At 55.0% G+C, this 57,129-nt stretch carries 53 protein-coding genes and 3 tRNA genes (1 of these 56 only partly in view); 38 read left to right on the top strand and 18 right to left on the bottom strand.

Annotated features, from left to right (window positions below; translation table 11 throughout):
• Positions 1-314 precede the first annotated feature (314 nt).
• Entirely contained in the window at positions 315-1,733 is a 1,419-nt protein-coding gene (gene gltX / locus ABLV30_RS28465; RefSeq protein WP_064377551.1) for a glutamate--tRNA ligase, read from the top strand.
• A 59-nt stretch (positions 1,734-1,792) separates the two neighbouring features.
• Here the strand turns inward: gltX and ABLV30_RS28470 are convergent, their stop codons facing one another.
• Positions 1,793-2,185: a YfeC-like transcriptional regulator gene (locus ABLV30_RS28470; RefSeq protein WP_032720507.1), complete on the bottom strand. Its 393-nt coding sequence runs from the start codon at positions 2,183-2,185 to the stop codon at positions 1,793-1,795.
• Between the two features lie 4 nt (positions 2,186-2,189).
• Positions 2,190-2,543, bottom strand: a complete 354-nt coding sequence (locus ABLV30_RS28475; RefSeq protein WP_004852968.1) for a YfeC-like transcriptional regulator — start codon at positions 2,541-2,543, stop codon at positions 2,190-2,192.
• A gap of 219 nt (positions 2,544-2,762) precedes the next feature.
• Between ABLV30_RS28475 and ABLV30_RS28480 the strand changes: the two genes are divergently transcribed.
• From ABLV30_RS28480 to ABLV30_RS28490, 3 genes are all read left to right on the top strand, one after another.
• A tRNA-Ala gene (locus ABLV30_RS28480) sits at positions 2,763-2,838 on the top strand.
• Positions 2,839-2,879: 41 nt separating this feature from the next.
• Positions 2,880-2,955, top strand: a tRNA-Ala gene (locus ABLV30_RS28485).
• Between the two features lie 201 nt (positions 2,956-3,156).
• A complete protein-coding gene (locus ABLV30_RS28490) occupies positions 3,157-5,337 on the top strand; it encodes an EAL domain-containing protein (RefSeq protein ID WP_047723147.1) in 2,181 nt (726 codons plus the stop codon).
• 42 nt (positions 5,338-5,379) lie between these two features.
• On the opposite strand, the gene ABLV30_RS28495 is transcribed toward ABLV30_RS28490, so the two are convergent.
• Positions 5,380-6,582 (bottom strand): NupC/NupG family nucleoside CNT transporter, encoded by a 1,203-nt coding sequence (locus ABLV30_RS28495; RefSeq protein ID WP_004104312.1) that lies wholly within the window; start codon positions 6,580-6,582, stop codon positions 5,380-5,382.
• Positions 6,583-6,928: 346 nt separating this feature from the next.
• On the opposite strand from ABLV30_RS28495, the gene ABLV30_RS28500 reads away from it, so the two are divergent.
• Positions 6,929-8,164 (top strand): Nramp family divalent metal transporter, encoded by a 1,236-nt coding sequence (locus ABLV30_RS28500; RefSeq protein WP_025106644.1) that lies wholly within the window; start codon positions 6,929-6,931, stop codon positions 8,162-8,164.
• A gap of 42 nt (positions 8,165-8,206) precedes the next feature.
• On the opposite strand, the gene ABLV30_RS28505 is transcribed toward ABLV30_RS28500, so the two are convergent.
• Both ABLV30_RS28505 and mgrA read right to left on the bottom strand, forming a co-directional pair.
• Positions 8,207-8,557 carry a DUF2502 domain-containing protein gene (locus tag ABLV30_RS28505; RefSeq protein ID WP_014230302.1) on the bottom strand — a complete coding sequence of 117 codons (351 nt, stop codon included), beginning with the start codon at positions 8,555-8,557 and terminating at the stop codon, positions 8,207-8,209.
• Between the two features lie 130 nt (positions 8,558-8,687).
• Positions 8,688-9,680, bottom strand: coding sequence for an L-glyceraldehyde 3-phosphate reductase (gene mgrA / locus ABLV30_RS28510; RefSeq protein WP_265801334.1), 993 nt, complete (start codon positions 9,678-9,680; stop codon positions 8,688-8,690).
• 176 nt (positions 9,681-9,856) lie between these two features.
• On the opposite strand from mgrA, the gene ABLV30_RS28515 reads away from it, so the two are divergent.
• A complete protein-coding gene (locus ABLV30_RS28515; protein ID WP_046877197.1) occupies positions 9,857-11,518 on the top strand; it encodes a thiamine pyrophosphate-binding protein in 1,662 nt (553 codons plus the stop codon).
• Here ABLV30_RS28515 and ABLV30_RS28520 read toward each other — a convergent pair.
• Positions 11,515-12,750 (bottom strand): ion channel protein, encoded by a 1,236-nt coding sequence (locus tag ABLV30_RS28520; protein WP_014230299.1) that lies wholly within the window; start codon positions 12,748-12,750, stop codon positions 11,515-11,517. The genes ABLV30_RS28515 and ABLV30_RS28520 overlap by 4 nt on opposite strands.
• 253 nt (positions 12,751-13,003) lie before the next feature.
• On the opposite strand from ABLV30_RS28520, the gene glk reads away from it, so the two are divergent.
• Positions 13,004-13,969, top strand: a complete 966-nt coding sequence (gene glk, locus ABLV30_RS28525; RefSeq protein WP_004852938.1) for a glucokinase — start codon at positions 13,004-13,006, stop codon at positions 13,967-13,969.
• Between the two features lie 44 nt (positions 13,970-14,013).
• On the opposite strand, the gene ABLV30_RS28530 is transcribed toward glk, so the two are convergent.
• Entirely contained in the window at positions 14,014-14,757 is a 744-nt protein-coding gene (locus ABLV30_RS28530) for a LytTR family DNA-binding domain-containing protein (RefSeq protein WP_102802951.1), read from the bottom strand.
• A gap of 11 nt (positions 14,758-14,768) precedes the next feature.
• Positions 14,769-16,448 carry a sensor histidine kinase gene (locus ABLV30_RS28535; RefSeq protein ID WP_161506375.1) on the bottom strand — a complete coding sequence of 560 codons (1,680 nt, stop codon included), beginning with the start codon at positions 16,446-16,448 and terminating at the stop codon, positions 14,769-14,771.
• A gap of 398 nt (positions 16,449-16,846) precedes the next feature.
• On the opposite strand from ABLV30_RS28535, the gene alaC reads away from it, so the two are divergent.
• Entirely contained in the window at positions 16,847-18,085 is a 1,239-nt protein-coding gene (gene alaC / locus ABLV30_RS28540) for an alanine transaminase (RefSeq protein WP_009654875.1), read from the top strand.
• Positions 18,086-18,126: 41 nt separating this feature from the next.
• On the opposite strand, the gene ypdK is transcribed toward alaC, so the two are convergent.
• Together ypdK and ABLV30_RS28550 are read right to left on the bottom strand one after the other, a co-directional pair.
• Positions 18,127-18,198 carry a membrane protein YpdK gene (gene ypdK, locus ABLV30_RS28545; RefSeq protein ID WP_077777854.1) on the bottom strand — a complete coding sequence of 24 codons (72 nt, stop codon included), beginning with the start codon at positions 18,196-18,198 and terminating at the stop codon, positions 18,127-18,129.
• Positions 18,199-18,564: 366 nt separating this feature from the next.
• Positions 18,565-19,752: a cyanate transporter gene (locus ABLV30_RS28550; RefSeq protein ID WP_032750832.1), complete on the bottom strand. Its 1,188-nt coding sequence runs from the start codon at positions 19,750-19,752 to the stop codon at positions 18,565-18,567.
• A gap of 166 nt (positions 19,753-19,918) precedes the next feature.
• On the opposite strand from ABLV30_RS28550, the gene cynR reads away from it, so the two are divergent.
• Positions 19,919-20,851 (top strand): transcriptional regulator CynR, encoded by a 933-nt coding sequence (cynR, locus tag ABLV30_RS28555; RefSeq protein ID WP_064357767.1) that lies wholly within the window; start codon positions 19,919-19,921, stop codon positions 20,849-20,851.
• A gap of 180 nt (positions 20,852-21,031) precedes the next feature.
• On the opposite strand, the gene ABLV30_RS28560 is transcribed toward cynR, so the two are convergent.
• Positions 21,032-21,895: a hypothetical protein gene (locus tag ABLV30_RS28560; RefSeq protein WP_265801337.1), complete on the bottom strand. Its 864-nt coding sequence runs from the start codon at positions 21,893-21,895 to the stop codon at positions 21,032-21,034.
• A gap of 594 nt (positions 21,896-22,489) precedes the next feature.
• A complete protein-coding gene (locus ABLV30_RS28565) occupies positions 22,490-22,744 on the bottom strand; it encodes a hypothetical protein (RefSeq protein ID WP_004852922.1) in 255 nt (84 codons plus the stop codon).
• Positions 22,745-23,414: 670 nt separating this feature from the next.
• On the opposite strand from ABLV30_RS28565, the gene ABLV30_RS28570 reads away from it, so the two are divergent.
• Positions 23,415-23,750: a lysozyme inhibitor LprI family protein gene (locus ABLV30_RS28570; protein ID WP_033836713.1), complete on the top strand. Its 336-nt coding sequence runs from the start codon at positions 23,415-23,417 to the stop codon at positions 23,748-23,750.
• Positions 23,751-23,831: 81 nt separating this feature from the next.
• Here ABLV30_RS28570 and ABLV30_RS28575 read toward each other — a convergent pair.
• Together ABLV30_RS28575 and ABLV30_RS28580 are read right to left on the bottom strand one after the other, a co-directional pair.
• Positions 23,832-23,903: transfer RNA gene (locus ABLV30_RS28575), tRNA-Arg, on the bottom strand.
• Positions 23,904-23,977: 74 nt separating this feature from the next.
• Positions 23,978-24,874 carry a formate/nitrite transporter family protein gene (locus tag ABLV30_RS28580; RefSeq protein WP_032694845.1) on the bottom strand — a complete coding sequence of 299 codons (897 nt, stop codon included), beginning with the start codon at positions 24,872-24,874 and terminating at the stop codon, positions 23,978-23,980.
• 256 nt (positions 24,875-25,130) lie between these two features.
• On the opposite strand from ABLV30_RS28580, the gene mlaA reads away from it, so the two are divergent.
• Positions 25,131-25,892, top strand: coding sequence for a phospholipid-binding lipoprotein MlaA (gene mlaA, locus ABLV30_RS28585; protein WP_014230289.1), 762 nt, complete (start codon positions 25,131-25,133; stop codon positions 25,890-25,892).
• A gap of 62 nt (positions 25,893-25,954) precedes the next feature.
• Here the strand turns inward: mlaA and fadL are convergent, their stop codons facing one another.
• The gene (gene fadL / locus ABLV30_RS28590; RefSeq protein ID WP_014839142.1) at positions 25,955-27,319 is read right to left on the bottom strand and encodes a long-chain fatty acid transporter FadL; all 1,365 of its coding nucleotides are present in this window, start codon (positions 27,317-27,319) and stop codon (positions 25,955-25,957) included.
• A gap of 371 nt (positions 27,320-27,690) precedes the next feature.
• On the opposite strand from fadL, the gene ABLV30_RS28595 reads away from it, so the two are divergent.
• The 4 genes from ABLV30_RS28595 to sixA all read left to right on the top strand — a co-directional run bounded on the left by ABLV30_RS28595 (position 27,691) and on the right by sixA (position 32,284).
• The gene (locus ABLV30_RS28595; protein ID WP_014230287.1) at positions 27,691-27,975 is read left to right on the top strand and encodes a DUF406 family protein; all 285 of its coding nucleotides are present in this window, start codon (positions 27,691-27,693) and stop codon (positions 27,973-27,975) included.
• A 159-nt stretch (positions 27,976-28,134) separates the two neighbouring features.
• Entirely contained in the window at positions 28,135-29,445 is a 1,311-nt protein-coding gene (gene fadI / locus ABLV30_RS28600; RefSeq protein WP_025106653.1) for an acetyl-CoA C-acyltransferase FadI, read from the top strand.
• Positions 29,445-31,589 carry a fatty acid oxidation complex subunit alpha FadJ gene (gene fadJ / locus ABLV30_RS28605; RefSeq protein WP_265801341.1) on the top strand — a complete coding sequence of 715 codons (2,145 nt, stop codon included), beginning with the start codon at positions 29,445-29,447 and terminating at the stop codon, positions 31,587-31,589. Before fadI ends, fadJ begins: the two co-directional genes overlap by 1 nt.
• Before the next feature lie 209 nt (positions 31,590-31,798).
• On the top strand, positions 31,799-32,284 hold the full coding sequence (gene sixA, locus ABLV30_RS28610; RefSeq protein WP_014230284.1) for a phosphohistidine phosphatase SixA: 486 nt from the start codon (positions 31,799-31,801) through the stop codon (positions 32,282-32,284).
• A 19-nt stretch (positions 32,285-32,303) separates the two neighbouring features.
• On the opposite strand, the gene smrB is transcribed toward sixA, so the two are convergent.
• On the bottom strand, positions 32,304-32,855 hold the full coding sequence (smrB, locus tag ABLV30_RS28615) for an endonuclease SmrB (protein WP_004123257.1): 552 nt from the start codon (positions 32,853-32,855) through the stop codon (positions 32,304-32,306).
• A 167-nt stretch (positions 32,856-33,022) separates the two neighbouring features.
• Here smrB and prmB point away from each other — a divergent pair, with 167 nt between their 5' ends.
• The 6 genes from prmB to ABLV30_RS28645 are packed head-to-tail and all read left to right on the top strand — an operon-like array spanning position 33,023 to position 37,573.
• On the top strand, positions 33,023-33,955 hold the full coding sequence (gene prmB / locus ABLV30_RS28620) for a 50S ribosomal protein L3 N(5)-glutamine methyltransferase (protein ID WP_009652591.1): 933 nt from the start codon (positions 33,023-33,025) through the stop codon (positions 33,953-33,955).
• A gap of 37 nt (positions 33,956-33,992) precedes the next feature.
• Positions 33,993-35,081 (top strand): chorismate synthase, encoded by a 1,089-nt coding sequence (aroC, locus tag ABLV30_RS28625; RefSeq protein WP_102802947.1) that lies wholly within the window; start codon positions 33,993-33,995, stop codon positions 35,079-35,081.
• Entirely contained in the window at positions 35,082-35,906 is an 825-nt protein-coding gene (gene mepA, locus ABLV30_RS28630) for a penicillin-insensitive murein endopeptidase (protein ID WP_032750757.1), read from the top strand.
• On the top strand, positions 35,906-36,715 hold the full coding sequence (locus tag ABLV30_RS28635) for a sulfite exporter TauE/SafE family protein (RefSeq protein ID WP_014230280.1): 810 nt from the start codon (positions 35,906-35,908) through the stop codon (positions 36,713-36,715). The genes mepA and ABLV30_RS28635 overlap by 1 nt, the downstream gene beginning before the upstream one ends.
• Positions 36,715-37,263, top strand: a complete 549-nt coding sequence (locus ABLV30_RS28640; protein WP_014230279.1) for an elongation factor P hydroxylase — start codon at positions 36,715-36,717, stop codon at positions 37,261-37,263. Before ABLV30_RS28635 ends, ABLV30_RS28640 begins: the two co-directional genes overlap by 1 nt.
• A 31-nt stretch (positions 37,264-37,294) precedes the next feature.
• Complete coding sequence (locus tag ABLV30_RS28645) at positions 37,295-37,573, top strand: YfcL family protein (protein WP_014230278.1); 279 nt, start codon at positions 37,295-37,297, stop codon at positions 37,571-37,573.
• Between the two features lie 54 nt (positions 37,574-37,627).
• Here the strand turns inward: ABLV30_RS28645 and mnmC are convergent, their stop codons facing one another.
• A complete protein-coding gene (gene mnmC / locus ABLV30_RS28650) occupies positions 37,628-39,616 on the bottom strand; it encodes a bifunctional tRNA (5-methylaminomethyl-2-thiouridine)(34)-methyltransferase MnmD/FAD-dependent 5-carboxymethylaminomethyl-2-thiouridine(34) oxidoreductase MnmC (RefSeq protein ID WP_064357953.1) in 1,989 nt (662 codons plus the stop codon).
• 158 nt (positions 39,617-39,774) lie between these two features.
• On the opposite strand from mnmC, the gene fabB reads away from it, so the two are divergent.
• Positions 39,775-40,992, top strand: coding sequence for a beta-ketoacyl-ACP synthase I (gene fabB / locus ABLV30_RS28655; RefSeq protein WP_014230276.1), 1,218 nt, complete (start codon positions 39,775-39,777; stop codon positions 40,990-40,992).
• Positions 40,993-41,196: 204 nt separating this feature from the next.
• Positions 41,197-42,372 carry an MFS transporter gene (locus ABLV30_RS28660; protein ID WP_064391564.1) on the top strand — a complete coding sequence of 392 codons (1,176 nt, stop codon included), beginning with the start codon at positions 41,197-41,199 and terminating at the stop codon, positions 42,370-42,372.
• Between the two features lie 42 nt (positions 42,373-42,414).
• Here the strand turns inward: ABLV30_RS28660 and flk are convergent, their stop codons facing one another.
• On the bottom strand, positions 42,415-43,374 hold the full coding sequence (flk, locus tag ABLV30_RS28665; RefSeq protein WP_049069319.1) for a flagella biosynthesis regulator Flk: 960 nt from the start codon (positions 43,372-43,374) through the stop codon (positions 42,415-42,417).
• Between the two features lie 123 nt (positions 43,375-43,497).
• Here flk and pdxB point away from each other — a divergent pair, with 123 nt between their 5' ends.
• The 15 genes from pdxB to hisP all read left to right on the top strand — a co-directional run.
• A complete protein-coding gene (gene pdxB / locus ABLV30_RS28670; RefSeq protein WP_047723153.1) occupies positions 43,498-44,634 on the top strand; it encodes a 4-phosphoerythronate dehydrogenase PdxB in 1,137 nt (378 codons plus the stop codon).
• A 62-nt stretch (positions 44,635-44,696) separates the two neighbouring features.
• Positions 44,697-45,710 (top strand): aspartate-semialdehyde dehydrogenase, encoded by a 1,014-nt coding sequence (locus tag ABLV30_RS28675; RefSeq protein WP_004852895.1) that lies wholly within the window; start codon positions 44,697-44,699, stop codon positions 45,708-45,710.
• Positions 45,710-46,522 (top strand): tRNA pseudouridine(38-40) synthase TruA, encoded by an 813-nt coding sequence (gene truA, locus ABLV30_RS28680; protein ID WP_064374504.1) that lies wholly within the window; start codon positions 45,710-45,712, stop codon positions 46,520-46,522. The genes ABLV30_RS28675 and truA overlap by 1 nt, the downstream gene beginning before the upstream one ends.
• A 27-nt stretch (positions 46,523-46,549) precedes the next feature.
• A complete protein-coding gene (locus ABLV30_RS28685; protein WP_004123217.1) occupies positions 46,550-47,209 on the top strand; it encodes a DedA family protein in 660 nt (219 codons plus the stop codon).
• Positions 47,210-47,403: 194 nt separating this feature from the next.
• Positions 47,404-48,318 carry an acetyl-CoA carboxylase, carboxyltransferase subunit beta gene (accD, locus tag ABLV30_RS28690; RefSeq protein ID WP_004870882.1) on the top strand — a complete coding sequence of 305 codons (915 nt, stop codon included), beginning with the start codon at positions 47,404-47,406 and terminating at the stop codon, positions 48,316-48,318.
• 72 nt (positions 48,319-48,390) lie between these two features.
• A complete protein-coding gene (gene folC, locus ABLV30_RS28695; RefSeq protein ID WP_064357778.1) occupies positions 48,391-49,659 on the top strand; it encodes a bifunctional tetrahydrofolate synthase/dihydrofolate synthase in 1,269 nt (422 codons plus the stop codon).
• A complete protein-coding gene (dedD, locus tag ABLV30_RS28700) occupies positions 49,649-50,344 on the top strand; it encodes a cell division protein DedD (RefSeq protein WP_196545533.1) in 696 nt (231 codons plus the stop codon). Before folC ends, dedD begins: the two co-directional genes overlap by 11 nt.
• A 199-nt stretch (positions 50,345-50,543) precedes the next feature.
• The gene (gene cvpA, locus ABLV30_RS28705; RefSeq protein WP_004104143.1) at positions 50,544-51,032 is read left to right on the top strand and encodes a colicin V production protein; all 489 of its coding nucleotides are present in this window, start codon (positions 50,544-50,546) and stop codon (positions 51,030-51,032) included.
• A gap of 33 nt (positions 51,033-51,065) precedes the next feature.
• Positions 51,066-52,583 carry an amidophosphoribosyltransferase gene (gene purF, locus ABLV30_RS28710; RefSeq protein ID WP_004123211.1) on the top strand — a complete coding sequence of 506 codons (1,518 nt, stop codon included), beginning with the start codon at positions 51,066-51,068 and terminating at the stop codon, positions 52,581-52,583.
• 136 nt (positions 52,584-52,719) lie between these two features.
• Complete coding sequence (locus ABLV30_RS28715) at positions 52,720-53,289, top strand: UbiX family flavin prenyltransferase (RefSeq protein WP_004852887.1); 570 nt, start codon at positions 52,720-52,722, stop codon at positions 53,287-53,289.
• A 291-nt stretch (positions 53,290-53,580) separates the two neighbouring features.
• Positions 53,581-54,363, top strand: coding sequence for a lysine/arginine/ornithine ABC transporter substrate-binding protein ArgT (argT, locus tag ABLV30_RS28720; RefSeq protein WP_014230270.1), 783 nt, complete (start codon positions 53,581-53,583; stop codon positions 54,361-54,363).
• Positions 54,364-54,621: 258 nt separating this feature from the next.
• Complete coding sequence (gene hisJ, locus ABLV30_RS28725) at positions 54,622-55,404, top strand: histidine ABC transporter substrate-binding protein HisJ (RefSeq protein ID WP_004123203.1); 783 nt, start codon at positions 54,622-54,624, stop codon at positions 55,402-55,404.
• 66 nt (positions 55,405-55,470) lie between these two features.
• A complete protein-coding gene (locus tag ABLV30_RS28730) occupies positions 55,471-56,157 on the top strand; it encodes a histidine ABC transporter permease HisQ (protein ID WP_265801359.1) in 687 nt (228 codons plus the stop codon).
• Positions 56,154-56,870 carry a histidine ABC transporter permease HisM gene (gene hisM, locus ABLV30_RS28735; protein WP_004852883.1) on the top strand — a complete coding sequence of 239 codons (717 nt, stop codon included), beginning with the start codon at positions 56,154-56,156 and terminating at the stop codon, positions 56,868-56,870. Before ABLV30_RS28730 ends, hisM begins: the two co-directional genes overlap by 4 nt.
• Before the next feature lie 7 nt (positions 56,871-56,877).
• On the top strand, positions 56,878-57,129 hold the beginning of the coding sequence (gene hisP, locus ABLV30_RS28740) for a histidine ABC transporter ATP-binding protein HisP (RefSeq protein ID WP_004852881.1). It continues 522 nt past the right edge of the window; only the first 252 of its 774 coding nucleotides appear in the window; it begins with the start codon at positions 56,878-56,880; its stop codon lies beyond the right edge, outside the window.

Consider the following 57,129-nt stretch of genomic DNA (forward strand, 5'->3'; position numbering starts at 1 on the left):
AACCGCCGACCCCCTCCTTGTAAGGGAGGTGCTCTCCCAGCTGAGCTAATCACCCCCGCTGTGTGGAGTCGCATTATAGGGAGAGTTGAAAATGAGTCAACGCCTTTTCTAAATAATTTGTTTGTTCGTCGTAAAATTAAACAAAACGATCGCAATGTCATCCGTGGCGCATGATTTATAAACAAAAAGGGGAAAGCGTGACGTTGAAACGGTAACAACATTGAGGAATCAGCCCACGGTGTTAGAATATTCCTCCATAAAATCCAACGAACACTGCCGCGTGTCGGCACCTTTATCAAACGTAAGGCCACTTCATGAAAATCAAAACTCGCTTCGCGCCCAGCCCGACAGGCTATCTGCACGTTGGCGGCGCGCGTACTGCTCTCTATTCCTGGCTTTTTGCACGTAATCACGGCGGTGAGTTTGTGCTGCGTATTGAAGATACCGATCTTGAGCGCTCCACGCCGGAGGCCATTGAAGCCATTATGGATGGTATGAACTGGCTGAGCCTGGAATGGGACGAGGGTCCGTACTTCCAGACCAAGCGTTTTGATCGCTACAACGCCGTTATTGATGAAATGCTGACAGCGGGCACGGCCTATAAATGCTATTGCTCTAAAGAGCGTCTGGAAGCGCTGCGTGAAGAGCAAATGGCAAAAGGCGAGAAGCCCCGCTACGACGGTCGCTGCCGCCATGGCCACGAACATCATGCTGATGACGAACCTTGCGTCGTCCGTTTTGCCAACCCGGAAGAGGGTTCCGTTGTTTTTGACGACCAGATCCGCGGTCCGATCGAATTCAGCAACCAGGAGCTGGACGATCTGATTATCCGCCGTACCGATGGTTCTCCAACCTACAACTTCTGCGTCGTGGTTGACGACTGGGATATGGAAATCACCCACGTTATTCGCGGCGAAGACCATATCAACAATACCCCGCGCCAGATTAACATCCTGAAAGCGCTGAATGCGCCGGTGCCGGTTTACGCCCACGTCTCGATGATTAACGGCGACGATGGTAAGAAACTGTCCAAGCGCCACGGTGCGGTCAGCGTTATGCAGTATCGCGACGACGGCTATCTGCCGGAAGCGCTGCTGAACTATCTGGTGCGTCTGGGATGGTCCAGCGGCGACCAGGAGATTTTCTCTCGCGAAGAGATGATTAAACTGTTCAGCCTGGGGGCGGTGAGCAAATCGGCGAGCGCGTTCAATACGGAAAAGCTGCAGTGGCTGAACCACCACTATATCAACTCGCTGGCCCCGGAGTACGTGGCAACGCATTTACAGTGGCACATTGAGCAGGAAAATATCGACACCCGTAACGGCCCGCAGCTGGCTGAGCTGGTGAAGCTGCTGGGCGAGCGCTGCAAAACCCTTAAAGAGATGGCGGCGAGCTGCCGCTATTTCTATGAAGATTTTGCCGAGTTTGATGCCGATGCGGCGAAAAAACATCTGCGTCCTGTTGCTCGTCAGCCGCTGGAAGTGGTGCGCGACAAATTAGCCGCCATAAGCGACTGGACGGCGGAAAACGTCCATCATGCGATTCAGGCGACGGCCGATGAGCTGGAAGTGGGGATGGGAAAAGTGGGAATGCCGCTGCGCGTCGCGGTGACCGGTGCGGGTCAGTCTCCGGCGCTTGATGTGACCGTCCATGCGATCGGTAAATCACGTAGCGTAGAACGTATCAACAAGGCGCTGGCCTTTATTGCTGAGCGCGAAAGCCAGCAATCCTGATCCTGATACAGCGATTGTTAAACGGCGGGGATAGCGAACCCCGCCGTTTTTTTTGCCCGTTACTTCGCATCAGTAATGCCAAGCCGGGACAGAAACCCGCTGATCCCCTCGCGCGCAAGAAAATCCCGCAGGTGCAGCTGCTCAGTTGGGGTCATCAGGTGCATGGTCTCGACAATCTGGCGCCAGATTGTGTCCGCATCGTTCACAAAGTATTTGACGGGCGGTTCCGCCAGCTGGTTATCCATGGTCAGATGCCGCAGCGCCGGGATATTTGCCAGGAAATCGATCACCGACCTGTCGATGACGATAAGACGAGCGCGTCCGCCTTTGACTCCGGGGATCGGTTCCGTCCGCCATTTTTGTTCTCTGGCCCAGCGGTTTATGGTTTGCCGGGCGAGGTTAAGGCACTCGGCGAGCTCCGCTGGGGTCATTTTATCTTTAAGTTTCATCATGCTTTCACCGATCGCGAATACCGAGTCGGTTGAGTAACCCGGTGATCCCTTCACGCAGCAGCAGCGACATCAGCAGCTTTTGCTCTCCCGGCGTCATCTCTTTACACAGGGTAAGCAGCAGAGATTCGAGATCGTTATCCGTTGCGGAATAGGGGACAGGGTTTTCGGCCACGCGCTGCGCGCTGCGAATAAACTCGCGAACCTGCTCATTAACATGTACGAGGCGCGCTTTGCCGCCCTGTACGCCGGGGCGCGGGGACGTTTGCCATCCCTCTTTACGTACCCATTTGTTAATCGTTTGCCGACTGAAGCCAGTCAGATGCGCTATTTCTTCAGGTGTCATTCGTTCCTTGAGCATACTATTTCCTGAGTAAATATGTGGGAATTAGTTGCACATGTTATAGCATCCTTTTAAAGGAAAGAGTGACATGTTTAACTTCTGGCTGCGATAAGGCTCGCAATGTCAGCCGTTTGTCTGCTTTTTCAGCGATCAAATAGCCGGGATTGATTTTGCCGTTGACACCTGGCGAAGGAATTCATATTATGCCGCCCGTCAACACGACATGCTTTACGTTACGGGGCTATAGCTCAGCTGGGAGAGCGCTTGCATGGCATGCAAGAGGTCAGCGGTTCGATCCCGCTTAGCTCCACCAACACCTGCACCCATCAGGTTTGGTTCGTAAAGAGGTCCTGTGGGGCTATAGCTCAGCTGGGAGAGCGCTTGCATGGCATGCAAGAGGTCAGCGGTTCGATCCCGCTTAGCTCCACCAAATTCGGAACCCTCGCTACGGCGGGGGTTTTTTGTTTGTCTGGCGGAGGAAATGTAAAGCATTCTCTGAATAAGTCAGCAAACCTCTGCGTTAAGTAATTTCAGATTTTTTCACTATTTAAAATCTTGCCTGCCTTTATTAAGCAACATAATATCTGTTGCCTGAATATATTTATTGCAGCCGGAGTTTTAATTAACAATAATGATTGATCATCTTAACATTAAGATCAAAAAAACTCTGCTGGCGCTCCTGGTCTGCTTTATCGCAATTCCGCTGTCCCGATTTATTTCCCCACAAACCATTATTGACGGAAATCAAATTTATCTGGCGTGGCTACCGCTGAGCTTAATGTATTCCGTACTTTTTATTTTTGGCCGCTACGCCGTTGCGCCATTGATTATCGCGTTTGCGATCACTAATGCCTGGATAATCGATCTGACGCTAACCCAGGCGCTGATCCTGCTATTTTGCCAGCTCTTCTCGGTTTTCCTGTCCTGCGCGATTGTTCGCTTTCAGCTTGGAAGGCGCTGGCGCGCTGGGCTGACGGCAAAACATATGGGCGCGAGGATTTTTTGGGGCGGCTTTTTTGCACCGCTCCTTTTGAAGGTCACCATGTATCTGGCGGGGCGTTTTTTTGCTTTTCCGTTGGCAATATCCAGCTATTTCGGCAGTATGTCGGTTATTTACACCATTATCGATATACAAAGCCTGATTAGCGCCGCATTAATTTTCACGACATTCTTTTATTATCCGTTGCGGATGATTATCAGTCCACGTTATGCGCGAGCATTCTGGCGCAATCTTTGCCACTCATGGCGGGCGGGCGAGCAGCGGGTATTTACGTTGTATTGGTTTGTGGCCCTGGCGGCAATATTACTGGTGCTGTGTACGCCTTATGATTCTGTTTTTATTGCCGGTTATTTAGTCCCGCTTATTTTCATTTTATACTTCATTGGTATTAGCCGCCTGGGGCATACGCTGATTCGCATTTCATGGTCCGTTTCAGCCTTTTTACTCGTGGCGTATAACCAGAATTTTTTACACGGCGTACAAACTGAATATTCACTGTCGTTTGTTCTTTCGGTACTCATTTGTTTCACTATCTGCCTGTTTTATATGGCGGATATCTATGCTCGCAGTGAAAGAATGAAGTTCAGATGGCGGGATCAGGCGGAAGAAGATCCGCTAACCGGTTTACCGAATCTGCGCGCGCTGGAGAGTCACCTGCAGCGGAATCCTGCTGTGGCCATCAGCAGCCTGCGCATTCAGAATCTGGACTTCCTGAGCCGCCATTATGGCATGATGATGAGAGTGGAGAGCAAACGGCAGATAGCCCGGAAGCTACAGCCGCTATTAGCTCCCGGCGAGCGAATATTTCAGCTCCCCGGCAGCGAGCTACTGCTGGTACTGAAGGGGCCGGAGCCAGAGGCGCGGTTAAGTCATATTGTTTCCACGCTTAACCATAAAAAGTTTAGCTGGAATAACCAGGCGTTAGATCTGGAATTTGGCGCATCGTGGGGCGGCTACCGCGGCATAGAATCTGAGCTTCACCCGATGCTTGGTCAGCTTAGCTGGTTATCGGAGCAGGCCGGCGCGGCGCGGCGCGTATTACCGCTGGACGCGGCGCAAGAGCAGATTTCCGATCAAACGAGCGAACAGGTACGGCTGCTGGCGAAGATTAAGCAGGCGCTTAACGAACGTGGGCTGGTGCTGTACGCCCAGCCTATCCGGGACGCCTCCGGAGAGGGGTATTACGAGATACTGAGTCGTATGCGCTGCGGCAATACCATCATTACGCCCGATCGGTTTATCCCGCTGATTGCGCAGTTTAACCTGAGCCAGCGTTTTGATATGCAGGTGCTGGAAACGCTGTTTAGTTCGCTCAATCACCATCAGGGTCAGCATTTCTCCGTCAACCTTCTGCCCTATACGCTGATGCAAAAGGATAGCGCGGCGCAAATCATCGCGCTGTTTAAACGCTATAACCTGTCGGCGGAGGCGATAACGATTGAAGTTACCGAAGAGCAGGCGTTTTCCGATGTCGAGACCAGCATGCATAACATCCAGCTGCTGCGAGATTTCGGTTGCGGTATAGCGATTGATGACTTTGGTACCGGCTACGCTAACTACGAGCGTCTGAAAAGCCTGCGGGCCGATATCCTGAAAATTGACGGCTGCTTCGTGCGTGATATCGAGACCGATCCGCTGGACGCCATTATGGTCAAATCCATTATTGAAATGGCTAAGGTTAAGAAGATGAAAGTGGTGGCAGAATACGTTGAAACGCCGGAGCAGCGGGAAAAGCTTCTCGAGTTAGGCGTCGATTATCTCCAGGGGTATCTGGTGGGTAAGCCGCTGCCGTTGAGCGAACTGCGGGCATGAAAAAGCCGGGACTTGCCCGGCTTTCGCGATACCGCTGACGAATTACAGTACCAGCGCGGCGATAGACGCAGAGAGCACGCTCACCAGCGTAGAACCGTACACCAGCTTCAGGCCGAAGCGGGAAACCACGTTACCTTGCTCTTCGTTCAGGCCTTTAATCGCGCCGGCGATGATACCGATAGAAGAGAAGTTGGCGAAGGAGACCAGGAAGATAGAGATGATGCCTTCCGCACGCGGAGAGAGCGTGGCGGCAACTTTCTGCAGATCCATCATGGCGACGAATTCGTTAGAAACCAGCTTGGTGGCCATAATACTTCCTACCTGCAGCGCTTCACCTGCCGGTACGCCCATCACCCACGCAACCGGATAGAAGATATAGCCGAGGATCCCCTGGAAGGAGATGCTATAGCCGAACCAGCCGGTGACGGTGGCGAACAGGGCGTTCAGCGCGGAAATCAGCGCGATAAAACCAATCAGCATGGCGGCCACGATAATCGCCACTTTAAAGCCTGCCAGGATGTATTCACCCAGCATCTCGAAGAAGCTCTGTCCTTCATGCAGGTTAGACATCTGCAGATTTTCTTCGCTTTCGTCAACGCGATACGGGTTAATCAGCGACAGCACGATAAAGGTGCTGAACATGTTCAGTACCAGCGCCGCAACTACATATTTCGGCTGCAGCATGGTCATGTACGCGCCCACGATAGACATGGATACCGTAGACATCGCGGTCGCCGCCATGGTGTACATGCGGTTGCGGGACATCTTGCCAAGAATATCTTTATAGGCGATGAAGTTTTCGGACTGGCCCAGAATCAGCGAGCTGACAGCGTTAAAGGATTCCAGCTTGCCCATGCCGTTGATTTTGGACAGCACGGTACCAATCGCGCGAATGACGATAGGCAGAATACGAATATGCTGCAAAATACCGATCAGCGCAGAAATAAAGACGATCGGGCACAAAACCTTCAGGAAGAAGAACGCCAGGCCTTTGTCGTTCATGTTGCCGAAGACGAAGTTTGTCCCTTCGTTGGCGAAACCGAGAAGTTTTTCAAACATCTCGGAGAAGCCCTTCACAAAACCCAGACCAATGTCAGAGTTCAGGAAGAACCAGGCCAGCAGCACTTCAATGACAAGCAGCTGAATGACATAACGAATACGAATCTGCTTACGGTTGTGGCTAACCAACAGGGCCAGAATGGCCACCACTACGATCGCGAGAATAAAGTGCAGGACGCGGTCCATATTTGCTCCAAATATGAGGCAGGTTAAATTTCTGTGCACATTCTATGTAACAAGCGCAAAGAAAACGAGAGCCAGCACACACTATTGCAAGGATATGTGACTAATGGCAAAAATAGTGATCAACCATGCATTTTTGTTATGTTACGTAAAGGTTTTAAAAGTTGCTCGGTTGTACTATTCTGGTGATTAATTAAAAGCGTTTATCAGTTCCCCGGTTTTCCGTTGCCAACCCGCTATCGTTCTCTCCTATCACAGCAATCATTATCATCGCTCCAAATGAACTTGATAATCATTCGCATTTTGATAGCATAAAACATAGCAAAGGCTATATTTCCAGAGGCAGAAAATGACCAACAGTCGCGTTGAGAATAGCAGCGGTCGCGCAGCGCGCAAGATTAAGCTCGCCCTGATGGGGCCGGCGTTCATTGCTGCCATTGGCTATATCGATCCGGGTAACTTCGCCACCAACATTCAGGCCGGCGCCAGCTTTGGCTACCAGCTGCTGTGGGTGGTGGTATGGGCTAACCTGATGGCGATGCTGATTCAGGTGATGTCGGCGAAGCTGGGCATCGCCACCGGTAAAAATCTGGCGGAGCAAATTCGCGACCACTACCCGCGTCCTGTGGTGTGGTTCTACTGGGTGCAGGCCGAAATTATCGCTATGGCGACCGATCTTGCCGAGTTTATTGGCGCGGCTATCGGATTTAAGCTGGTGCTCGGCGTGTCATTGCTTCAGGGCGCTGTATTGACCGGGATTGCGACCTTCCTGATTCTGATGCTGCAGCGTCGCGGTCAAAAGCCGCTGGAAAAAGTGATAGGCGGGCTGCTGCTGTTTGTCGCCGCAGCGTATGTCGTTGAGCTTATCTTCTCCCAGCCCGCGCTGGCACCGCTGGCGAAAGGGATGATCGTGCCTTCACTGCCGACCAGCGAAGCGGTGTTTCTTGCCGCCGGGGTATTGGGGGCGACCATCATGCCGCATGTTATCTACTTACACTCATCGCTCACTCAGCACCTGCACGGGGGGACGCGCAAAGAGCGCTATAACGCCACGCGCTGGGATGTCGCCATTGCCATGACCATCGCGGGTTTTGTTAACCTGGCCATGATGGCGACCGCCGCCGCCGCCTTCCACTTTAACGGCCACACCGGGATTGCCGACCTCGATCAGGCCTATCTGACGCTGGAGCCCTTACTGAGCCACGCGGCAGCTACCATCTTTGGTCTGAGCCTGATAGCGGCGGGTTTATCCTCCACGGTTGTGGGAACCCTGGCAGGGCAGGTGGTAATGCAGGGCTTTATCCGCTTTCATATCCCGCTGTGGTTTCGCCGGGCGATCACCATGCTGCCGTCGTTTATCGTCATTTTAATGGGGCTGGATCCCACGCGTATTCTGGTGATGAGCCAGGTATTGCTGAGCTTTGGTATCGCCCTCGCGCTGGTGCCGCTGCTGATATTCACCAGCGATTCCCGATTAATGGGCGACCTGGTCAATTCCCGGTGGGTAAAACTGCTGGGGTGGGGGATAGTTGCGGTCGTTGTGCTGCTTAACGGCTGGCTGATTATTGGAACGATATTCAGTTAAGCGTGACGATGAAAAAGGGAGCCGAATGGCTCCCTTTTGCGATTAATGATGCCCGTGGCCATGTCCGCGTCCGCCGCCTGGCCCACGCCCCCAGCCGCCGCGTCGGTCATCGCGATCTTTCCAGCCTTCGCGATAGCCGCGTTCGTAGGCTTTACCTTTATCCCAGCCGCGATGCCAGCCGTTGTCGTGACGACGCCAGCGGTTATCGCGCCACTCATAGTGTCGACGCCAGTAATCACGGTCGCGCCAGCCGCCACCGTCCCAGTAGTTACCGTAATTGTCGCGATCGCCAATTTGTAATTTTATTGATGGCAACAGGGTGATTTCACCAGCGTTAGCGACCAATGGCGCTGAAGCCAGAAGCACTGCAGCCAAAATCAGTGACCTGAACATACTCTTCTCCTTCACGATCGGGGCCGTTGTCGGCCTGTTAACCTGATATTACGGGGCGGTAAAGCCCCGCCGCATCGGAGGAACTCCTAAATCGCAAGTGAGAGCACTTTTTGCTAAAGTAACAATGAATTTACACCGCAAGGATCGCGTCAATGGTGGCCCGTTCTTCGGCGCTGAAATGGCGGTTTCCCAGCATGCCAACCGCATCGTCGAGCTGCGAAGTTTTACTGGCGCCAATCAGTACCGACGTCACTTTCTCATCCCGCAGTACCCAGGCCAGCGCCATCTGTGAGAGCTTTTGCCCGCGGGATTCGGCCAGCGTATTCAGCTGACTAATCTTTTCCAGCTTGCTTTCAGTAAGCTGCTCCGGTTGCAGGAACCGGCTGCCGCTGGCGGCGCGGGAGTCCGCCGGGATACCGTGCAGGTAACGGTTGGTGAGCTGGCCGCCCGCAAGCGGTGAAAACGCTATACTTCCCACCCCCGCGCTCTGTAGGAAATCGAGTAATCCCTCCTCGACCCAGCGTTCAAACATCGAATATTTGGGCTGATGAATCAGACCCGGCGTGCCGAGATCGTTAAGGATATTGACGGCTTCCCGGGCCTGTTCGAGCGGATAATTCGATAATCCGACGTAGAGCGCTTTCCCCTGGCGGACGATGTGGTCCAGCGCGCCCATTGTTTCCCGCAGCGGCGTTTCGGGATCGGGGCGGTGATGGTAGAAGATGTCGACATAGTCGAGACCCATTCGCTTAAGGCTCTGGTCGAGGCTGGCAATCAGGTACTTGCGCGATCCCCAGTCGCCATAGGGGCCGTCCCACATGGTGTAACCGGCTTTACTGGAGATAATCAGTTCATCGCGATAGGGCAAAAAATCCTCTTTCAGGATGCGGCCAAAATGACTCTCCGCCGAACCCGGCGGTGGCCCATAGTTGTTGGCTAAATCAAAATGAGTCATGCCGAGATCGAATGCGTGACGCAGAAGCTGGCGGCTGGTTTCCACCCGCGTTTCGTCGCCAAAATTGTGCCAAAGCCCAAGAGAAATCGCCGGTAGCTTTAGTCCGCTATGACCGCAGCGGCGGTACTCCATCGTTTGATATCGCGTGGCGTTTGCCTGGTAAACCATACTTCCTCCGCAGATAAAACAGGGTTGTGTATACGTTTACACTAAAGAATGTTTGCCGCGGAGTACACACCCTGAAGGCGTAAATTTTGCTTTCCACCGCCATTGTTGAGCGCAATCTGGACAGCGCACCTGCTTATTCAATACTCAACTTACCTGCACGAGAGGAGAGTAAGGATATGCAACCGACTTATACCATTGGCGATTATCTGCTGGATCGTCTCGTAGATTGCGGCATAGACCGCTTGTTTGGCGTACCGGGTGATTACAATTTACAGTTTCTCGACAGCGTTATCGCGCAGCAGAGCTTAGGGTGGGTAGGCTGTGCTAACGAGCTAAACGCCGCCTATGCCGCCGATGGCTATGCGCGCATTAAGGGCGCGGGCGCGCTGTTGACCACCTATGGCGTCGGTGAACTGAGCGCGCTCAACGGCGTTGCCGGGAGCTACGCTGAGCATGTACCGGTCCTGCATATCGTCGGCGCTCCCTGTACCGGCGCACAGCAGCGCGGCGAGCTGCTGCACCATACGCTTGGCGACGGTGATTTCAGCCACTTTTCGCGTATGAGTGAACATATTACCTGCTCTCAGGCGGTGCTGGCGGCGGGAAATGCCTGCCATGAAATAGACCGGGTACTGAGTGAAATGCTGACCCAGCATCGCCCCGGTTATCTCATGCTGCCGGCCGATGTGGCCAAAGCAAAGGCCACCCCGCCAGCTCACCGCTTGCTTATTCACACGCTGCCCGCCGACGAGAACCAGCTGGCCGGGTTCCGCGAGCACGCCGAGCGGATGCTCAGAAGCAGCCGTCGCGTATCGCTGCTGGCGGATTTCCTCGCCCAGCGCTATGGACTACAAAACGCTCTGCGAGAGTGGGTGGCGAAGGTGCCGGTTGCTTACGCCACGATGCTGATGGGCAAAGGGCTTTTTGATGAGCAGCAGCCTGGGTTCGTCGGGACTTATAGCGGGATAGCCAGCGCAGAGGATACCCGCGATGCCATTGAAAGCGCGGATACCATTATCTGCGTCGGCACGCGTTTTACCGATACCATTACCGCCGGTTTCACCCAACACCTTCCGCAGGAAAAAACGATAGAGGTCCAGCCCTTCGCCGTTCGGGTTGGCGATCGCTGGTTTAGCCGGGTACCGATGGAAAAGGCGCTGGATGTCTTGATCGAACTCTCTGCCAGCCTGGCGGCAGAATGGCATGCGCCAAATGTTCAGGCGCCGGGCGTCAGCGGCGCGCCAGAGGGGAGCCTGACGCAGAAAAACTTCTGGAGTACGGTGCAGAAACAGCTGCGCCCGGGAGATATTATCCTTGCCGATCAGGGGACGGCCGCTTTTGGCGCCGCCGCGCTTAAGCTGCCCGCTGACGCAACGCTGATTGTCCAGCCGCTATGGGGATCGATAGGCTTTACCCTTCCGGCAGCCTACGGGGCGCAAATCGCGGCAGCGGACAGAAGGGTGGTGCTGATTGTTGGCGATGGCGCTGCTCAGTTAACTATTCAGGAGCTGGGGTCGATGCTCAGAGACAAGCAGCGCCCGCTGATCCTGTTACTCAATAACGAAGGCTATACGGTCGAGCGCGCGATTCACGGCCCCGAGCAGCGCTATAACGATATTGCGCTCTGGGACTGGAATCGCCTGCCTGACGCTTTTGCGCCGGATGTCCCTTCCCGATGCTGGCGAGTGACGCGCACCCACGAACTGCAGGAAGCGATGAATAGCAGCGTCGCCTCAGACAGGCTGACGCTGGTGGAGGTGATGCTGCCAAAAATGGATATTCCCGACTTTCTGCGCACGGTCACTCAGGCGCTGGAAGAGAGAAACAGCCGGGTTTAATCTCCACGCTTCCTGGCAATCATCAAGGGTTTACCGGCCAGCAGCAGCCAGGCCGGAAGCATGACGATACACAGCAGCGGAAGCAGCGTGGAATCGGGCACCACGACCGCTGCCATAAACAGGCTCAACCAGCCATCACGCGTCACTACCAGCGTCAGTCCGAGGATGGCGCAGGAAACGGTGATGGCTGCCGGCACGGCATCCACGTGTGCGTGAAGCATCAGGCCTAGCGCGACGCCGACGAACACCGCCGGAAAAATTCGACCGCCGCGAAAACCACAGGCGGCCGCCAGCACCAGCGCCGCCAGCTTCACTAAAGCAATAAGCATGTAATCGCTGGCGGTTAAAGTCTGGCTGAAGGCTAATTGCTGCATTTCATCCAGGCCTTTAAACAGCGTGATATGCCCGCCGACGACGCCCAGGATCCCCAATAAAAATCCGCCAATACCGAGGGTTAAGATCGGATTTTTCAGCCGCTGCATCAGCGCGTGCAGGCGCGGTAAGCACCAAACGCCAACCATGCCGACGGCAATAGCAATCAGCGTCACGATAGCGCCGCTAAAGATATCGACAAGCTGCCACCGCTCGTAGTGCGCAATAGGTAACGAAAAGTTGGGGTGGAAAAACAGCCCGGTGGTCAGAGAACCCGCCGCCGCGGCAAGTAAGGGGGCGAAGAGTCGGTCCCAAAGCGGGACATCGTTACTGCTGTTCAGCGTTTGCGAAAAGATCAGCGCCGCGGCAACAGGTGTGCCAAATAGCGCCCCGATAGTGCCGGAAGACGCCAGGATCGTCCAGTCCAGCGCGCTGACTCGCGGGAAAAGGCGGGAGCCAAGCGCCACCGTGAGGGCGATATTAATCACCATGATAGGATGCTCCGGCCCGAGGCTAACGCCGCCCGCCAGGCCGACGATCAGCGCAGCGAGCAGGCCGGGCAGAGCGCCGGGACTCACCGGTGCGCCAATGAGTGACTCGGTGGCCGGATCGGGTCCGGCGTGACCAGGACTAAAACGCACGACCAGACCCACGGCGATGCCGGTGCCGGTGAGGATAGCTATCGTCCAGAAAGGGCCGCTGGCGTTCATGCCCAGCAATCCAGGCAGGCTACTCCAGAGAATATTCTGCAGCATGGCTGCCGTTTTCATCGCCACAATCAAGACCAGGCTGGCAGCAATACCAATCACGATTGCGGGTATCGATAACAACAGCATCGTTCTGGCGCGCGGGTGCAGCATGAAAATATCCTTCTGAAGGTTTCGACGCACTACTTTGCCCGGGGGCGTTAAGGTCGTTGGCGCAAATGGTGCTGAAACGATAAAGTAAAGAGCTGGCCTGACGATCGGCCGCACAATAATTTCATAAATTACAGCCTAACTGTGACGTAGGTCGCTAAACAAAGGGCGCTTATGCGTTGGTCGTTGTTGTTAGGACGTCATGAATTTAGAGTGTGCCAAAGAATCATTTTGACTTTAGCGGAGCCGTAACGGAATGACAAAATTTGCTTTAGTAGGGGACGTTGGCGGAACGAATGCTCGTCTGGCGTTATGCGATCTGGCAAGCGGGGAGATCTCCCGTGCTAAGACCTATTCCGGGCTCGATTATCCCAGTCTTGAAGCCGTTGTTCAGGTCTATCTGGAAGAGCATAACGTCCAGGTAGAAGACGGCTGTATTGCCATCGCCTGTCCGATTACCGGCGACTGGGTGGCGATGACCAACCACACCTGGGCATTTTCTATCGCTGAGATGAAAAAGAACCTGGGTTTCTCGCATCTGGAAATCATTAACGATTTTACCGCGGTATCGATGGCGATCCCCATGCTAAAAGCTGAACATCTGATTCAGTTTGGCGGCGCGGAACCGGTGGAAGGCAAGCCGATTGCCGTCTACGGCGCCGGTACCGGGCTGGGCGTTGCTCATCTGGTACACGTTGATAAGCGCTGGGTGAGCCTGCCGGGTGAGGGCGGCCATGTGGATTTCGCCCCCAATAGCGAAGAGGAAGGCATTATTCTCGAAGAGCTGCGCAGCGAGCTGGGGCACGTCTCCGCTGAACGCGTCTTATCTGGGCCGGGGTTGGTCAATCTTTATCATGCGATCGTGAAGTCTGACGGGCGTCTACCGGAAAATCTGCAGCCTAAAGATGTGACCGAACGCGCGCTGGCCGATACCTGCATCGATTGCCGCCGCGCGCTGTCGCTGTTTTGCGTCATTATGGGCCGATTTGGCGGTAACCTGGCGCTGACCCTCGGCACCTTTGGCGGCGTGTATATTGCTGGCGGTATCGTGCCGCGCTTCCTTGAATTCTTCAAAGCCTCCGGCTTTCGCGGCGGTTTTGAAGATAAAGGCCGATTTAAAGCCTTCGTCCAGGATATTCCGGTCTATCTGATTGTCCACGACAATCCGGGACTGCTGGGCTCCGGCGCGCACCTGCGTCAGACTCTGGGGCAGATTCTGTAAGCCCCGTCTCTTACCCGAATAAAATGATTATTCGGGTAAATCCTCTACAGATGCATGAGCTGGCGAAACTCTTTCACCTTGCTGCGGCTTACCGGAACCTGAAACTCAAGGTCGCGTAGCCGCAGAATATAGGTGTTGTTGAACCAGGGTTCGATTTCGCGAATTTTGTTCAGGTTGACGCAGTACGAGCGGTGACAGCGGAAAAAGTGCGCCGGCGGTAGCTTGTTGCAGAACTCCGTGATATTCATCGGCATCACGAAGGACTCCTTGCGGGTATAAACGAACGTCATCTTTTCATGCGCTTCCGCGTAGTAAATATCGTGGATGCTGGTGACGATAATCCGTTCATCTTTAACCAGATTAATCGTGTCGTTTTCCCTGGCTGGATTGGCCGTTGCCCCGCTACCGGTGCTGACCTGCTGCTGTTGCTGCCAGGCGCCGGTCAGCTTTTGCAGCATGTTGATAATGCGCGATTCCTGGTAGGGCTTGAGAATATAATCAAACGCCTCCAGCTCAAAGGCTTCCACCGCATGCTCTTTCCACGCGGTAATAAAAACGATAAAGGGCTTATGCGCGAACTGGCTGATGTTTTGCGCCAGCAGTACGCCATCCAGAGATGGAATATTGATATCGAGAAAAATGGCGTCGACTTTGTTGTGCTGTAAAAACTTCAGCACATCCAGACCGTCGTCAAAGGTGCCGACAATCTCCATTTCGCTATGGGTGTTAATCAACCAGGTGAGCTCTTGCTGCGCGAGGAACTCATCCTCCACAATGATGACCTTCATTTTATCTCCGCTCATGACAGCAGCGACTCCGTAGCCACCTGGGGCGCGTGTTGGGTTGGCACATAGAAGGCAATTTCGGTCCCCGGCGTCAGGCGTCGGATATGCAGTCCTTCCCCGTACAGTAGCTTGACCCGGTGATGAACATTGAGTAAACCGATTTTATTTCCCGGCATTTCGTCAGCCTCTACCCTCGCTACCACCGCAGGGTCGATACCGTTCCCTGTATCGCGAACGCTAATTCGTACCCGATTCCCGCACTCATTGATGCCAATGGTCACCACGCCTTTTCCTTTGCAGGGCTGAATCCCGTGGACGATAGCATTCTCCACCAGCGGCTGAATTAGCAGGCTGGGGATCATAAAGCTGACTTCATCATCAATATCATAAATCACCGTCAGCTTGTCGCCGAAGCGAGCCTGTTCAATCGCGATGTAATCCTTGATTTGATACAGCTCCCTTTTGATATCTATCTGTTCATCATCTTTTAATTCAATGTTGTAGCGTAAATAGCGCGACAAATTAAAAATTAACTGACGCGCGGTGTCCGGATTCATGCGAATCGACGATGAAATGGCGTTCAGCGCATTAAATAAGAAATGGGGATTGATTTTGCTTTGCAGCGCCCGCAGCTCGGCTTTATTGGCCATTTCACGCAGCTGTTCAGCGCGGGAAACCTCCAGCTGCGTAGAGATAATTTGCGACAGGCCTACCGCCATTTCCTGCAATGAAGAGGTGATGCGGTGCGCGTGGCAGTAATAGATTTTTAGCGTACCGGTAACGACGCCTTTTTCCCACAGCGGAATGACCAGCATAGAGTGTATTTCCGGCGTCCGATGAGCCTCATCATTGTTTTTAATAATGATTTTTCCATAGCGGATCGCCTGTTGCGTCGTTGGGCTGATAAAGTCATCGTTATCGCGGTAGTTGATTTCCCCGACGCCGACGTAGGCCATCACGTGTTGGGTATTGGTAATCGCGACGGCATCGGCACTGATATCGCGGCGGATAATGTCGCATACCTGACGCAGGGACTCGCTGTTGACGTGGCGAAATAGCGGGAGCGTTTTGTTGGCGATGTCGAGCGCCAGTTTTGCCTGACGGGCGGCGCTGGCTTCCTTTTCCCCCTCAACGCTCTGCACCAGCAAAACGATAAAGCCGATACATACGCTGCCAAGGATCATCGGAATACCAATCTTAGACACGATGTCTATCCCCAGCGCGAATGAAGGCGCCCACACGATCACGAGAATCATGGTTAAGGTTTCGCATAGCATCCCGGCGAGGATCCCCGCTTTCCAGCGCTGTGCTTTCGGCACTTTACGACCAATAAAACCAGAGAGCAGACCGGCGACAATGCTGGTAATAAAGCAGGGGACGGCGGTGACGCCATCAATATCAATCAGGTAGCGATGTACGCCGGCGATCGCGCCGACAATAGCCCCAACCCACGGGCCGAACAGGATCCCGCCGGACATGACCGCGATAATACGCACGTTGACCAGCGATCCCTCGACCGGTACGCCTGACCAGGTGCTAAAGAGGGCAAAGAGAGAGAAGATCGCGGTAACGGCCAGCAATTCTTTAGGGGTGTGCGCGGATTTATGCAGAAGTTCACGAAACAGGCGCAGGCGAATGAGGAAAAAGAGACAAATCAGCATTAATGCCGCGCGGTCAAAAACCGCCAGCAGCATAGTAAATATTTCGTGCATGTGTGCGCCGTGTTAATCGCGAGAAAGCAACATGATAGAAAACCTCGCGGCAGAAGGCCAGCTGAAGGCATGAATAGGGAAAAGTCTTACAAATAAAAGGGGATTAATAACAAACACCCGCGATTCAATAGCGTCTACGGATGAGCAAGAATTTAAGTAAAATTAAAGATATCAGTATGTTAATTTTGATGGAGTAGGCGAGGAGGGGAAAGAACGTTGCTGCCGTATTTAGTCGTACTGATGCCCGTTTTTATCGCCAGAAATTATTTTTCTCTGCCCCTCTCGACAGCAGGAAAATTTTCGGGTTATTTTCTAAACGTGCTGCACAGGCAGCAGCGTCGCTCGGACGGTCCGGGCGCTAACGTTAATCCGAGGAATCTATGGCTGAATTCAGTCCTGAACGCCGTTTTACGCGTATCGATCGTCTCCCCCCTTACGTTTTTAATATCACTGCTGAACTAAAAATGGCTGCGCGACGCCGCGGCGAAGATATTATTGATTTCAGCATGGGTAACCCCGATGGCGCCACTCCGCCGCATATCGTTGAGAAACTCTGCACCGTTGCCCAGCGTCCCGATACCCACGGCTATTCTACTTCCCGCGGCATTCCGCGCCTGCGCCGGGCGATTTCTCGTTGGTATCAAGAGCGCTATAACGTTGAGATCGATCCGGAATCAGAAGCGATAGTCACCATTGGTTCAAAAGAGGGGCTGGCGCATCTGATGCTGGCGACGCTTGACCATGGCGATACCGTACTGGTGCCAAATCCCAGCTATCCCATCCATATTTACGGTGCGGTGATTGCCGGAGCCCAGGTACGTTCGGTACCTCTGGTCGAAGGCGTGGATTTCTTCAACGAGCTTGAGCGCGCGATTCGTGAGAGTTACCCGAAGCCGAAAATGATGATCCTCGGTTTCCCTTCCAACCCGACCGCACAGTGCGTCGAACTGGAGTTCTTTGAGAAAGTCGTGGCGCTGGCGAAGCGTTATGACGTGCTGGTGGTGCACGATCTGGCCTATGCCGATATTGTTTACGATGGCTGGAAAGCGCCCTCTATCATGCAGGTCCCCGGCGCGCGCGATGTCGCCGTCGAATTCTTTACGCTCTCTAAAAGCTATAATATGGCGGGCTGGCGTATCGGCTTTATGGTCGGTAACAAAACGTTGGTTAATGCGCTGGCGCGCATTAAAAGCTATCACGATTACGGCACTTTCACCCCTCTACAGGTTGCGGCGATTGCCGCGCTTGAAGGCGATCAGCAGTGCGTTCGCGACATTGCCGAGCAGTATAAACGTCGTCGCGATGTGCTGGTGAAAGGGTTGCATGAGGCCGGATGGATGGTGGAATGTCCGAAGGCGTCAATGTATGTCTGGGCGAAGATCCCAGAGCAGTATGCGGCGATGGGCTCACTGGAGTTTGCTAAAAAGCTGCTGCAGGATGCAAAAGTCTGCGTTTCTCCGGGCATTGGCTTTGGAGACTATGGCGATACCCATGTACGCTTCGCGTTAATTGAGAACCGCGATCGTATCCGCCAGGCGGTGCGCGGCATAAAATCGATGTTCCGTGCCGACGGGCTGCTTCCCGCGTCGGCTAAGTTAACCAGCGAAAGCCACGAATAAAAAAAGGAGCCGAGAGGCTCCTTTTTTTAACACCGTTAAAGCTAGATCATCAGGGCGAAAGTACCGGCCCAAACGATGACCATAAAAGAAATGCCCATTAAGAAATATTTCACGACTCATCACTCCGCGCTCTCGGCGAGACGCCTTAAATGAATTTGCTCTTCATTGCCTGCTCAGCTATCGCTCACGAAAACGACGCTTTTTCAGCGGGCGGTAGCTGTAAATTCTGAGCGTAAACGGCTCCAGATGGCGCTAATGTACGCCTAAAAAATGAGGGAAACAAGAGCCATTTTTTTATTAATTTTTAGTTACTTACGAGTGTCGTGATTCGGCGACACATTAATTTCATTCGGTATTAAATTTCATTCTGGCGACGGTCATTAACAACAGTTTTTGTACTGATATAGTTGTTTGATTTTGTGCTTTTTTCTGCCTGAATGCGGGAGGAGTTAACTATCCCGCATGAGGAGATGACGGGTTCAGCGAGCGGCTGAATCCTGATGTTGCCACTCTTGCGGGTAGCGTGCGGGAGCGAAACGCAGCGTTATGGCCATTAAGGCCAGGACGCAGGCGGCGTGAAGCATCCAGTCGAGCTGGTAATTGCCGCTTAAACTCCGCAGCAGTCCCGACAGCCAGGGGGAAAGCCCGGCGACAATAAAGCCCACTCCCTGCATAAACGCGACCAGTCGGCCCGCAATGGCGGGGTGCCTGGCGTGATCGAGCGCCAGGACCAGACACAGCGGAAATGCGCCGCCAAGCCCAATACCGCAGCAGATGGCCCAGACAAGCGGTACCTGCTGCGGTAGCCAGATAAAACCGCAGAAGCCGACAAGCTGTAAGGCCAATGCCAGCATCAGAAGCGTTCGTCGATCCTCATGTCTGGCCAGGATGGGCAGCAGGAGCGCTCCGCCGGTCTGGCCGATGGTCATTAACGCCAGCAGGGTACCGCTGAACTGCGCGCTGTAGCCCGACTGCATATAGTAAGGCGGCAGCCAGGCAATCAGGCTGGCATAGCCGCCATTGATCAAACCAAAATAGAGGCTAAGCGTCCACGCGCGACGATGGCGAAAAAGCGTGACCCGGGTTGTTGATGGCGTCCGGGCGGGTAACGTTCGGCTTAGCGGCCACCAGCAGAGGAGCGCGGCGGCGGCGGGTAACGCCCACCACGCAAGCGCGTGATACCAGATAGCGCTATGCTGCGCCAGCCACGGCGTGAATGCGGCGCCCAGGCCGCCGCCGCCCATCAGCGCCGCGGACCAGAGCCCCATCACCTGCGGCGTCCGACGATGAAAAAGACGCTTTATCACCGCGGGAATGAGCGCCTGAATAATACCAATGCCGATTCCGCCAAGGAGCGCGCTGCTGAGTAATAGCGCGCTCTGCGGCGCCAGTTCGCGAAGTAAAGCCCCGGCGACGATCGTTAACAGGCTGAGGGAGATACTTTGGCGCTCGCTGAAATGACGGTTAATCCAGCCGCCGGCTAGCGCCAGCAGACCCATGGCGATCACCGGTAGCGCGGTGAGCAGAGAGGCAAGCGTGAAGCTCATGCCGCTTGCCTGCTGGATCTGCGGAAGGAGCGGTCCAACGGAGGTCAGCAGCGGACGCATATTGATACCGATAAGCACCAGCACCAGCAGCATCGTGCCATTACGTTGCGTCAGGTTCATCGTTGAGTAGCCGGCGTTTGTTTCGCTGTGGGGAAGGTATTGAGGCAACTCATGCCGATCTCCTGTGGCGTTTGGTAAAGAATCGCGAGCAGAGTACGTAACTTATTTCATAAGTTAAAATACTTAATTATGATTGAGTTCATTTGAATTTCTTATGGATGAATTCATGCTGCCGCGACACCTCAACTACTTCATTGCCGTTGCTGAACACGGCGGCTTTACGCGAGCGGCAGCCATCCTGCATGTTTCACAGCCGGCTTTGTCGCAGCAGATTCGACAGCTGGAAGAGACGCTGGGAGTACGGCTTTTTGATCGCAGCGGGCGCAACACTTGCCTGACGGACGCCGGCAAGGTCTGGTTAATTTATGCGCGCCGGGCTTTACGGGAACTGGCCGAGGGGCAGCGCGCGCTTCATGACGTTGAAGATTTGCAGCGCGGTACCCTACGTGTAGCGATGATGCCAACCTTTACCCATTATTTTATGGGGCCGCTGGTGGCTTCGTTTTATCAACGTTACCCGAATATAACGCTGGATATACAAGAGCTGGCGCAGAATCGAATGGAGACTCTGCTGCTCAATGATGAGCTGGATATCGGGATCGCTTTCGACGGTAGCGATTCACGGGATATTATGTCTCAGCCGCTGCTCTCTGAAACCCTGGCGCTGGTGGTTGGCCGCTCTCATCCTCTGGCGGCGACCCGCCGTGTGGCGCTGACGGCGCTCAATCAGGCGTCACTGATTCTGCTAAGCAGCGCTTTTGCTACTCGCGAGCAAATCGATCGCGACTGCCGACAGCGCGGTATTCAACCGAAAGTGCAGATGGAGGCCAACTCGATTAGCGCAGTGCTGACCGTGGTTGAACGCACGTCGTTGGCAACCTTGCTTCCTGCTGCCATTGTTCAGGGGCGTGACGATTTAACCGCGATCGAACTCGCGCCATCATTACTGGAAAGAACCGCGTGTTTGATACAGCGAAAGGGGGCCTGGCAAAGCGCCGCGACCCGAGAGTTTATACTAATGGCACATCAGGCTGCGTCAATATTGAGCGCAGGACAGGGATTTAACGAATCGACTGAGAGAGATTTAACGTTACGTTGATTCGCTGTATATAAAGTATTTCATATACATCAGGAGCGTTTATAGAGAACGATTTTATTATGAAGCCAGATTCATCTCTGAATTCATATTGAAATGCATTTCACATTTGCTACTGCATTGCGCGCCCTGTACCTATGGCGTTGTAATGATTCATTCTGATTTAATTAAATTAAAGAAGTATTATTCGAACGTATATTCTGACGCCGGAAGATTAATGCTGCCGTAGCTGGAAACCACGCCTTCAGACCTGAGTTTATCCATAGCTCTATTAAATATTTTACTTTTTTTGTTTTCAGTCGGGTTAAGCATGTTATCGCCAAAATGGGGATTGGATTGAATGATGTGATTGATAAATTCAATGAGCAACTTATTTTGCATAATCGTTGAGGGCGTCGCTATATCTTGCTCCTCAGATAAATGTAAGGTTTTTTCAGAAAGTTCGAGAGGGCGACTGCTGATGGTATGTTCATAAATTTTCTCAATCGCCTGACTCGTGATGTAAAGCTTACTCAGCGTGATGGTTGGCCTCTCATCCTCGTCGGGTATGAAGTGGCAGAAGAGGACATTGGTGGCCGGTGATATGATGCTTATCCTCTGCTCAGTAATAATGTCTTCAGGTGTTTCTAAGATCTCCATCAAATTTCTCGTGTGGCAGTACCATAAGCCAGAGACGGAAACCCGGAGTTTTAGCTGGGTAACAGGTATACCATATTGGGCTTCCTGATTTGCTTCACTATCATTAAATTTAAAAATTTTGTTAATTTTTGAATGCCGTGACCACGATCTTTCGCTTATGCTCAACTCATCAATATTGGGGGCGTTAAGAAAATAGAGATTATTACTGCTCTGGTCATGTTGGAACGCACCTTTTAATGTTCCGTTAGTTTTACCTACTTTTATGCACAGGCTTATCGCGCCAATATCATGCCAATGAAGCAGATCTTCTATTTCACAATTCAATAGTTTTTTAGCGCGAGATATTGAACAGTATTCCAGGGGGGGAAGATTGTTTAGTTTCCATATGTTTCTTTCTTTTCTTTCCATGGTCTATATCATCTTATGAAAAATAGGGGGTTATGGTTTTCTTAAATTGACCTCTATCGACGTTGCGACGATTTCGATTCATACAAAATATTTATCAAAACAGATATTCTATATCAATTGTTGATAGCGGAGTGCTATGTTGAATCCGGTCAGGATATTATCTCTCCTGTATGCTATCAGCTTTCCTGTAATAATTAAATGTATCGCTGCTAAAAAATTAGCATGCTCATTCATCTTGCTGCGGATTGATTGTTTTTGATTATTTTATTGATGAATTAAATTCGCGGTGATTATGTGAATTACTAATAATTCAGGAGGCGGGTAGTGAATTAATAAGCGGGTGATTTATCGAACGCGAAACCTGCTCGAAAAACGTCTGTTAGCCGATGTGAATGGCGATCGGACAGACGAGGGAGCGCCGCCATGGGTCAGGCCTGTATCGTGTAACTGCTTGTTTTGATGCGGGCTCGTGCGAAAAGAATCCTGCTATATCTGCCATAAGCAAAACAGAATCTGCCCTGCGGGAGTCACGCTGGCGTACGGTGGGGAGCATATTTTGAAAGTAGGGTGGGGTTATACCCCACCCTACTGTTGTTACTTTTTCACTGCGTTTTTGGCCGCAGTTTTTGCGTTGTCGCAGGCTGCCTGGTTTTTAGCACAGGCGTCTTTGGCTGCTTTTGCTTCTTTCTGCGCATCCGCTTTCGCCGTGGACTTAGCCTGGGCGCACTGCGTCGCGTTATTCTGGCAGGCTGACTTAGCCTTTGAAACGACCTGACCATTTGCCGCGCTGGCAGCGCCACAAGCCATAAGCGCACAGATACCCAGTGCCATTGCGAGTTTTTTCATCATATCTATCCGTATAACCAATTTAGGTAAGGCAACAGGCTGTCCGCAAGTCCCGTACAGAACCCGATTCTTGTCGCAGACATCCTGCCGCAATATGAAGCGGATGGCTGAGAAGATAGCCTTTCATCCGCCATAAACCGCCGGACGCGCTGCTTTTAAGCAACGCTGATACTGAAAGAACAGCAGTTCAGCGCATCCGGCAGCGGCAAGAATACGTGACGGCAGGGATTTATCTACCGGCATTGTTTTGCGAATCGTAACGCAAGGAAACAATCAACAATGATAACTACTGTGAATGATGGGGTTTAATTTATTACATTGATTTTAAATGAATTTATATTTATTGATGGGAAGTCAGGCCAGGCAAAAATATGAAAATCGCTGCGCGAGAAAAATATTCCCCCTCGCTGGCAAGCAATGCCGTGACCCGCTCTGATGCAATTCTGACCAATAATTCAGCCCGGCTGTAGGGCGCATCAGCGTCGGGGAAAAAGATATTGCGGAAGGCGCGCGGTTCACCCAATGGGAGCCTTAAGGTGGATTAACTATAATTATCGACAGCACGGATAGTTCAGAGCGTCAGTGTGTCAAAAGCTTACGCTGGGCTCCGTAGCGAGGGGCACTCGTTATAAACGGGTAGCACAAATGGCGGGAGTGCGGAAATGGAGCGCATATGAAGATAAGAGAAGTACTGATGACTATTGCTGTGCTGTATCCGGTAGCGGGGTACTCCGCGAGTTTTGATTGTCAGAAAGCGACGCAGGCGGATGAAAAGGCTATCTGCGCTAACCGGAGCCTGAACGATATGGACGTGGCGATGGCGACGAAGTATGAGTTTCTGCGGGGGCTTTTTCCAATGGGGACGCGTGGCGAGATGATGGACGCACAAAAAACATGGCTCCATAGCCGGCAGAAATGCGGCAGCGACAGCCGCTGTTTGACGAAATCATATGAAGACCGGCTACAGCAACTTGATGAGATCTATGCAGGAATCGATAAACCTCTGTGATTCATCTGCTTCGGGGCTGGCGTTGTTCTGCGGTGGTGATGATTAAACGAATGCTGTGAACGGAGGTGAATAATTCAAAAGTGTCCCCTGCAGGAATCGAACCTGCAACTAGCCCTTAGGAGGGGCTCGTTATATCCATTTAACTAAGGGGACGAAGCGCCGGGATTATAGCGTTATTTTCGGCGCTCGTTAAGCTTGTACGGGCCAACTGCTTAATCTATAGCCATTTAGCGCTTTTTTGCCTCCTCGGCTGCACGAGCTTTCTTCTCATGACTCATGTCATTGCGAATCTGGGCATGGCTTAATAAAGCGAAAATAAAGGTCCCGCCGCATATGTTGCCGGCAAGCGTTGGCAGAGCAAAAGGCCAGATAAATTCCTGCCACGGTAGCGTCCCGTTAAATACCAGATAGAAAATCTCGACGCTGCCAACCACAATATGCGTGGTGTCCGCGAGGGCGATAAGCCAGGTCATCAGAATGATGACGACAATCTTTGCAGAACCTGCGGCAGGAAACATCCACACCATAGTGGCGACCAGCCAACCGGAGATAATTGCATTGGCAAACATCTCCAGCGGCGGGTTTTGCATGACCTTCAGGCTAATTTTAAGAAAGGCTTCGCGAGTGGGCTCATCGAACACAGGCATAACATCGAACGCCCAGGCCGCGATAGCGGTCCCGATTAAGTTACCTGCCAGCACAATCCCCCATAAACGTAACAGCAGGCCGATGTTGCCTGGCGTGGGTTTATGCATGATAGGCAGGACGGCGGTGACGGTGTTCTCGGTAAACAGCTGTTGGCGAGCGAGAATGACGATCACAAAACCAAAGGTATAACCAAGATTTTCCAGCAAGAAGCCGCCGGGAAGTTCGTTCAGATGGACATGGAAGATACCTTTGGCGACCAGCGAGGCCCCCATTGAAAGCCCGGCAGCAATCGCTGACCATAATAGCGCCATGGCATCGCGTTCGAGCTCTTTCTCGCCCTCCTGGCGAATCACTTCATGAGTGGCCATCGCCTGTGAAGGCAGGCGTTCTTCATCAACCTCAATTTCTTCACCATTCTGCTTTTCTTCACTCTCTACTTCAACATCCTCATTATCATGGTGAGTTTGCGGTTTCATAACTTTTCCTCAACGGCGGGTCTTTATTATAATCCTAGAGCGGTTTCGGCTGTTCGGGTCGGATAAGCTCCTAAATTCTTCACAATGACAAGATTAGCAATACGGAAATTGCAAAATGTGTATAGAATCGGGACACCAACAATGATGCTAAAAAGGCTATGCTGAAAGCAGGCACATGCTTACGGGCGATATCTTTATGGAGGCTGCTGTCCCCCGATAACCCCCAGCGATAGCTTAAATTAACAGGGAGACACCTATGAATTTTCGCCTGTCGGCGCTTGCGCTTGGCGCCACATTGCTGGTGGGATGCGCCAGTTCTAGTTCTGGCGATCGGCCGCAGGGGCGTTCAGATCCGCTTGAAGGCTTTAACCGTACCATGTTCAACTTCAACTTCAACGTTGTCGATCCCTATGTCCTTCGCCCCGTCGCGGTGGCGTGGCGTGATTACGTTCCGCAGCCGGCGCGTAACGGGCTGAGTAATTTTACCAGCAACCTCGAAGAGCCGGCGGTAATGGTGAACTCCTTCCTGAAAGGCGATCCCTATAAAGGAATGGTGCATTTTACGCGTTTCTTCCTGAACACCATCCTTGGTATGGGTGGCCTGGTTGATGTGGCCGGGATGGCGAATCCGAAACTACAGCGCGTTGAGCCTGCCCGCTTCGGTAGCACGCTGGGTCACTATGGCGTCGGCTATGGTCCATATGTGCAACTGCCTTTCTACGGCAGCTTCACCCTGCGTGATGAGGGTGGCGATATGGCTGATGACCTGTATCCGGTTCTTTCCTGGCTGACATGGCCGATGTCTATCGGCAAATGGATGGTTGAGGGCGTTGAAACGCGCGCGCAGCTGCTGGATTCAGACGGCTTGCTCCGTCAGTCCTCCGATCCGTATATTTTAATGCGTGAAGCCTACTTCCAGCGTCACGACTTTATCGCCAACGGCGGTAAACTTTCCCCGAATGAAAACCCGAACGCGCAGGCGATTGAGGGCGATCTCAAAGATATCGATTCACAGTAACCGACGGGTAGAAAGTAAAAAGGGTGAACATGATGTTCACCCTTTTTTGTGGCTTCACATTATCAGAAACGGTAGTTGAAGTTCGCGCCGTACAGCCAGGCTTTACCTTCTGATTTAAATGTATACGGCCCTTCTGTAAATTCAACGTGCTGACCGTGCATATAAGACACACCGACGTCGACTGAGGCATCTTTATTAAAGGCGTAAGTCGTACCGGCGCTGAGCCACAGGCGATCCTGGTCCGGAATAGAGATAGAGCGATTGGAAGCCGGGACCGGGCTATCATCAAAGGCGATACCGGTACGGAAGGTCCAGTTATCGTCGTGGTAATAGGTCGTACCCAGCGCGATACGGTAGGAATCTTTAAAACCTTCGTCCTTGTAGAACAGCGTTTCCCCACCGCTGGTTTTGGTCGCTTTCAGCTCCTGGAACTGGCTCCAGCTGGTGTATGCCAGGCTGTAGTGAACGGCCCATTTTGGCGCCACGCGGTTATAACCTGATACTTCCCACATTTCTGGCAGATTCAACGTCAGAGAACCGCCAATCGTGGAGCCGCCGGTGCCGTACGGCAGGCCCAGGCCCAGAGCGGAGTTGATGGGGTTGAGGGAAGACGGCAGGCTGCTCTTGTAATCCCCGTCAAAATCAACTTTGACTTCAGAGCGGTAGGTTAAGCCGTAGCGGTTGTTTTTATCGACTTCATATAAAATACCGGCATTCCAGCCAAAGCCCCATTCATCACCCTTCAGACGAGCAATTTGGGTGTCGCGGCTGATACCGCCGGCCTGTTGACCGATGGCCGCAGCCTGAGCCGGGGAGAGTTTGCCGGCTTTCACCATTCCCGGTAGCTGTGCGCCGATAATTTCCGGTAAATCACCCGCATAGCGCTCTAATTTTGCTCGAGCGTACACGGCGTCAAAGCCCAGACCAAAACTCCAGTGGTCGTTGAGACGATAAGCACCGCTCAGGTTCAGGTTGAGCGTTTCGAGATCGGTGGTACCGCCCATCGAGCCCGCGGCAAAATCGTTGTTGAACTCGGTGGCTAAACCATAGTTAGAGGTCAGGGAAGCTCCCCAACCGAACTGGTCGTTAATCGGCGCCACGAAGTGCAGATTTGGCACCCATGCGGTAGGCGCAATATTGTCCTGACTGGCGTCATTACCGATAACTGAACTACCGGTGACGTTGACATCAGGATCGACGAAAATAGCGCCGCCGGAGAAGGTTGGACGGTCGAACATCATGATTAACGCCGGGTTACGACTGGCGTTTCCCGCATCATCAGCAATAGCGCCTTCACCTGAATAGGCGCGACCAAGGCCCGATGAAGAGAATTCGTTTAGCTGAAAGCCTGCTGACCAGGCCTGGGTTGAAACGAGTGCTACAGCCACTGCAAGGGCAGATTGGGTAAGGCGGGTTTTCTGGCTCATGCCCATAACCTCATAGAGTTATTTTTATTTAAACAATGTTACATGCTGTAACAGGAGCGCGAAGTGTAGGGTCTGCTTTACGACAGAGAAATCAGACCAGTGCGCTGAGTATAGGTCTGACCAGATGATATGTTGCAAGTTTGTTTATAAGTTTTTTCAATTGTGATCTAAGAAACGCGATCCAGTTGGCAAATTTGCCCGGGTACCTGTTACCCAAAGTAGGCGCTTTTTGTTTTGGATCATTTTTAAGTGTGATTTCGGTCACTTATCCCGTTTGTCGCCATTAACGACTGGAGGCAGGCATGCCCGGGGCGTAAAATACGCACATTATTTGTCTGGCACCTTGAGTGCATATACAGAGGAAATCTACGATGAGTAAATGCAGTGCTGATGAAACCCCGGTTTGCTGCTGTATGGATGTTGGCACCATTATGGACAACACCGATTGCACCGCCTCTTATAGCCGCGTGTTTGCGAACCGTGCCGAAGCCGAAGAAACGCTCGCCGCATTAAGCGAAAGAGCGCGTAACGTTGAATCAGAGCCGTGCAAAATCACCCCGACCTTTACCGACGTTGATGGCGGCGTGAAGCTGGATATCGATTTCGTGTTCAGCTGTGAAGCTGAAACCCTGATTTTCCAGCTCGGCTTGCGTTAATCCTTCCCTTAATGCCCCTCATGGCAGGGGCGTTACCTTTTCTAATCAATGTGTTTTGGCTCCCACTTTTTCGGTTCCCCGATTGGCTTAATGTAAAATATTAGTTAAAACTGTTATCAGGTCAGACCACTTTGTTTTATCGGTTAACAGGGGAGCGTTATGAGTCAGGCATTACCGCTAGTCACCCGCCAGGGCGATCGTATCGCGATAGTCAGCGGTTTACGTACTCCGTTTGCCCGACAGGCGACGGCTTTTCACGGCGTGCCGGCCGTTGATTTAGGTAAGCTGGTGGTCGGCGAAATGCTGGCTCGCAGCAATATCCCCGCGGACATAATAGACCAGCTGGTATTTGGCCAGGTGGTGCAGATGCCGGAAGCGCCGAACATCGCCCGGGAAATTGTGCTGGGGACCGGCATGAGCGTGCATACCGATGCCTACAGCGTCAGCCGCGCCTGTGCGACCAGCTTTCAGGCGGTGGCCAACGTCGCGGAAAGCCTGATGGCAGGCACTATTCGCGCGGGTATCGCCGGCGGAGCCGACTCCTCTTCCGTATTACCTATTGGCGTCAGCAAAAAACTCGCCCGAACGCTTGTTGATGCCAACAAAGCTCGCACCCTGGGACAGCGTCTGAAGCTATTTTCTCGGCTGCGTTTTCGCGACCTTCTGCCCGTACCGCCAGCGGTTGCCGAATACTCAACCGGCCTGCGGATGGGCGATACCGCCGAGCAGATGGCGAAAACGTGGGCTATCACGCGCGAACGGCAGGATGCGCTGGCGCTGCGTTCACACCAGCTTGCGGCCAGAGCCTGGGAGGAAGGTAAGCTCTCGGCAGAAGTGATGACGGCGTACACGCCGCCGTTCCGTGAGCCGCTGGAACAGGATAATAATATTCGTAAAAATTCAACCCTAGCGGATTACCAAAAGTTACGCCCGGCCTTCGATCGTCAACACGGGAGCGTAACCGCCGCGAACAGTACGCCGCTAACCGATGGGGCGGCGGCGGTGATCCTGATGACCGAATCCCGGGCTAAAGAGCTGGGCCTTGTTCCGCTGGGCTATCTGCGAAGCTACGCTTTCACCGCGATTGATGTTCGCCAGGATATGCTGCTGGGCCCGGCGTGGTCGACGCCGCTGGCGCTGGAAAGAGCGGGGCTGACGCTGGCTGATTTGACCCTGATTGATATGCATGAAGCTTTTGCCGCGCAAACGCTGGCCAACCTGCAATGTATGGCCAGCGATCGCTTTGCCCGCGAAGTGCTTGGCCGCTCTCAGGCTACCGGGGAAGTGGACGAGAGCAAATTTAATGTGCTTGGCGGCTCGATTGCCTACGGTCATCCCTTTGCCGCCACCGGCGCGCGGATGATTACCCAAACGCTGCATGAACTGCGGCGGCGCGGCGGCGGATTTGGTCTGGTCACCGCCTGCGCGGCGGGTGGGTTGGGTTCAGCGATGGTTCTGGAGGCCGAATAATGGAAACCGTATCGGCATTTACGCTTGAGGTTCGCCCGGACAATATCGCCGTCATCACCATTGACGCGCCCGGTGAAAAAATGAATACCCTGAAAGCTGAGTTCGCCAGCGAGGTACGGGGGATCATCCGCCAGATCCGCGACAATAAGGAGCTGCGCGGCGCGGTGTTTATCTCGGCAAAAGCGGATAACTTTATCGCCGGGGCGGATATCAATATGATTGCCCGCTGCCATTCCGCGCAGGAAGCGGAGGCGCTTGCCCGTCAGGGCCAGCAAATCATGGCCGAGATCCACGGTCTGTCGATTCCGGTGATTGCCGCTATCCACGGCGCATGCCTGGGCGGCGGCCTTGAACTGGCGCTGGCCTGCCACGGGCGGGTATGCAGCGATGACGATAAAACCCGGCTTGGCCTCCCGGAAGTACAGCTGGGGCTGCTGCCCGGCTCTGGCGGAACTCAGCGTCTACCACGATTAATTGGCGTCAGCGGCGCGCTGGAGATGATCCTGACCGGTAAGCAGCTTCGCCCGCGTCAGGCCCTGAAGGCAGGGCTGGTTGATGAGGTGGTGCCGCAGACTATCCTGCTGCAAACCGCGATTGAACTGGCGCTCAAAGGTCGCCCGGCAAGCCGCGCTGTTCCGGCGCGCGAACGTATTCTCGCAGGCCCGTTTGGCCGCAGCCTGCTGTTTCGTCTGGTCGCGAAAAAGACGCATCACAAAACCCAGGGGAACTACCCGGCAACTGAGCGCATTCTGCAGGTGATTGAAACCGGACTGGCGCAGGGCTGCAGCAGCGGATACGCCGGGGAGGCCCGCGCTTTTGGCGAGCTGGCGATGACGCCGCAATCGCAGGCGCTACGGTCGATTTTTTTCGCCAGCACCGATCTGAAAAAAGATCGCGGCGCGAATGCTGATCCCGTCGCGCTGCGCAGCGTGGGCATTCTGGGCGGAGGACTTATGGGGGGCGGTATTGCTTACGTCACCGCCTGCAAAGGCGGATTACCGGTACGCATAAAGGACATCCAGCCGCGCGGGATAAATCACGCGCTGAAGTACAGCTGGGAGCTGCTCGATAAACAGGTGCGTCGCCGCTATCTGCGCGCCAGCGAGCGCGATCGCCAGATGGGGTTAATATCCGGTTCGCTGGATTATCAGGGATTCGCACATCGCGATGTGGTGATCGAAGCGGTGTTTGAAGATCTTGCGCTCAAGCAGAAGATGGTCAGCGAAGTTGAACAGCACTGCCGCCCGGAGACGATCTTTGCTTCTAATACGTCGTCTTTACCGATCGGCGAGATCGCGGCGCATGCAAGCAGGCCGCAGCGGGTCATCGGGCTTCACTTCTTTAGCCCGGTAGACAAAATGCCGCTGGTGGAGGTGATTCCGCATAGTGGTACGGATCGGCAAACAATTGCGACGGCGGTTAAGCTGGCGAAACTGCAGGGTAAAACGCCGATTGTCGTCGCCGATAAAGCGGGCTTTTATGTTAACCGCATTCTGGCCCCCTACATAAATGAAGCCATGCGCCTGTTGATGGAAGGCGAGCCGGTAGAGCATATTGATAACGCTTTGGTTAAATTCGGTTTTCCGGTTGGCCCTATTCAGCTCCTTGATGAAGTGGGAATCGATACCGGTACCAAAATTATCCCGGTGCTGGAGGCCGCATGGGGAGATCGTTTTAGCCCGCCTGCAAACATCATTAGTTCGATTCTGAATGACGATCGCAAAGGGAGAAAAAATAACCGGGGTTTCTATCTTTATGCGGCAAAAGGGCGTAAAAGCAAAAAACGGCCCGATCCTGCGATCTACGCTTTACTGGGTATTTCCTCACCGCAGGCGCGCTTGTCCGCGCAGCAGGTGGCGGAACGCTGCGTGATGATGATGCTTAACGAAGCGGCGCGCTGCTTCGATGAGCGAGTGGTTCGCAGCGCCCGCGATGGTGATATCGGCGCCGTATTTGGCATTGGTTTTCCGCCGTTTCTTGGCGGCCCGTTCCGCTATATGGATACCCTGGGAGCGGGGGAGGTCGCCGCGATATTGCAGCGCCTGGCTGCTCAGTACGGCCCGCGCTTTACACCATGTGACACTTTGTTACACATGGCCGAGCAGGGGGCGACCTTTTGGCCCGCTGAGGAACGTACGACCTAAGTTGTGGTCAAAGAAGGTAAATCCGGTAATGAACGGCGCTGCGCTTTGGCGATTTTGTAAGCAATAGTTGACTATACTTACGCCATTGAGGTAAAAAACAGCGTTTCATTCGTTGAATGGATCAGGCACAATGCCCGGCCACCGGGTCACCTGCGTATCGTCTACGTGGGTAAGACCGCGGTGCTTCTGGTTAACAAAAGCGGTGCAATATGCAAGTTTTTATCATGCGTCACGGCGACGCTGCCCTCGATGCAGCCAGTGACTCGGTTCGTCCATTAACCGTCTGCGGTTGCGATGAGTCTCGTCAGATGGCTACCTGGCTGAAAGGTCAAAAAGTGGATATTGAGCGGGTTCTTGTGAGTCCCTACCTGCGTGCAGAACAGACGCTGGAAATTGTTGGGGAGTGCATGAATCTGCCAAAAGATGTCGACGTGATGCCGGAACTCACGCCGTGCGGCGACGTTGGCATGGTTAGCGCTTATCTGCAGGCGCTGGCGAATGAAGGTGTGGCGACGGCGCTGGTCGTGTCTCACCTCCCTCTGGTGGGGTACCTCGTCTCAGAGCTGTGCCCGGGGGAAACTCCCCCGATGTTCACCACTTCGGCGATTGCCTGCGTCACGCTTGATGCCAGCGGCAAAGGCGAATTCAACTGGCAAATGAGCCCCTGCAATTTGAAGATGGCGAAGGCTATCTGATTCCCTCCGGGGCTGACGTTTACGGAAGCTCCGGCGGTTGCCACTCTTCAACTTCAATCAGAACCAGCAGTGCGGCGTCTCCGCCGTACTCTTTTGGTGCCTGATGAAACGCCATAATATGCGGGTGCTGGGCCAGCCACAGCGGCGTTTGCTGTTTGAGAATATGCTTTCCATGCCCGTGCATCACGCAGGCGCAGAATACGTGCTCGCGACGGCAGGCGGCAATCAAGGCTCCCAGTTCCTGCTTGGCCTGCTGCTGGGTTAAACCGTGCAGGTCGAGAAACAGCTCCGGCGAATAATCACCCCGACGCAGTTTTTTCAGCTCAAAATGGCTGACGTCCGAACGCACATACTTAACCGACCCTTCGGTATTCAGCAGCGGCTGAAACTCATCGGAAAAATAGTGGCTGTTATCCGCCTGCTCCTGGAGCAGCCGCTTGGGCGGTACTTCAGCGATTTTTTTACGCTGCGGGCGATGAACGATGGTGTCCTGCTTAATCTGACGCGTGCCGGTCATCAGCTGCCGGAACAATGCCTGATCCTCCTCGCTTAGCGATGTTTTCTTTTTCATTACCTGATCTCATTTTTTCTTTGCCGGTAGTTTACCCGACTCGCCACGCATCCAGGCAAGGAAAACCTATTTTTCCCCCTCAGCCTGACGTAAGAATGCTGATTTATCCCCGTCTTCGTGGCAAACTAGCCGCCGAATTTATAGCAGAGCGTGCCCTGGGGGATAGCGTGGATAAAATTTTTGTTGATGAAGCCGTTAATGAGCTTCATACCATTCAGGACATGCTGCGTTGGGCGGTAAGCCGCTTCAGCGCTGCAAATATCTGGTACGGACACGGCACCGATAACCCGTGGGATGAAGCCGTACAGCTGGTGATGCCTTCACTGTATCTGCCGCTTGATATTCCGGAAGATATGCGTACCGCGCGTCTGACTTCCAGCGAAAAACATCGCATCGTTGAGCGCGTCATTCGTCGTATTAACGAGCGCATTCCGGTCGCTTATTTGACCAACAAAGCCTGGTTCTGCGGCCATGAGTTTTACGTCGATGAACGCGTGCTGGTACCGCGCTCGCCGATTGGCGAACTCATTAACAACCATTTTTCCGGCCTGATTGACCACTATCCGCAGCACATCCTTGATATGTGCACCGGCAGCGGCTGTATCGCTATCGCCTGCGCTTACGCTTTCCCGGAAGCGGAAGTCGATGCGGTGGATATTTCCCCTGACGCGCTGGCCGTTACCGAGCAGAACGTGGAAGATCACGGCTTAATTCATAACGTTACGCCGATTCGCTCCGATCTGTTCCGCGATCTGCCGAAGGTGCAATACGATCTGATCGTGACCAATCCGCCGTACGTCGATGAAGAAGATATGTCCGACCTGCCGGGTGAATATCGCCATGAACCGGTCCTGGGGCTGGCTTCCGGTAGCGATGGTCTGAAGTTAACCCGCCGGATCCTCGCCTGCGCGCCGGATTATCTCAGCGATGACGGTATCCTGATTTGTGAAGTCGGTAACAGCATGGTACATCTGATGGAGCAATATCCTGACGTGCCATTTACCTGGCTGGAGTTTGAAAACGGCGGCGATGGCGTCTTTATGCTGACTAAACCGCAGCTGATTGCCGCCCGCGCGCATTTCGGTATTTATAAAGACTAAAACAACACGCAAACATAACGACAAAAACGGAGCCGTGATGGCAGGAAACACAATTGGACAACTCTTTCGCGTCACGACGTTCGGCGAGTCGCATGGCCTGGCGCTGGGCTGCATCGTTGACGGCGTGCCGCCAGGCATTCCGCTAACCGAAGCCGATCTCCAGCACGATCTCGATCGCCGTCGTCCGGGAACCTCACGCTATACCACCCAGCGCCGCGAGCCGGACCAGGTGAAGATCCTTTCCGGCGTATTCGAGGGGGTGACCACCGGGACCAGCATTGGCCTGCTGATTGAGAATACCGACCAGCGTTCTCAGGACTACGGCGCCATTAAGGACGTTTTCCGCCCGGGACACGCTGACTACACCTACGAGCAGAAATATGGCCTGCGCGACTATCGCGGCGGCGGTCGTTCCTCTGCGCGTGAAACCGCCATGCGCGTGGCCGCAGGGGCGATTGCCAAGAAATTCCTCGCCGCGAAATTTGGTATTGTGATTCGCGGTTGCATGACCCAGATGGGCGATATCCCGCTGGCGATAAAAGCGTGGGATCAGGTAGAGCAGAACCCGTTCTTCTGCCCGGATCCGGACAAAATCGAAGCGCTTGATGAACTGATGCGCGGCCTGAAAAAAGAGGGCGACTCCATCGGGGCGAAGGTCACCGTGGTGGCCGATGGCGTACCGCCGGGACTGGGCGAGCCGGTATTCGACCGTCTCGATGCCGATATCGCGCACGCGCTGATGAGCATCAATGCGGTGAAGGGCGTGGAAATTGGCGATGGTTTTGAGGTGGTGAAGCTGCGCGGCAGCGAAAACCGCGATGAAATTACCAAAGCGGGCTTCCAGAGCAACCACGCGGGCGGCATTCTCGGCGGCATTAGCAGCGGTCAGCAGATCGTGGCGAATATCGCGCTGAAGCCGACCTCCAGCATCACCGTCCCGGGTCACACGATCAATCGCTTTGGCGAAGAAGTTGAGATGATCACCAAAGGGCGTCACGATCCTTGCGTCGGTATTCGTGCGGTACCTATTGCCGAAGCGATGCTGGCGATCGTGTTAATGGATCACTTTATGCGTCAGCGCGCGCAAAATGGCGACGTGACGACATCAATTCCACGCTGGTCATAGATGAAAAACACCGTTATCGCACTGCTGGCGCTCCTCGCCAGCGGTACCAGCCTGGCGGCGACGCCGTGGCAGAAAATCACGCAGCCCGTTAGCGGCAGCCCGCAGTCCATCGGCGCGTTTGCCAATGGCTGTATAGTTGGCGCGCAGGCGCTGCCGTTAAACGCCACCGGCTATCAGGTGATGCGTACCGATCAGAACCGCTACTTCGGCCATCCGGACCTCGTGCAGTTTATTCAGCGTCTGAGCAATCAGGCGCACAATAAAGGCATGGGAACGGTGCTGATTGGCGACATGGGTATGCCGGCCGGTGGACGCTTTAACGGCGGCCACGCCAGCCATCAGTCCGGACTGGACGTCGATATTTTTCTTCAGCTGCCGCAGGCGCGCTGGAGTTCAGCTCAGCTGCTGAAGCCGCAGGCGCTGGACCTGGTGGCCCGCGACGGCAAACGCGTAGTGCCGTCGCTGTGGAGCCCGCAAATCAGCCAGCTGATTAAGATGGCGGCGCAAGATAGCGACGTTACGCGTATTTTCGTCAACCCGGCGATTAAGCAGCAGCTGTGCCTGGATGCCGGTAGCGATCGCGACTGGCTACGCAAAGTTCGCCCATGGTTCCAGCACCGAGCGCATATGCACGTGCGCCTGCGCTGCCCGGCCGGCAGCCTCGAGTGTGAAGACCAGGCCCCGCCTCCGGCGGGCGATGGCTGCGGTGCGGAATTGCAAAGCTGGTTTGAACCCCCTAAGCCAGGATCAACCCCTCCTGTGAAGAAGACGCCGCCTCCGCTGCCGCCTTCCTGCCAGGCGCTACTGGATGAGCATATTCTTTAATGGATAGTTTTATCGACGTTTTTATGGTGTCACCGACGGTACTGGTCGTACTGTTCTTCGTGGCCATTCTGGCGGGATTTATCGATTCACTGGCGGGCGGCGGCGGGTTATTGACCGTCCCGGCCCTGATGGCGGCGGGTCTTCCCCCTGCGCAGGCGCTGGCAACGAATAAGCTGCAGGCCTGCGGCGGGTCGCTGTCCGCCTCGCTTTATTTCATCCGCCGCAAGGTGGTGAATCTGGCCGACCAGAAGCTCAATATTCTGATGACCTTTCTCGGCTCGACGGGCGGCGCGCTGCTGGTCCAGCACGTCCAGTCCGATATTCTCAAGCAGATACTGCCAATCCTGGTTATCGGCATTGGCCTCTATTTTCTGCTGATGCCGAAGCTCGGCGAAGAGGACCGGCAGCGACGTCTGTACGGTCTGCCGTTTGCCTTGGTGGCTGGTGGCTGCGTCGGTTTTTACGACGGTTTCTTTGGTCCGGGCGCCGGATCTTTTTACGCGCTGGCTTTCGTCACCCTCGCGGGGTTCAATCTGGCGAAATCGACCGCGCATGCAAAATTGCTTAACGCGACGTCTAACGTTGGCGGCCTGCTGTTGTTTATTATTGGCGGCAAGGTGATATGGGCTACCGGCTTTGTGATGCTGGCCGGGCAATTTATCGGCGCCCGCGCGGGATCGCGGCTGGTGCTGAGCAAAGGACAGTCACTGATTCGACCGATGATCGTCGTGGTGTCGGCGGTGATGAGTGCAAAACTGCTTTATGACAGCCATGGACAGGAGTTCCTCCAGTGGCTGGGGATGAACTAATGAACAGCACGCATAAATATGAACAGCTGATCGAAATCTTCGACGGCTGTTTTGCTGAAGATTTTAATACCCGTCTGATTAAAGGCGATGACGAACCGATCTATCTTCCGGCAGATGATGACGTGCCTTACAACCGTATCGTCTTTGCCCACGGCTTTTACGCCAGCGGACTGCACGAGATATCGCATTGGTGCATTGCCGGGAAGGCGCGACGTGAGCTGGTAGATTTCGGTTACTGGTACTGCCCGGACGGTCGCGACGCGATGACCCAGTCTCAATTTGAAGACGTTGAGGTGAAGCCTCAGGCGTTTGACTGGCTGTTTTGCGTGGCGGCGGGATACCCATTTAACGTCAGCTGCGACAACCTGGAAGGGGATTTTGAGCCCGACCGGATCGCTTTTCAGCGGCGCGTGCATGCCCAGGTGATGACCTATCTGGAGCAGGGGATCCCTGAGCGTCCCGCGCGTTTCATTCAGGCGCTGCAAGAATATTACCAAACGCCGCCCTTGACGGCAGAACAGTTCCCGTGGCCGGAAGACCTGCACTAAGGCCACACTTTACATACTATGAGGAAAGAAGATGATCGCGGAGTTTGAATCACGCATTCTGGCGTTAATTGATGATATGGTCGACCACGCCAGTGATGACGAACTGTTTGCCGGCGGTTATCTGCGCGGCCACCTGACGCTGGCGGTGGCCGAGCTGGAAGGAGAGGGCGAGCATACTGCGCAAGCGGTACATGACAAGGTATCCCGGAGCCTGGAAAAAGCCATCAGCGCGGGCGAACTGTCGCCGCCGGATCAGGTTCTGGTGCAGGAAATGTGGAACAGTTTGTACCAGAAGGCGATGCAGAAATAGTTCTGCCCTCCGCCAAAGCCCGGCATTCGCTCAGCCGGGCTCTATTTCCCGCAATTATTTCACCGCTTTCCCTTTCAGCAGTTTTCTTACCCACAGCCTGTTAGGATTCAGCGCCGCCAGCGTTTCTTTATCCATAGGTAATGGCTCATTGCTCATTTGCGACGCCAGAATTTCAGCCGCCAGCGGCGCGGAGCACAGGCCGCGCGACCCCAGCGCGCCCAGCATATACAGGTTGCGGTAAACCGGCGCTTCTCCGGCCTGCTCCTGACGTTCAGCCAGAGAGGCATATTCGCGTAAGGTGGCCTCATAATCAGGTACGCTGCCGACCATCGGCAAATGATCGCGGGTTGCGCAGCGCACGCCGCTGCGGGCCTGATTAGCGCTCACGTCTACCTCCCGCGTCCATTCCGCCTGCGGGAAACAGTCAATCAGGCGCTGGCGATTCTGCTGCTGATCCTCGGCGCTAAACGCGGCCTCTGCCTGTCCGCGGTGGTAGCTTGCGCCAATGCAGTGTTGCTGATTATGCGGGTTTTGCGGCGTCAGGTAGCCGTTGTAGCACAGGACCTGGCGCAATTTCGATAGCCCTGGCGTCGTCGGAATATGGCTAACCTGACCGGCAACCGGATACATGGGAAGATGCTCCGTCTGGCTAAAGCGGGTCAGCTGATGGCCGTTGGCCAGCACCACGACCTCGTGGTACTGCCGCTGGTTTAATTGCCAGCCGTTGTTGTCTGCGCTGAGATCCGTGACCGGATAATCGTAGCGCACGCGCAATCCGCGAGTGGCGGCGAGGGCCAGCAGTTCAGCGGTTAACTGCTGCGGACAAAGCCAGCCGCCGGCAGGATAGGCGATGCCCCCGCAGCCGGTTTCCACACCGGTTTGTTGCGCAGTGGTTCGGGCATCCACGGCGACGGCGATTTCCGGCGGCAGGTTAAGCGCAATCATCTGGGCGATTTTCTGCGCGCTTTTCGTATCCCAGCCCAGCTGCGTCACGCCGCACCAGTCATGATCGAACATCACCGGCAGAGCGTCATACACGCGGCGGGCGAAAGTAAATGCCGCCGGGAAGAAGCGGGCCAGGGCGGGATCGTGCTGGCTGAGCAGCGGATAGAGCGCGCCCTGGCGGTTTCCGGATGCGCCTTCAGCCGGCGCGCTGTCGGCGCAGTATAACGTTACCTGCCATCCGCGGCGCAGCAGCGCCAGCGCGAGCAGGGCGCTGGCGATCCCCCCGCCGATAATCGCGGCATCGCGCTGTTCCGTACCGCTGCGGGCAAACCACGGCGCGCGCGCGGGGATCTCCGGCGTTTCACGCATTTCGCCGGTCAGCATTTCGCGCTTGCGGCCAAAACCCTTGCGCTTCTGCATGCTGAAACCGGCCTCCTGCAGGCCGCGGCGCACAAAGCCGGCGGAGGTGAATGTGGCCAGGGTACCGCCGGGTCTTGCCAGACGAGCCATCGCCGCAAACAGCTCCGCCGTCCACATGTCCGGGTTTTTTGCCGGGGCAAAGCCATCAAGAAACCAGGCGTCCACCTGCTGATTAAGCGAATCATCGAGCTCGTTGGTCAGTTCATTAATATCGCCAAACCACAAATCCAGCGTGACCCGCCCTTCATCCAGCAGCAGACGATGGCAGCCCGCGATGGGCAGAGGCCACTGCGCCTGCAGCTGCTCGGCCCAGGTTGCAAGCTCCGGCCAGCGCTGGTGGGCAAGGCGCAGGTCCTCCGCTTTCAGCGGAAATTTTTCGAAACTGATGAAATGTAATCTTTGCAGGGTAGCTTCTGGATTATCGCGGTGAAAAACGTCAAACGCCTGCCACAGCGTGAGGAAATTCAGGCCGGTACCGAACCCGCTTTCGGCAACCACAAAGAACGGACGTGCATGCTCAGGGAAGCGTTCCCTGAGCTGGTTTCCGTCGAGGAAAACGTAGCGCGTCTCTTCCAGACCGTTGTCATTGGAAAAGTAGACATCGTCAAAATCTCGGGAAACAGGTGTACCCTCAGCGTTGAATTCCAGGTTGGCGGGTTGTATGGCGTTTTGTTTCACGTAAGTTACTCGAATCACAAGGCGTAGAACGATCTTAACGATGTGTGCCTGAGGGCGCAAATTTATACACAAATTGGCTGATCGGACTTGTTCGGCGTACAAGTGTACGCTATTGTGCGACTCGAAACTTAATATAGTGCGACTTACAGAGGTATTGAATGAAACGTGCAGTGATTACTGGCCTGGGCATCGTTTCCAGTATTGGTAATAACCAGCAGGAAGTCCTGGCATCTCTGCGTGAAGGACGCTCCGGGATCACTTTCTCTGAAGAGTTTAAAGATTCAGGAATGCGCAGCCACGTATGGGGCAACGTCAAACTGGACACCACCGGCTTGATCGACCGTAAAGTGGTTCGTTTCATGAACGATGCCTCTATCTATTCCTATCTTTCCATGCAGCAGGCAATTGAAGATGCTGGCCTGAAAGATGAAGTCTATCAGCAAAACCCGCGCGTGGGCCTGATTGCCGGTTCTGGCGGTTCTTCTAAATCTCAGGTTTTCGGCGCTGATGCAATGCGCAGCCCGCGCGGTCTGAAAGCGGTTGGCCCCTACGTGGTGACCAAAGCGATGGCGTCCGCGGTATCCGCTTGCCTTGCAACACCGTTCAAAATCTACGGCGTGAACTACTCCATCAGCTCCGCCTGTGCGACTTCCGCACACTGCATCGGTAACGCTGTTGAACAAATCCAGCTGGGCAAACAGGACATCGTGTTTGCCGGCGGCGGCGAAGAGCTGTGCTGGGAAATGGCGTGTGAATTCGACGCGATGGGCGCGCTGTCCACCAAATACAACGAAACGCCAGAAAAAGCGTCTCGTACCTATGACACCCACCGTGATGGTTTCGTTATCGCGGGCGGCGGCGGTATGGTTGTGGTTGAAGAGCTGGAACATGCTCTGGCGCGCGGCGCGCACATCTATGCTGAAATCGTTGGCTACGGCGCAACGTCCGATGGCGCAGACATGGTTGCCCCGTCCGGTGAAGGCGCGGTTCGCTGCATGAAGATGGCGATGGACGGCGTTGATACGCCGATTGACTACCTGAACTCCCACGGTACTTCTACCCCGGTAGGCGATGTGAAGGAGCTGGGGGCGATTCGTGAAGTCTTCGGTGATAACAGCCCGGCGATCTCCGCGACCAAAGCGATGACCGGCCACTCCCTGGGCGCCGCTGGCGTACAGGAAGCTATCTACTCCCTGCTGATGCTGGAACACGGCTTTATTGCGCCGAGCATCAACATCGAAGAGATGGACGAGCAGGCAGCCGGCCTGAATATCGTGACCGAGCCGACCGAACGCGCGCTGACGACCGTGATGTCTAACAGCTTCGGCTTTGGCGGGACTAACGCCACGCTGGTCATGCGCAAATACCGCGCATAACGAACACGCTTTACAAGGGGAGCCAACGGGCTCCCTTTTTTGTATTCTTGACAGACCCCCGGGAGAAAAGGCAAACTCCTGGCACAACATTATTCTCTCAGATAATGCGTAAGCGTTTAACGTCATCCAACGCGCCTTAACCCTGATAATCAGGTGGAGAGGGCGTGGTCTCACCTCGCCTTACTCTGCGAACTGGAGTAAAGCATGTCCGCAGTCACTGAAACAAAACGCACTCCTTCAGCGAATGGTTCGCTGTTTCGGATCACGTTCGCCGTTTTTCTCACCTATATGACCGTCGGCCTGCCGCTACCGGTTATCCCTTTGTTTGTCCATCAGGAACTGGGATTTGGCAATACCATGGTTGGCGTCGCCGTCGGTATCCAGTTTCTGGCGACCGTATTAACCCGCGGCTATGCCGGCCGCCTTGCCGATCAGTACGGCGCCAAACGCTCTGTCCTGCAGGGGATGTTGGCCTGCGCGCTGGCGGGGGGCGCCTGGCTGTGCGCCGCGCTGCTGCCGGTGCCGGTCATGGCGAAGTTTAGCCTGCTGGTGCTTGGCCGTCTGATCCTGGGTTTTGGTGAAAGCCAGCTGCTCACCGGTAATTTAAGCTGGGGGATGGGGCTGGTGGGGCCCATGCGTTCCGGTAAAGTCATGTCGTGGAACGGTATGGCGATATACGGCTCTCTGGCGGCCGGGGCGCCGCTGGGGCTGCTGATCTACAGCCATTACGGCGTCGCGGCGCTAGCCTGCGTCACCATGGTGCTGCCGTTAGTGGCCTGGGCGATTAACGGCACGGTGCGTAAAATTCCTGCTCACGGCGGCGAGCGGCCGTCGCTGTGGAGCGTGGTGGGAATGATCTGGCGGCCCGGTATCGGTCTTGGCCTTCAGGGCGTTGGCTTCGCGGTAATTGGCACATTTGTCTCTTTGTATTTCGCCAGCAACGGCTGGGCGATGGCCGGTTTTACGCTGACCGCGTTTGGCGGGGCGTTTGTCCTGATGCGCGTACTGTTTGGCTGGATGCCGGACCGCTTCGGCGGGGTGAAAGTGGCCATCGTTTCGCTGCTGATTGAAGCGATAGGCCTGGCGCTGCTCTGGCAGGCGCCCAATGCCTGGATCGCGCTGGCGGGGGCGGCGCTCACCGGCTGCGGATGCTCGCTTATCTTCCCGGCGCTGGGCGTCGAGGTCGTGAAGCGGGTACCGCCGCAGGTACGAGGAACGGCGCTTGGCGGCTATGCCGCGTTTCAGGATATCTCTTACGGCGTCACCGGCCCGCTTACCGGGCTGCTGGCGACGTCGTTGGGCTACTCATCCGTCTTCCTGGCCGCGGCAATATGCGCCGTGCTGGGGATCCTGGTTAGCCAGGTGTCGCTGCGTAAGTAGCGCTTCATTCGGCCCGGCGGCATGCGGGCCGATGATATCTCCTTAAATCACCAGCCACAGCAGGGCAAGCACCACGATAGCTGCCAGCGCGATAACCCACGGTTTTTTCAATGCCAGCCACGGTGAGGCGGGAGGCGCCTGAACCGGCGGGATCGCCAGCGTCTCCTGGGCTCTGGCGACCCTGAGCACGAAAATTTTGTTGAGCAGCGTCAGCAGCTGCGCCGCGCTGAGCGGCGTTTGCGCCGTCGCGTGCCAGTGGGTTTGGGCAAAATCCATCACTCTTTGCCATTCCGCGGCTTCAAGCGGCTGTTTTAATGCGGCCTGCAGCGAGGTCAGCGTCGGCGCAGCCTGCGAACTGAGCGTTTGCCGCGCATGTAGCCAGTACGAGAGGGGAGTGAAGTGGGTCGCCGGGATCAGCTCTCCGCTCTTGACGCCGCTTAGCTCCAGCATGGATTGCCAGATAAGCTTGCTGGACTCGCCGGTGGCCGCCGCGAGTTTGGTCACCTGCTGATTGAGCGTGTTGTGCTCCGCGGGCAGCAGCGGACGATGCGTTGGCGGGCGCTGCTGCGGCTGAGGAATCGAGAGCTGGCCGCTTTGCAGGAGCTGCAGAACATTCTCCAGCTGCGGCTGGGACAAGGCATGCAGGGCGGTTTGACCGTCATGCTGACGAATATAATCGCTGACCGCCTGGCGATTGTTGCCCTGATTCAGCAGCTCGCTCAGCTGCGCCAGGATTTGCCGACGGTGATGATTTTGCTGGGCGAGGATTAGGCGCTGGTTCAGGCTGTTCTCGGCGGCGGCAAAATGGCTTGCCAGCAGCGGCGCGTCGTTTTTCAGGCTCAGATCGTGTTTTACGCAGGCCCACACTTCCGCGTTTTGCTGGGATGTTAAAGCCACCAGGCGCGTAATGAGCCGCTCAAGCGCGGTACGCTGCTGAGTGGTGAGCGGAGGTTCGCCTGAGCCCGGAGGGCGATCGGACATACCTGAAACGGGTTGCGTCATGATTAATCCTTTGCGTATTGCTGTACTAAATTACTGTACTAAGGGCCGGGTGGTGATGTTCCTGGCGGGCAGATTATGGCACACTTCCCCGGTTTACTCTCGCTCTCAGACAGGTACTGAACCGTGAAAATCCTCGTTGATGAAAATATGCCCTATGCGCGCGAGCTTTTTAGCCGCCTGGGGGAAGTGAAGGCCGTTGCAGGTCGCCCTGTCCCGGTTGAAGCGCTAAATGACGCCGATGCGCTGATGGTGCGATCCGTCACCAAAGTTAACGAAGCGCTACTTTCTGGCAAAGCGATCAAATTTGTTGGCACCGCGACGGCGGGTACCGATCATGTCGATCAGGCGTGGCTACAGCAGGCGGGAATCGGTTTTTCCGCGGCGCCGGGCTGCAACGCTATCGCGGTGGTGGAATATGTGTTTTCCGCGCTGCTCATGCTGGCCGAGCGTGACGGTTTTGCGCTGGCCGACCGTACCGTCGGGATCGTGGGCGTCGGCAACGTGGGCGGGCGTCTGCAAAAACGCCTTGAGGCGCTGGGAATCAAAACGCTGCTCTGCGATCCGCCGCGCGCCGATCGCGGCGACGAGGGGGATTTCCGCTCTCTTGACGAGCTGGTGCAGGACGCGGACATTTTGACGTTCCATACCCCGCTCTATAAGGAAGGGCAGTACAAGACGCTGCACCTAGCGGATGAGGCGCTGATTCGCCGCCTGAAGCCGGGGACGATTTTAATCAACGCCTGCCGTGGTCCGGTGGTGGATAACGCCGCGCTGCTGCAGCAGCTGCAGGCCGGGCAGGCATTAAGCGTGGTGCTGGATGTCTGGGAGCCGGAGCCGGATCTGAATACCGAATTGCTCAAGCGGGTGGATATTGGTACGCCGCATATTGCCGGCTATACCCTTGAAGGCAAAGCGCGCGGTACGACGCAGGTTTTTGAGGCCTACAGCGCGTTTATTGGTCATCCACAGCAGGTGGCGCTGGACACGTTGCTACCGGCGCCGGAGTTTGGCCGCATTACGCTGCACGGGCCGCTCGATCAGGCAACGCTAAAACGGCTGGCGCATTTGGTGTATGATGTGCGCCGCGATGATGCGCCGCTGCGAAAAGTCGCGGGCGCTGCGGGCGAGTTCGACAAACTGCGCAAAAATTATCAGGAACGCCGTGAATGGTCTTCGCTGTACGTACAGTGCAGCGATGCGCAGGCGGCGACGCTGTTGCGCCAGCTGGGCTTTAACGCCGTTCATCATCCTGTTCGTTAATATCATCTTAATGCTCCTGCTGGATAATCCGGCAGGGCCGCTTTTTTCTGGAGTACACCACCATGTCTGAAGGCTGGAATATTGCCGTACTGGGCGCAACGGGCGCCGTAGGCGAAGCCCTGTTCGAAACGCTTGCCGATCGTCAGTTCCCGGTGGGGGATATTTATGCGCTGGCGCGTAGCGATAGCGCCGGTGAACATCTGCGTTTTTCGGGCAAGTCGGTTATCGTTCAGGATGCGGCGGAATTTGACTGGACCCAGGCCCAGCTGGCCTTTTTTGCCGCCGGTGTAGAGGCCTCCGCCGCGTATATCGAAGACGCCACTAACGCGGGCTGCCTGGTGATTGATTTAAGCGGTCTGTTTGCGCTGGAGCCGGACGTGCCGCTGGTGGTGCCGGATGTTAACCCGTTCGTACTGGCGGATTACCGCAATCGCAACGTTATCTCGGTCGCGAATAGCCTGACCAGCCAGCTGCTGTCGGCGTTGAAACCGTTGATCGATCGGGGCGGCCTGGCGCGTATCAGCGTGACCAGCCTGCTTTCCGCTTCCGCTCACGGTAAAAAAGCGGTCGATGCCCTCGCGGGGCAGAGCGCCAAATTGCTTAACGGTATTCCGATCGACGAAGATGATTTCTTCGGTCGTCAGCTGGCGTTCAATATGCTGCCGCTGCTGCCCGATCGTGAAGGAAGCGTGCGTGAAGAGCGCCGTATCGTCGATGAGGTCCGCAAAATCCTGCAGGATGATGGCCTGATGATCTCCGCAAACGTCGTTCAGTCGCCGGTGTTTTACGGCCATGCGCAGATGGTGAGTTTTGAAGCGCAGCGTCCGCTGGCCGCCGAAGAAGCGCGCGATGCCTTTAGCCTTGGCGAAGATATCGAACTGTCCGAAGAGGGCGAGTTCCCGACGCAGGTCGGCGATGCTTCCGGTAACGCCCGCCTCTCCGTCGGCTGCGTGCATAACGACTACGGTATGCCTGAGCAGGTGCAGTTCTGGTCCGTCGCCGATAACGTCCGTTTTGGCGGCGCGCTGATGGCGGTGAAAATCGCTGAGAAGCTGGTTCAGGAGTATTTGTACTGATGTCTGAGATGGAGCAGCCGCCGGTCTACAAAATCGCGCTGGGCATCGAATACGATGGCAGCAAGTACTACGGCTGGCAGCGGCAGAACGAAGTCCGCAGCGTACAGGAGAAGCTGGAAAAGGCGCTCTCGCAGGTAGCGAACGAGCCTGTTAACGTTTTTTGCGCGGGCCGTACGGATGCCGGCGTTCACGGTACCGGTCAGGTCGTGCATTTTGAAACCCGCGCGCAGCGTCAGGATGCCGCATGGACGCTGGGCGTAAATGCGAATTTGCCCGGCGACATTGCGGTGCGCTGGGTAAAGCCGGTTCCACCGGATTTTCATGCCCGCTTCAGCGCCACGGCGCGTCGCTATCGTTATGTTATCTATAATCATCGTCTGCGGCCGGCGGTATTGAGCCGCGGCGTAACCCATTATTACCTCCCGCTGGATGCGGAGCGGATGCAGCGCGCCGCTCAGTGTCTGCTGGGAGAGAATGATTTCACCTCGTTTCGTGCGGTACAGTGCCAGTCGCGCACGCCGTGGCGCAACGTGATGCATATTAACGTCACCCGTTATGGTGCATATGTGGTGGTGGACATCAAAGCGAATGCCTTTGTACATCATATGGTAAGGAACATTGTCGGCAGTCTGATGGAAGTAGGTGCCGGTAACCAGCCAGAGAGCTGGATTGCAGAACTTCTGGCGGCAAAAGACAGGACGCTTGCCGCCGCAACGGCAAAGGCGGAAGGATTGTATCTGGTGTCGGTGGACTATCCGGCCCGCTACGACCTCCCGGTCATGCCGATGGGCCCGCTGTTTCTGGCGGACTAACCGGGTTATTAAGGGCTAACGCAAACTATGGACCTGATTCACTTTTTAATTGATTTTATCCTGCATATTGATGTGCATCTGGCTGAGCTGGTCGCGGAGTACGGCATTTGGGTATACGCGATTTTATTCTTGATTCTGTTCTGCGAAACCGGCCTGGTGGTCACGCCGTTCCTGCCGGGGGATTCGCTGCTGTTTGTGGCAGGCGCGCTCTCCGCGCTGCCGACCAACGATCTCAACGTGCATTTAATGGTGCTGCTGATGGTCATTGCCGCGATTGTTGGCGATGCCTTGAACTACACGATTGGCCGGCTGTTTGGCGAAAAGCTCTTCAGTAATCCCAATTCGAAAATTTTCCGCCGCAGCTACCTGGATAAGACCCATAGCTTCTACGAACGCCACGGCGGTAAGACCATCATCCTGGCCCGTTTCGTGCCGATCGTCAGAACGTTTGCGCCGTTTGTGGCGGGAATGGGGCATATGTCCTATCGTCATTTTGCGATGTATAACGTTGTTGGCGCGCTGCTGTGGGTACTGTTATTTACCTACGCGGGTTATCTGTTCGGCGATTTGCCGATCGTCCAGGAAAACCTTAAGCTGCTGATCGTGGCGATTATCGTCCTGTCCGTATTGCCGGGCGTGATTGAAGTCATCCGCCACAAGCGGGCGGCGGCGAAACAGGCGAAATAACGCGGCGACGATCTTCGGGCGGTATGCCGCCGCCCGAAGAGTGAAGTGTGAGCGGTTCGACCACTTTTTTATCCCATGTTACGGGATGTTATGATTTAATGTGCAACATTCATGGTCTGTGAGGGGCAAAAATGGCATTATGCGCCCCTTGCGACAAAACTGGCATCGACCAGGTTCAGGTAGAAAGGTTATCAATGAGCTGGATTGAACGAATTAAAAGCAATATAACCCCCACCCGTAAGGCAAGTATCCCTGAAGGTGTATGGACCAAGTGCGACAGCTGCGGTCAGGTATTGTACCGCGCAGAGCTGGAGCGCAACCTGGAGGTTTGCCCTAAGTGCGATCACCACATGCGTATGTCGGCGCGCAACCGCCTGCATAGCCTGCTGGACGAAGGTTCCCTCGTGGAGCTGGGAAGCGAGCTCGAGCCGAAAGATGTGCTGAAGTTCCGCGATTCGAAAAAGTATAAAGACCGTCTGGCGTCCGCCCAGAAAGAGACCGGCGAAAAAGACGCGCTGGTGGTCATGAAAGGCACCCTGCATGATATGCCGGTTGTTGCCGCCGCTTTCGAATTCTCCTTTATGGGTGGGTCGATGGGCTCCGTGGTCGGCGCGCGCTTTGTTCGCGCGGTTGAGCAGGCTCTGGAAGACAACTGCCCGCTGATTTGCTTCTCCGCATCCGGCGGCGCCCGTATGCAGGAAGCGCTGATGTCGCTGATGCAGATGGCGAAAACCTCCGCTGCGCTGGCGAAAATGCAGGAGCGCGGCTTGCCGTATATCTCCGTGCTGACCGACCCAACCATGGGCGGCGTGTCTGCGAGCTTTGCGATGCTGGGCGATCTCAACATCGCTGAGCCAAAAGCGCTGATCGGCTTTGCCGGCCCCCGCGTTATCGAGCAGACCGTTCGCGAGAAGCTGCCGCCGGGATTCCAGCGCAGCGAGTTCCTGATTGAGAAAGGGGCGATCGACATGATCGTACGCCGCCCGGAAATGCGTCTGAAGCTGGCCAGCATTCTGGCGAAGCTGATGAACCTTCCGGCGCCAAATCCGGAACCTGCTCACGAAGGTGAGGTGGTGCCACCGGTGCCGGATCAGGAACCAGAGGCCTGATAATGCAGAGGGCAGGCCTGACGGCGCTGCCCTTTTTTTTACGCGTAGTTATCCTAACTCTTGCCGGACATCATGGAAAAACAACCTATTCCTCAGGCCACGTCGCCCCTGGCTACGTGGCTTTCTTATCTGGAACATCTGCACAGCAAAACTATCGATCTCGGGCTGGCGCGCGTCAGCGAGGTCGCGCAGCGGATGGCGGTAATGAAACCTGCGCCGTTTGTCTTTACGGTGGCGGGGACCAACGGCAAAGGCACCACCTGCCGTACCCTGGAGTCGGTGCTGATGGCGGCGGGCTATAAGGTTGGCGTTTACAGTTCGCCGCATCTGGTGCGCTACACAGAGCGGGTGCGGGTGCAGGGCGAAGAGCTGGCGGAGCTCGCGCATACGACCTCTTTTGCCGAAATTGAAGCCGCGCGCGGCGAGATTTCCCTGAGCTATTTTGAGTTTGGCACCCTCTCCGCGCTGTGGCTGTTTCAGCAGGCGCGGCTGGATGTGGTGATTCTTGAGGTGGGCCTGGGCGGCCGCCTGGATGCGACCAATATCGTCGATGCTGACGTGGCGGTGGTGACCAGTATTGCTCTCGACCATACCGACTGGCTGGGGCCCGATCGCGAAAGCATCGGTCGCGAAAAGGCGGGGATTTTCCGCCCTGGTAAACCGGCTGTCGTCGGCGAACCCGATATGCCGTTGACCATCGCTGAGGTGGCGAGCGAAAAAGGGGCGCGGCTCCTGCGCCGTGACGTTGACTGGCAGTATGACGCCAGTGAACAAGGCTGGTCCTTCCGCGATCGTCAGGGGGCGTTAAGCGATCTGCCGCTGCCGCAGGTCCCGCTGCCGAATGCGGCTACGGCGATTGCGGCCTTGCGCGCCAGCGGGCTTAAGGTAAACGAGCAGGCGATGCGCGATGGCGTTCAAAACGCGATGCTGCCGGGGCGTTTCCAGATAATCAGCGATGCTCCCCGGACGATCCTGGATGTTGCCCATAATCCGCATGCGGCGGCCTATCTCGCCGGGCGTCTCAAAACCTTATCGAAAACGGGGCGCGTGCTGGCGGTTATTGGTATGCTGCATGACAAGGATATCGCGGGAACGCTGGCAAATTTACAGGCCGAAGTTGACGACTGGTACTGCGCGCCGCTGGAAGGTCCGCGCGGAGCCACGGCGGAGCAGCTGCTGGAACATTTGCGCGCAGGTAAAGTCTATACTAGCGTCGCTGAGGCGTGGCATGCCGCGATGGCGGACGCCGGGCCTGAAGATACGGTGCTGGTGTGTGGTTCATTCCATACGGTGGCGCATGTAATGGAAGAAATAGACGCGGGGAGAATCGGTGGCGAGTAAGTTTCAGAACCGTTTAGTCGGGACGATTGTGCTGGTGGCGCTGGGGGTGATTATCCTGCCAGGGCTGCTGGATGGTCAGAAAAAACATTATCAGGATGAGTTTGCCGCCATTCCGCTGGTGCCAAAACCGGGGGATCGCGATGAGCCGGATATGCTGCCAGCGGCGACCCAGGCGCTGCCTTCGCAGCCTCCTGAAGGGGCGGCGGAAGAGGTGAGGGCCGGCGATGCCGCTGCGCCATCGCTGGATCCGTCGCGGATACCGGTGAACAACAACAGTTTTGATGTGGTGCAGGAGCCGGTGGTCGCACCGAAACCACAGCCAAAACCTCAGCCGAAGCCGGTAGAGAAGCCGCAACCGCAACCGCAACCACAGCAGCAGCAGGTTGCGGCGCAGACGCCGCCGCCTAAACCGCAGCAGCAGGCTGAAATTCCGGCACCGACCGGTAAAGCCTATGTGGTGCAGCTTGGGGCGCTGAAGAACGCCGATAAGGTCAACGAGATTGTCGGTAAGCTGCGCGCTTCCGGCTTTAAAGTTTACACGTCGCCTTCGACGCCGGTGCAGGGTAAAATTACCCGTATTCTCGTGGGGCCGGATACCTCGAAGGATAAGCTGAAAGGTCAGCTTGGTGAGCTGAAGCAGCTTTCGGGACTTAGCGGCGTGGTCATGGGCTACAGTCCGAACTAACTCTCTCTTTTTTAAAGGAGTAGAGTGCTGAAACCCCTGTCTGACGCGCCCTGAAGAGGCGAAAGGCAGTATGGCGTTGAATGTTTTTTCAGCGCCATTTTTATTTCTGTAGGGCACGGAAATCCCTACGCAAACGTTTTCTTTTTCTGTTAGAATGCGCCCCGAACCGGACGACAGGGCGTAAAATCGTGGGACGTATATGGTCTGGATTGATTACGCCATAATTGCGGTGATTGGTTTTTCCTCGCTGGTTAGCCTGATCCGCGGCTTTGTTCGTGAAGCTTTATCGCTGGTAACCTGGGGATGCGCTTTCTTTGTTGCCAGTCATTACTACACTTACCTGGCTGTCTGGTTCACGGGCTTTGAAGACGAACTGGTCCGAAATGGGATTGCTATCGCGATACTGTTTATCGCAACGCTTATCGTCGGCGCTATCGTTAACTTTGTGATAGGTCAGCTGGTGGAAAAAACCGGCCTGTCGGGAACCGACAGGGTGTTAGGGATCTGCTTTGGCGCCCTGCGCGGGGTGCTAATCGTCTCGGCGATTCTGTTCTTTCTCGATAGCTTTACCGGTATGGCGAAAAGCGAAGACTGGCAAAAGTCTGAGCTTATCCCGCAGTTCAGTTTCGTTATCAGATGGTTCTTTGACTATCTGCAGAGCTCGTCAAGTTTCTTGCCCAAAGCATAAGCGTTGGGATGTAGCTTAACGAGGAAAAGACGTATGTGCGGTATTGTCGGTATCGCCGGTGTTATGCCGGTAAACCAGTCGATTTATGACGCGTTAACGGTGCTTCAGCATCGTGGCCAGGATGCCGCAGGCATCATCACCATTGATGCGAACAACTGTTTCCGTTTGCGTAAGGCGAACGGTCTGGTGAGCGACGTTTTTGAAGCTCGCCATATGCAGCGTATGCAGGGCAATATGGGTATTGGTCACGTTCGTTACCCGACGGCTGGCAGCTCCAGCGCCTCCGAGGCACAGCCTTTCTACGTCAACTCGCCGTACGGCATTACGTTGGCGCACAACGGTAACCTGACTAACGCTCACGAGCTGCGTAAAAAGCTGTTTGAAGAAAAACGCCGCCACATCAACACCACCTCTGATTCCGAAATCCTGCTCAATATCTTCGCCAGCGAGCTGGACAACTTCCGCCACTATCCGCTGGAAGCAGACAACATTTTTGCGGCGATCGCCGCCACCAACCGCCAGATTCGCGGCGCTTATGCCTGCGTGGCGATGATTATCGGTCACGGCATGGTCGCTTTCCGCGACCCGAACGGCATTCGTCCGCTGGTGCTGGGCAAGCGCGATATCGGCGATGGCCGCACCGAGTATATGGTCGCCTCGGAAAGCGTGGCGCTGGATACGCTGGGCTTTGAGTTCCTGCGCGACGTGGCGCCTGGTGAAGCGGTGTATATCACCGAAAAAGGCCAGCTGTTTACTCGCCAGTGCGCGGAAAACCCGGTCAGCAACCCGTGCCTGTTCGAGTACGTCTATTTTGCGCGTCCTGACTCCTTCATCGACAAAATTTCCGTTTACAGCGCCCGCGTCAATATGGGCACGAAGCTGGGCGAGAAAATTGCCCGCGAGTGGGAAGATCTGGATATCGATGTGGTCATTCCCATTCCGGAAACCTCCTGCGATATCGCGCTGGAAATTGCCCGCATCCTCGATAAGCCGTATCGCCAGGGGTTTGTTAAAAACCGCTACGTTGGCCGTACCTTTATCATGCCGGGTCAGCAGCTGCGCCGTAAGTCCGTGCGCCGTAAGCTTAACGCCAACCGCGCCGAATTCCGCGATAAGAACGTGCTGCTGGTGGATGACTCCATCGTGCGCGGCACCACCTCTGAGCAGATTATCGAGATGGCGCGCGAAGCCGGGGCGAAGAAAGTGTATCTGGCCTCCGCTGCGCCGGAAATTCGCTTCCCGAACGTGTATGGCATCGATATGCCAACCGCCAATGAGCTGATAGCCCACGGGCGTGAGGTAGATGAGATCCGCCAGATCATCGGCGCCGATGGCCTGATTTTCCAGGATCTGGACGATCTGATTGACGCGGTGCGCGCGGAGAATCCGGATATTCAGCAGTTTGAATGCTCGGTGTTCAACGGTATCTACGTCACTAAAGATGTCGATCAGCAGTATCTGGACTATCTCGACTCTCTGCGTAACGACGATGCGAAAGCGGTTCAGCTGCAGAATGAAGTTGAAAACTTAGAGATGCACAACGAAGGGTAATCCTCTGTTTTGCTGAGAGCCCGCGGTCTGACGGCCGCGGGCTTTTTTATTTTCTCGCGCCAAATGCGGGCCCGCGGTTGCGTCGGAGACTATAATCCGGCAAAGTCTGCGCCATTGTGTGAAAGGGGCAACCATCGTGAAGCGACTCATTATCGGTATTTCTGGCGCCAGCGGCGCGATTTACGGCGTACGCTTGCTCCAGGTTTTGCGCGAAGTTTCGGATGTCGAAACCCATCTTATTTTAAGCCAGGCCGCGCGCCAGACGCTGGCGCTGGAGACGGATTTCTCCCTGCGCGAGGTGCAGGCGTTAGCCGACGTGGTGCACGATGCCCGCGATATCGCCGCCAGCATCTCTTCCGGCTCTTTTAAAACCGCCGGGATGGTGATTTTGCCATGCTCAATGAAGACCCTCTCCGGCATCGTTCATAGCTATACCGACGGGCTGCTGACCAGGGCGGCGGACGTGGTGCTTAAAGAGCGCCGGCCGCTGGTGCTGTGCGTACGGGAAACGCCGTTCCACCTTGGCCATTTACGGCTGCTGGTCCAGGCGGCGGAAATGGGCGCGGTGATTATGCCGCCGGTTCCGGCGTTTTATCATCGCCCGAAAAGCCTGGACGATGTGATTAATCAGACGGTCAATCGCGTGATCGATCAGTTCGATATCTCTCTTCCGCAAGACCTCTTTTCCCGCTGGCAGGGCGCGTAGGGCGCACTAAGATAGTGCGCTTTGTTCACATCCGCCTCCCCGCAGTGCAATTTTGTCGCCTCGATCAAATCCTCAACATTTAATTTGTTTTTTTGCGCTGCGGCACTGCGGTTTATCCGTTATTGCTGGTATCTTCCCTTTTAAGACAAACTTGCAACCTTTATTTAACAAATTTAACGCCATTTCCAGCACGCACTGAGAAAATGGCATAAAACGTGCAAGATTTTGTCGGCAGTACAAATAACAAGATAACGCATCGCATAACAACATCACGACACTTAAGGGTAACCTATGAAGAAGACGGTCCTGGCTCTCTCTTTAATGATGGGAATTTGCAGCGCCTCCAGCGCGTTCGCCGCGCTGCCGCAGAGTATCCGCATTGGCACCGATGCCACCTACGCACCTTTCTCTTCAAAGGATGCGAAAGGGGATTTCGTGGGTTTTGACATTGATTTGGGTAACGAGCTCTGTTCGCGCATCAAAGTAAAATGCACCTGGGTCGGCAGCGATTTCGACTCCCTGATCCCGTCGCTGAAGGCCAAGAAAATCGACGCCATTATCTCCTCGCTGTCGATTACGGAAAAACGCCAGCAGGAAATCGCCTTCTCTGACAAGCTCTACGCGGCCGACTCCCGCCTGATCGCCGCCAAAGGCTCGCCGATTCAACCGACGCTGGAATCCCTCAAAGGCAAACATGTTGGCGTACTGCAGGGCTCCACCCAGGAGGCCTATGGTAATGAACGCTGGCGCAGCCACGGCGTGGACGTTGTGGCCTATCAGAATCAGGATTTGATCTACTCAGACCTCGCTGCGGGTCGCCTGGACGCCGCGTTGCAGGATGAAGTGGCCGCCAGCGAGGGCTTCCTCAAGCAACCTGCCGGTAAAGATTTTGCCTTTGCCGGTCCTTCCGTGAAAGACAAAAAGTTCTTCGGTGATGGTACCGGCATCGGCCTGCGTAAGGACGATAGCGAGCTGAAGGCCGCGTTTGATAAAGCGCTGGCCGACATGCGTAAAGACGGCACCTACGACAAAATGGCGAAGAAATACTTCGACTTCAACGTTTACGGTGATTAAGACGCCCGCTGGCCCGGACGCCGGGCCATGCGCATCCCTTTCTGTCTGATTTTGGTGCAGTTGCGCTTTTGGCGGATCAATTTGGTGCAGGAAATTGCGCACGCGATGTTAAAAAAGTGCATAGTTAAGCGTTTCCGATGCGAAAAAATTTGCTTTCCGGCGCAGAATGCTTTGCCTTACCGGGGCGAATAATGGCACGATAACTGCCGTAAGTACTTCTAATAAATCCGTTAGAATGACAGTCTGTTGAGGATAGTTATGAAAAAACTGGCGTTGTCTCTCTCTTTAGCGCTGGCCCTTTCCAGCGTTTCCACTGTATTCGCAGCCATTCCGCAAAAAGTCCGCATCGGCACCGATCCTACTTATGCCCCGTTCGAATCGAAGAATGCGCAGGGTGAACTGGTGGGTTTTGACATCGATCTGGCAAAAGAGCTCTGTAAGCGTATCAATACGCAATGTACCTTCATTGAGAACCCGCTGGACGCGCTGATCCCTTCTTTAAAAGCGAAGAAAATCGACGCCATTATGTCTTCGCTTTCGATCACCGAAAAACGCCAGCAGGAAATTGCCTTCACCGACAAACTGTACGCGGCTGATTCGCGCCTGGTCGTGAAAAAAGGCAGCGATATTACGCCAGACCTCGCGAAGCTGAAAGGCAAGCGCGTTGGCGTTCTCCAGGGCACCACCCAGGAAACCTACGGCAACGAGCACTGGGCGCCAAAGGGCATTGAAATCGTTTCCTATCAGGGACAGGACAATATTTATTCCGACCTGACTGCCGGACGCATTGACGCGGCGTTCCAGGATGAAGTCGCCGCCAGCGAAGGCTTCCTCAAACAGCCTATCGGCAAGGATTATCAGTTCGGCGGTCCGTCGATTAAAGACGAGAAGCTGTTCGGCGTCGGCACCGGTATGGGGCTGCGCAAAGAGGATAACGAACTACGTGAAGCACTGAATAAAGCCTTTGCCGAGATGCGCCAGGATGGCACCTACGACAAGCTGGCGAAGAAATATTTCGATTTTAACGTGTACGGCGACTAACCATCCCGCGTACCCCGTCGCGCGTTATTTTGCGCGCGATGGTTGATGACAGACAGGGCAGACAGCATGCTGTACGGGTTTTCACAGGTTATTTTTCAGGGCGCGCTGGTCACCCTTGAGCTGGCGTTAAGCTCGGTCGTTCTGGCGGTGCTTATCGGTCTGGCGGGCGCCGGGGCGAAACTTTCCAACAATCGTCCGTTGGCGTTGATTTTTGAAGGCTATACCACCTTAATCCGCGGCGTGCCCGATCTGGTGCTGATGCTGCTGATTTTCTACGGGCTACAGATTGCGCTCAACGGCGTAACCGATGCGCTTGGCCTGGCGCAGTTTGATATCGACCCCATGGTGGCGGGGATCATCACGCTGGGCTTTATTTACGGGGCCTACTTCACCGAAACCTTTCGCGGCGCCTTCCTGGCGGTGCCAAAGGGACATATTGAAGCGGCGACGGCCTTCGGCTTTAGCGGTGGGCAAACCTTTCGTCGTATTCTGTTTCCGGCAATGATGCGCTACGCGCTGCCCGGAATCGGCAACAACTGGCAGGTTATCCTCAAAGCGACCGCGCTGGTCTCACTGCTGGGACTGGAAGATGTGGTCAAGGCAACCCAGCTGGCGGGTAAAAGCACCTGGGAGCCGTTCTACTTTGCCATCGTCTGTGGCCTGATTTATCTGTTATTTACAACGGTTTCCAATGGTGTGCTGCTGATGCTCGAACGCCGTTATTCTGTGGGCGTGAAGAGGGCCGACCTGTGATTGATATTATTCAGGAGTACTGGAAATCCCTGCTGTGGACCGACGGCTATCGCTTTACCGGCGTGGCGATTACGCTCTGGCTGCTGATCTCTTCCGTGGTGATGGGCGGCATCCTGGCGGTTTTCCTCGCCATTGGCCGAGTGTCGAGCAATAAATTTATCCAGTTCCCCATCTGGCTGTTCACCTATATCTTTCGCGGCACGCCGCTGTACGTCCAGCTGCTGGTGTTCTATTCCGGAATGTACACGCTTGAGGTCGTCAAAGGCACAGAACTGCTGAACGCCTTCTTTCGCAGCGGCCTGAACTGTACGGTGCTGGCGCTGACGCTGAACACCTGCGCCTACACCACGGAGATTTTCGCCGGGGCGATTCGTTCAGTGCCGGCAGGCGAGATAGAAGCCGCCCGGGCGTACGGTTTTTCTTCGGTCAAAATGTATCGCTGCATTATTTTGCCTTCCGCGCTGCGTATTGCGCTGCCTGCATACAGCAACGAAGTGATTCTGATGCTGCATTCCACCGCGCTGGCTTTTACCGCCACGGTGCCGGATCTGCTGAAAATTGCCCGCGATATTAACTCGGCAACCTACCAGCCGTTTACCGCCTTCGGTATTGCCGCAGTACTGTATTTAATTATCTCGTATGTGTTGATTAGCCTGTTCCGCAGGGCGGAAAAGCGCTGGCTCCAGCATATCAAACCTTCTTCGACGCACTGAGAACGCCATGTCCGACAATAAATTAAATGTAATCGATCTGCATAAACGTTACGGCGAGCATGAAGTACTGAAGGGCGTCTCACTGCGGGCGAAAGCCGGAGACGTGATCAGTATTATTGGCTCATCCGGTTCCGGGAAAAGTACCTTTTTGCGCTGTATTAACTTTCTTGAGAAGCCCAGCGAAGGGACGATCGTTGTTAACGGGCAAAACATTGGCCTGGTTCGCGATAAAGACGGCCAGTTAAAGGTTTCTGATAAA

It is taken from the genome of Klebsiella sp. CN_Kp113, from assembly GCF_040064585.1.
Classification (GTDB): Bacteria; Pseudomonadota; Gammaproteobacteria; order Enterobacterales; family Enterobacteriaceae; genus Klebsiella; species Klebsiella michiganensis.

Excerpts from the sequence above, each read along its gene's own strand:
- ABLV30_RS28560 (WP_265801337.1), bottom strand. The coding sequence starts at position 21,895 with ATGGAAAGAAAAGAAAGAAACATATGGAAACTAAACAATCTTCCCCCC.
- folC (WP_064357778.1), top strand. The coding sequence starts at position 48,391 with ATGGAAAAACAACCTATTCCTCAGGCCACGTCGCCCCTGGCTACGTGG.
- cvpA (WP_004104143.1), top strand. The coding sequence starts at position 50,544 with ATGGTCTGGATTGATTACGCCATAATTGCGGTGATTGGTTTTTCCTCG.
- cynR (WP_064357767.1), top strand. The coding sequence starts at position 19,919 with ATGCTGCCGCGACACCTCAACTACTTCATTGCCGTTGCTGAACACGGC.
- fabB (WP_014230276.1), top strand. The coding sequence starts at position 39,775 with ATGAAACGTGCAGTGATTACTGGCCTGGGCATCGTTTCCAGTATTGGT.
- ABLV30_RS28490 (WP_047723147.1), top strand. The coding sequence starts at position 3,157 with ATGATTGATCATCTTAACATTAAGATCAAAAAAACTCTGCTGGCGCTC.
- aroC (WP_102802947.1), top strand. The coding sequence starts at position 33,993 with ATGGCAGGAAACACAATTGGACAACTCTTTCGCGTCACGACGTTCGGC.
- ABLV30_RS28565 (WP_004852922.1), bottom strand. The coding sequence starts at position 22,744 with ATGATGAAAAAACTCGCAATGGCACTGGGTATCTGTGCGCTTATGGCT.
- ABLV30_RS28470 (WP_032720507.1), bottom strand. The coding sequence starts at position 2,185 with ATGATGAAACTTAAAGATAAAATGACCCCAGCGGAGCTCGCCGAGTGC.
- mlaA (WP_014230289.1), top strand. The coding sequence starts at position 25,131 with ATGAATTTTCGCCTGTCGGCGCTTGCGCTTGGCGCCACATTGCTGGTG.
- ABLV30_RS28660 (WP_064391564.1), top strand. The coding sequence starts at position 41,197 with ATGTCCGCAGTCACTGAAACAAAACGCACTCCTTCAGCGAATGGTTCG.
- purF (WP_004123211.1), top strand. The coding sequence starts at position 51,066 with ATGTGCGGTATTGTCGGTATCGCCGGTGTTATGCCGGTAAACCAGTCG.
- sixA (WP_014230284.1), top strand. The coding sequence starts at position 31,799 with ATGCAAGTTTTTATCATGCGTCACGGCGACGCTGCCCTCGATGCAGCC.
- ABLV30_RS28640 (WP_014230279.1), top strand. The coding sequence starts at position 36,715 with ATGAACAGCACGCATAAATATGAACAGCTGATCGAAATCTTCGACGGC.
- accD (WP_004870882.1), top strand. The coding sequence starts at position 47,404 with ATGAGCTGGATTGAACGAATTAAAAGCAATATAACCCCCACCCGTAAG.
- flk (WP_049069319.1), bottom strand. The coding sequence starts at position 43,374 with ATGACGCAACCCGTTTCAGGTATGTCCGATCGCCCTCCGGGCTCAGGC.
- ABLV30_RS28675 (WP_004852895.1), top strand. The coding sequence starts at position 44,697 with ATGTCTGAAGGCTGGAATATTGCCGTACTGGGCGCAACGGGCGCCGTA.
- truA (WP_064374504.1), top strand. The coding sequence starts at position 45,710 with ATGTCTGAGATGGAGCAGCCGCCGGTCTACAAAATCGCGCTGGGCATC.
- gltX (WP_064377551.1), top strand. The coding sequence starts at position 315 with ATGAAAATCAAAACTCGCTTCGCGCCCAGCCCGACAGGCTATCTGCAC.
- glk (WP_004852938.1), top strand. The coding sequence starts at position 13,004 with ATGACAAAATTTGCTTTAGTAGGGGACGTTGGCGGAACGAATGCTCGT.
- ABLV30_RS28475 (WP_004852968.1), bottom strand. The coding sequence starts at position 2,543 with ATGCTCAAGGAACGAATGACACCTGAAGAAATAGCGCATCTGACTGGC.
- hisJ (WP_004123203.1), top strand. The coding sequence starts at position 54,622 with ATGAAAAAACTGGCGTTGTCTCTCTCTTTAGCGCTGGCCCTTTCCAGC.
- ABLV30_RS28530 (WP_102802951.1), bottom strand. The coding sequence starts at position 14,757 with ATGAAGGTCATCATTGTGGAGGATGAGTTCCTCGCGCAGCAAGAGCTC.
- ABLV30_RS28495 (WP_004104312.1), bottom strand. The coding sequence starts at position 6,582 with ATGGACCGCGTCCTGCACTTTATTCTCGCGATCGTAGTGGTGGCCATT.
- alaC (WP_009654875.1), top strand. The coding sequence starts at position 16,847 with ATGGCTGAATTCAGTCCTGAACGCCGTTTTACGCGTATCGATCGTCTC.
- fadI (WP_025106653.1), top strand. The coding sequence starts at position 28,135 with ATGAGTCAGGCATTACCGCTAGTCACCCGCCAGGGCGATCGTATCGCG.
- mgrA (WP_265801334.1), bottom strand. The coding sequence starts at position 9,680 with ATGGTTTACCAGGCAAACGCCACGCGATATCAAACGATGGAGTACCGC.
- ABLV30_RS28685 (WP_004123217.1), top strand. The coding sequence starts at position 46,550 with ATGGACCTGATTCACTTTTTAATTGATTTTATCCTGCATATTGATGTG.
- ABLV30_RS28645 (WP_014230278.1), top strand. The coding sequence starts at position 37,295 with ATGATCGCGGAGTTTGAATCACGCATTCTGGCGTTAATTGATGATATG.
- mepA (WP_032750757.1), top strand. The coding sequence starts at position 35,082 with ATGAAAAACACCGTTATCGCACTGCTGGCGCTCCTCGCCAGCGGTACC.
- ABLV30_RS28570 (WP_033836713.1), top strand. The coding sequence starts at position 23,415 with ATGAAGATAAGAGAAGTACTGATGACTATTGCTGTGCTGTATCCGGTA.
- ABLV30_RS28535 (WP_161506375.1), bottom strand. The coding sequence starts at position 16,448 with ATGCTGCTGGCGGTTTTTGACCGCGCGGCATTAATGCTGATTTGTCTC.
- argT (WP_014230270.1), top strand. The coding sequence starts at position 53,581 with ATGAAGAAGACGGTCCTGGCTCTCTCTTTAATGATGGGAATTTGCAGC.
- fadL (WP_014839142.1), bottom strand. The coding sequence starts at position 27,319 with ATGAGCCAGAAAACCCGCCTTACCCAATCTGCCCTTGCAGTGGCTGTA.
- ABLV30_RS28635 (WP_014230280.1), top strand. The coding sequence starts at position 35,906 with ATGGATAGTTTTATCGACGTTTTTATGGTGTCACCGACGGTACTGGTC.
- ABLV30_RS28730 (WP_265801359.1), top strand. The coding sequence starts at position 55,471 with ATGCTGTACGGGTTTTCACAGGTTATTTTTCAGGGCGCGCTGGTCACC.
- fadJ (WP_265801341.1), top strand. The coding sequence starts at position 29,445 with ATGGAAACCGTATCGGCATTTACGCTTGAGGTTCGCCCGGACAATATC.
- smrB (WP_004123257.1), bottom strand. The coding sequence starts at position 32,855 with ATGAAAAAGAAAACATCGCTAAGCGAGGAGGATCAGGCATTGTTCCGG.
- ABLV30_RS28550 (WP_032750832.1), bottom strand. The coding sequence starts at position 19,752 with ATGAACCTGACGCAACGTAATGGCACGATGCTGCTGGTGCTGGTGCTT.
- ABLV30_RS28520 (WP_014230299.1), bottom strand. The coding sequence starts at position 12,750 with ATGCTGCACCCGCGCGCCAGAACGATGCTGTTGTTATCGATACCCGCA.
- ABLV30_RS28515 (WP_046877197.1), top strand. The coding sequence starts at position 9,857 with ATGCAACCGACTTATACCATTGGCGATTATCTGCTGGATCGTCTCGTA.
- ABLV30_RS28580 (WP_032694845.1), bottom strand. The coding sequence starts at position 24,874 with ATGAAACCGCAAACTCACCATGATAATGAGGATGTTGAAGTAGAGAGT.
- ABLV30_RS28595 (WP_014230287.1), top strand. The coding sequence starts at position 27,691 with ATGAGTAAATGCAGTGCTGATGAAACCCCGGTTTGCTGCTGTATGGAT.
- ABLV30_RS28500 (WP_025106644.1), top strand. The coding sequence starts at position 6,929 with ATGACCAACAGTCGCGTTGAGAATAGCAGCGGTCGCGCAGCGCGCAAG.
- ABLV30_RS28505 (WP_014230302.1), bottom strand. The coding sequence starts at position 8,557 with ATGTTCAGGTCACTGATTTTGGCTGCAGTGCTTCTGGCTTCAGCGCCA.